This is a genomic window from Amycolatopsis sp. w19, from assembly GCF_051373225.1.
GTDB lineage: Bacteria > Actinomycetota > Actinomycetes > Mycobacteriales > Pseudonocardiaceae > Amycolatopsis > Amycolatopsis japonica.
The window spans coordinates 56,304-109,868 of sequence record NZ_JBPQFM010000023.1; the positions used below are offsets into that span (position 1 = coordinate 56,304).

At 69.1% G+C, this 53,565-nt stretch carries 54 protein-coding genes (1 of these 54 cut by a window edge); 31 read left to right on the forward strand and 23 right to left on the reverse strand.

The genetic code is table 11. From position 1 onward, the window contains the following. The 6 genes from ACSMFO_RS33370 to ACSMFO_RS33395 form a co-directional block, all read left to right on the forward strand. A protein-coding gene (locus ACSMFO_RS33370) for a 2-dehydro-3-deoxy-6-phosphogalactonate aldolase (protein ID WP_436461756.1) crosses the window boundary here: on the forward strand, positions 1 to 263 show its end. The gene continues 334 nt to the left of window position 1, outside the view; the window shows 263 of its 597 coding nt (coding positions 335-597); its start codon lies beyond the left edge, outside the window; its stop codon occupies positions 261 to 263. Positions 264 to 274: 11 nt separating this feature from the next. Continuing rightward, positions 275 to 1,423, forward strand: a complete 1,149-nt coding sequence (gene dgoD / locus ACSMFO_RS33375) for a galactonate dehydratase (RefSeq protein WP_436461757.1) — start codon at positions 275 to 277, stop codon at positions 1,421 to 1,423. Between the two features lie 5 nt (positions 1,424 to 1,428). Then, positions 1,429 to 2,748, forward strand: a complete 1,320-nt coding sequence (locus tag ACSMFO_RS33380) for an MFS transporter (protein ID WP_436461758.1) — start codon at positions 1,429 to 1,431, stop codon at positions 2,746 to 2,748. A 106-nt stretch (positions 2,749 to 2,854) separates the two neighbouring features. Then, on the forward strand, positions 2,855 to 5,881 hold the full coding sequence (locus ACSMFO_RS33385; protein WP_436461759.1) for an NACHT domain-containing protein: 3,027 nt from the start codon (positions 2,855 to 2,857) through the stop codon (positions 5,879 to 5,881). 121 nt (positions 5,882 to 6,002) lie between these two features. Beyond that, a complete protein-coding gene (locus ACSMFO_RS33390; protein ID WP_436461760.1) occupies positions 6,003 to 6,473 on the forward strand; it encodes a carboxymuconolactone decarboxylase family protein in 471 nt (156 codons plus the stop codon). Further along, a complete protein-coding gene (locus ACSMFO_RS33395; RefSeq protein WP_360130025.1) occupies positions 6,470 to 6,904 on the forward strand; it encodes an ester cyclase in 435 nt (144 codons plus the stop codon). The genes ACSMFO_RS33390 and ACSMFO_RS33395 overlap by 4 nt, the downstream gene beginning before the upstream one ends. Positions 6,905 to 6,907: 3 nt before the next feature. Here ACSMFO_RS33395 and sigJ read toward each other — a convergent pair whose 3' ends face one another. From sigJ to ACSMFO_RS33415, 4 genes are all read right to left on the reverse strand, one after another. Next, complete coding sequence (sigJ, locus tag ACSMFO_RS33400; RefSeq protein WP_436461761.1) at positions 6,908 to 7,819, reverse strand: RNA polymerase sigma factor SigJ; 912 nt, start codon at positions 7,817 to 7,819, stop codon at positions 6,908 to 6,910. Positions 7,820 to 7,903: 84 nt separating this feature from the next. Continuing rightward, entirely contained in the window at positions 7,904 to 8,722 is an 819-nt protein-coding gene (locus ACSMFO_RS33405; RefSeq protein ID WP_436461762.1) for a hypothetical protein, read from the reverse strand. Between the two features lie 102 nt (positions 8,723 to 8,824). Further along, the gene (locus tag ACSMFO_RS33410; protein WP_360092884.1) at positions 8,825 to 9,400 is read right to left on the reverse strand and encodes an ankyrin repeat domain-containing protein; all 576 of its coding nucleotides are present in this window, start codon (positions 9,398 to 9,400) and stop codon (positions 8,825 to 8,827) included. 149 nt (positions 9,401 to 9,549) lie between these two features. Continuing rightward, entirely contained in the window at positions 9,550 to 10,101 is a 552-nt protein-coding gene (locus tag ACSMFO_RS33415; protein ID WP_360130037.1) for a GlcG/HbpS family heme-binding protein, read from the reverse strand. A 186-nt stretch (positions 10,102 to 10,287) separates the two neighbouring features. On the opposite strand from ACSMFO_RS33415, the gene ACSMFO_RS33420 reads away from it, so the two are divergent. Next, the gene (locus tag ACSMFO_RS33420) at positions 10,288 to 11,457 is read left to right on the forward strand and encodes a sensor histidine kinase (protein WP_436461763.1); all 1,170 of its coding nucleotides are present in this window, start codon (positions 10,288 to 10,290) and stop codon (positions 11,455 to 11,457) included. Next, positions 11,454 to 12,080 (forward strand): response regulator transcription factor, encoded by a 627-nt coding sequence (locus ACSMFO_RS33425; protein WP_360092878.1) that lies wholly within the window; start codon positions 11,454 to 11,456, stop codon positions 12,078 to 12,080. Before ACSMFO_RS33420 ends, ACSMFO_RS33425 begins: the two co-directional genes overlap by 4 nt. Positions 12,081 to 12,111: 31 nt before the next feature. On the opposite strand, the gene ACSMFO_RS33430 is transcribed toward ACSMFO_RS33425, so the two are convergent. After that, positions 12,112 to 13,170: an aldo/keto reductase gene (locus ACSMFO_RS33430; RefSeq protein WP_378414557.1), complete on the reverse strand. Its 1,059-nt coding sequence runs from the start codon at positions 13,168 to 13,170 to the stop codon at positions 12,112 to 12,114. 117 nt (positions 13,171 to 13,287) lie between these two features. Between ACSMFO_RS33430 and ACSMFO_RS33435 the strand changes: the two genes are divergently transcribed. The 4 genes from ACSMFO_RS33435 to ACSMFO_RS33450 all read left to right on the forward strand — a co-directional run bounded on the left by ACSMFO_RS33435 (position 13,288) and on the right by ACSMFO_RS33450 (position 15,859). Next, positions 13,288 to 14,127: a helix-turn-helix transcriptional regulator gene (locus ACSMFO_RS33435; protein ID WP_436461764.1), complete on the forward strand. Its 840-nt coding sequence runs from the start codon at positions 13,288 to 13,290 to the stop codon at positions 14,125 to 14,127. 233 nt (positions 14,128 to 14,360) lie between these two features. Further along, positions 14,361 to 14,729, forward strand: a complete 369-nt coding sequence (locus tag ACSMFO_RS33440) for a roadblock/LC7 domain-containing protein (protein WP_038510933.1) — start codon at positions 14,361 to 14,363, stop codon at positions 14,727 to 14,729. 25 nt (positions 14,730 to 14,754) lie between these two features. Beyond that, positions 14,755 to 15,126, forward strand: coding sequence for a hypothetical protein (locus ACSMFO_RS33445; RefSeq protein ID WP_037345225.1), 372 nt, complete (start codon positions 14,755 to 14,757; stop codon positions 15,124 to 15,126). A gap of 22 nt (positions 15,127 to 15,148) precedes the next feature. After that, positions 15,149 to 15,859 carry a hypothetical protein gene (locus ACSMFO_RS33450; RefSeq protein WP_436461765.1) on the forward strand — a complete coding sequence of 237 codons (711 nt, stop codon included), beginning with the start codon at positions 15,149 to 15,151 and terminating at the stop codon, positions 15,857 to 15,859. 70 nt (positions 15,860 to 15,929) lie between these two features. Here ACSMFO_RS33450 and ACSMFO_RS33455 read toward each other — a convergent pair whose 3' ends face one another. After that, the gene (locus tag ACSMFO_RS33455; protein WP_436461766.1) at positions 15,930 to 17,054 is read right to left on the reverse strand and encodes a S1 family peptidase; all 1,125 of its coding nucleotides are present in this window, start codon (positions 17,052 to 17,054) and stop codon (positions 15,930 to 15,932) included. Positions 17,055 to 17,250: 196 nt separating this feature from the next. Between ACSMFO_RS33455 and ACSMFO_RS33460 the strand changes: the two genes are divergently transcribed. Genes ACSMFO_RS33460 through ACSMFO_RS33480 form a run of 5 tightly spaced genes read left to right on the forward strand, consistent with a single transcriptional unit; the run spans position 17,251 to position 22,858 of the window. Further along, on the forward strand, positions 17,251 to 18,900 hold the full coding sequence (locus ACSMFO_RS33460; RefSeq protein ID WP_436461767.1) for a fatty acyl-AMP ligase: 1,650 nt from the start codon (positions 17,251 to 17,253) through the stop codon (positions 18,898 to 18,900). Further along, positions 18,893 to 19,156, forward strand: a complete 264-nt coding sequence (locus tag ACSMFO_RS33465; protein ID WP_037345229.1) for an acyl carrier protein — start codon at positions 18,893 to 18,895, stop codon at positions 19,154 to 19,156. The genes ACSMFO_RS33460 and ACSMFO_RS33465 overlap by 8 nt, the downstream gene beginning before the upstream one ends. A 5-nt stretch (positions 19,157 to 19,161) precedes the next feature. Continuing rightward, positions 19,162 to 19,473 carry a hypothetical protein gene (locus ACSMFO_RS33470; RefSeq protein WP_436461768.1) on the forward strand — a complete coding sequence of 104 codons (312 nt, stop codon included), beginning with the start codon at positions 19,162 to 19,164 and terminating at the stop codon, positions 19,471 to 19,473. Beyond that, positions 19,473 to 22,436: a WXG100 family type VII secretion target gene (locus tag ACSMFO_RS33475; RefSeq protein WP_436461769.1), complete on the forward strand. Its 2,964-nt coding sequence runs from the start codon at positions 19,473 to 19,475 to the stop codon at positions 22,434 to 22,436. Before ACSMFO_RS33470 ends, ACSMFO_RS33475 begins: the two co-directional genes overlap by 1 nt. Before the next feature lie 20 nt (positions 22,437 to 22,456). Continuing rightward, positions 22,457 to 22,858, forward strand: coding sequence for a hypothetical protein (locus tag ACSMFO_RS33480; protein WP_436461770.1), 402 nt, complete (start codon positions 22,457 to 22,459; stop codon positions 22,856 to 22,858). Between the two features lie 10 nt (positions 22,859 to 22,868). Here ACSMFO_RS33480 and ACSMFO_RS33485 read toward each other — a convergent pair whose 3' ends face one another. Further along, a complete protein-coding gene (locus ACSMFO_RS33485) occupies positions 22,869 to 24,206 on the reverse strand; it encodes a GntP family permease (protein WP_436461771.1) in 1,338 nt (445 codons plus the stop codon). Between the two features lie 143 nt (positions 24,207 to 24,349). Between ACSMFO_RS33485 and ACSMFO_RS33490 the strand changes: the two genes are divergently transcribed. Next, positions 24,350 to 25,225, forward strand: coding sequence for a LysR family transcriptional regulator (locus ACSMFO_RS33490; protein WP_436461772.1), 876 nt, complete (start codon positions 24,350 to 24,352; stop codon positions 25,223 to 25,225). Position 25,226: 1 nt separating this feature from the next. On the opposite strand, the gene ACSMFO_RS33495 is transcribed toward ACSMFO_RS33490, so the two are convergent. Together ACSMFO_RS33495 and ACSMFO_RS33500 are read right to left on the reverse strand one after the other, a co-directional pair. Next, positions 25,227 to 25,985 (reverse strand): ABC transporter permease, encoded by a 759-nt coding sequence (locus ACSMFO_RS33495; RefSeq protein ID WP_436461773.1) that lies wholly within the window; start codon positions 25,983 to 25,985, stop codon positions 25,227 to 25,229. Continuing rightward, positions 25,982 to 26,893 carry an ABC transporter ATP-binding protein gene (locus ACSMFO_RS33500; RefSeq protein ID WP_436461774.1) on the reverse strand — a complete coding sequence of 304 codons (912 nt, stop codon included), beginning with the start codon at positions 26,891 to 26,893 and terminating at the stop codon, positions 25,982 to 25,984. The genes ACSMFO_RS33495 and ACSMFO_RS33500 overlap by 4 nt, the downstream gene beginning before the upstream one ends. A gap of 177 nt (positions 26,894 to 27,070) precedes the next feature. On the opposite strand from ACSMFO_RS33500, the gene ACSMFO_RS33505 reads away from it, so the two are divergent. Together ACSMFO_RS33505 and ACSMFO_RS33510 are read left to right on the forward strand one after the other, a co-directional pair. Next, positions 27,071 to 28,120: a tartrate dehydrogenase gene (locus ACSMFO_RS33505; RefSeq protein WP_436461775.1), complete on the forward strand. Its 1,050-nt coding sequence runs from the start codon at positions 27,071 to 27,073 to the stop codon at positions 28,118 to 28,120. An 82-nt stretch (positions 28,121 to 28,202) separates the two neighbouring features. Then, positions 28,203 to 28,646 carry an SRPBCC family protein gene (locus ACSMFO_RS33510; RefSeq protein ID WP_436461776.1) on the forward strand — a complete coding sequence of 148 codons (444 nt, stop codon included), beginning with the start codon at positions 28,203 to 28,205 and terminating at the stop codon, positions 28,644 to 28,646. A 160-nt stretch (positions 28,647 to 28,806) separates the two neighbouring features. On the opposite strand, the gene ACSMFO_RS33515 is transcribed toward ACSMFO_RS33510, so the two are convergent. From ACSMFO_RS33515 to ACSMFO_RS33530, 4 genes are all read right to left on the reverse strand, one after another. Next, a complete protein-coding gene (locus ACSMFO_RS33515; protein WP_436461777.1) occupies positions 28,807 to 29,859 on the reverse strand; it encodes an NAD-dependent epimerase/dehydratase family protein in 1,053 nt (350 codons plus the stop codon). Positions 29,860 to 29,870: 11 nt separating this feature from the next. Beyond that, on the reverse strand, positions 29,871 to 31,454 hold the full coding sequence (locus tag ACSMFO_RS33520; RefSeq protein WP_436461778.1) for a phytoene desaturase family protein: 1,584 nt from the start codon (positions 31,452 to 31,454) through the stop codon (positions 29,871 to 29,873). A gap of 46 nt (positions 31,455 to 31,500) precedes the next feature. Continuing rightward, positions 31,501 to 32,562: a hypothetical protein gene (locus ACSMFO_RS33525; RefSeq protein ID WP_436461779.1), complete on the reverse strand. Its 1,062-nt coding sequence runs from the start codon at positions 32,560 to 32,562 to the stop codon at positions 31,501 to 31,503. Between the two features lie 83 nt (positions 32,563 to 32,645). Next, positions 32,646 to 33,602: a zinc-binding dehydrogenase gene (locus ACSMFO_RS33530; RefSeq protein WP_436461780.1), complete on the reverse strand. Its 957-nt coding sequence runs from the start codon at positions 33,600 to 33,602 to the stop codon at positions 32,646 to 32,648. 79 nt (positions 33,603 to 33,681) lie between these two features. Between ACSMFO_RS33530 and ACSMFO_RS33535 the strand changes: the two genes are divergently transcribed. After that, the gene (locus ACSMFO_RS33535; RefSeq protein WP_436461781.1) at positions 33,682 to 34,317 is read left to right on the forward strand and encodes a TetR/AcrR family transcriptional regulator; all 636 of its coding nucleotides are present in this window, start codon (positions 33,682 to 33,684) and stop codon (positions 34,315 to 34,317) included. A gap of 1 nt (position 34,318) precedes the next feature. On the opposite strand, the gene ACSMFO_RS33540 is transcribed toward ACSMFO_RS33535, so the two are convergent. Then, positions 34,319 to 34,960, reverse strand: a complete 642-nt coding sequence (locus tag ACSMFO_RS33540; RefSeq protein WP_436461782.1) for a TetR/AcrR family transcriptional regulator — start codon at positions 34,958 to 34,960, stop codon at positions 34,319 to 34,321. Positions 34,961 to 35,022: 62 nt separating this feature from the next. On the opposite strand from ACSMFO_RS33540, the gene ACSMFO_RS33545 reads away from it, so the two are divergent. Together ACSMFO_RS33545 and ACSMFO_RS33550 are read left to right on the forward strand one after the other, a co-directional pair. Continuing rightward, a complete protein-coding gene (locus ACSMFO_RS33545; protein ID WP_038510988.1) occupies positions 35,023 to 35,382 on the forward strand; it encodes a nitroreductase/quinone reductase family protein in 360 nt (119 codons plus the stop codon). 94 nt (positions 35,383 to 35,476) lie between these two features. Further along, complete coding sequence (locus ACSMFO_RS33550; protein ID WP_436461783.1) at positions 35,477 to 36,634, forward strand: serine hydrolase domain-containing protein; 1,158 nt, start codon at positions 35,477 to 35,479, stop codon at positions 36,632 to 36,634. A gap of 307 nt (positions 36,635 to 36,941) precedes the next feature. On the opposite strand, the gene ACSMFO_RS33555 is transcribed toward ACSMFO_RS33550, so the two are convergent. Further along, positions 36,942 to 37,856, reverse strand: coding sequence for a LysR family transcriptional regulator (locus ACSMFO_RS33555; RefSeq protein ID WP_436461784.1), 915 nt, complete (start codon positions 37,854 to 37,856; stop codon positions 36,942 to 36,944). Between the two features lie 72 nt (positions 37,857 to 37,928). On the opposite strand from ACSMFO_RS33555, the gene ACSMFO_RS33560 reads away from it, so the two are divergent. Then, a complete protein-coding gene (locus tag ACSMFO_RS33560) occupies positions 37,929 to 38,897 on the forward strand; it encodes a DMT family transporter (protein WP_436461785.1) in 969 nt (322 codons plus the stop codon). On the opposite strand, the gene ACSMFO_RS33565 is transcribed toward ACSMFO_RS33560, so the two are convergent. Next, a complete protein-coding gene (locus ACSMFO_RS33565) occupies positions 38,811 to 39,272 on the reverse strand; it encodes a universal stress protein (protein WP_360130109.1) in 462 nt (153 codons plus the stop codon). The two genes, ACSMFO_RS33560 and ACSMFO_RS33565, sit on opposite strands and share 87 nt — an antisense overlap. Further along, complete coding sequence (locus tag ACSMFO_RS33570) at positions 39,269 to 40,819, reverse strand: MDR family MFS transporter (RefSeq protein WP_436461786.1); 1,551 nt, start codon at positions 40,817 to 40,819, stop codon at positions 39,269 to 39,271. The genes ACSMFO_RS33565 and ACSMFO_RS33570 overlap by 4 nt, the downstream gene beginning before the upstream one ends. A gap of 81 nt (positions 40,820 to 40,900) precedes the next feature. Between ACSMFO_RS33570 and ACSMFO_RS33575 the strand changes: the two genes are divergently transcribed. Continuing rightward, on the forward strand, positions 40,901 to 41,482 hold the full coding sequence (locus tag ACSMFO_RS33575) for a TetR/AcrR family transcriptional regulator (RefSeq protein WP_436461787.1): 582 nt from the start codon (positions 40,901 to 40,903) through the stop codon (positions 41,480 to 41,482). On the opposite strand, the gene ACSMFO_RS33580 is transcribed toward ACSMFO_RS33575, so the two are convergent. Further along, positions 41,470 to 42,360: a LysR family transcriptional regulator gene (locus ACSMFO_RS33580; RefSeq protein ID WP_436461788.1), complete on the reverse strand. Its 891-nt coding sequence runs from the start codon at positions 42,358 to 42,360 to the stop codon at positions 41,470 to 41,472. The two genes, ACSMFO_RS33575 and ACSMFO_RS33580, sit on opposite strands and share 13 nt — an antisense overlap. A 101-nt stretch (positions 42,361 to 42,461) precedes the next feature. On the opposite strand from ACSMFO_RS33580, the gene ACSMFO_RS33585 reads away from it, so the two are divergent. Beyond that, entirely contained in the window at positions 42,462 to 43,334 is an 873-nt protein-coding gene (locus ACSMFO_RS33585) for an NAD(P)H-binding protein (RefSeq protein WP_436461789.1), read from the forward strand. A 99-nt stretch (positions 43,335 to 43,433) separates the two neighbouring features. On the opposite strand, the gene ACSMFO_RS33590 is transcribed toward ACSMFO_RS33585, so the two are convergent. The 4 genes from ACSMFO_RS33590 to ACSMFO_RS33605 form a co-directional block, all read right to left on the reverse strand. Further along, complete coding sequence (locus ACSMFO_RS33590; protein WP_436461790.1) at positions 43,434 to 44,639, reverse strand: glycosyltransferase; 1,206 nt, start codon at positions 44,637 to 44,639, stop codon at positions 43,434 to 43,436. A gap of 144 nt (positions 44,640 to 44,783) precedes the next feature. After that, entirely contained in the window at positions 44,784 to 45,449 is a 666-nt protein-coding gene (locus ACSMFO_RS33595) for a helix-turn-helix transcriptional regulator (protein ID WP_037345255.1), read from the reverse strand. 156 nt (positions 45,450 to 45,605) lie between these two features. Further along, positions 45,606 to 46,253: a TetR/AcrR family transcriptional regulator gene (locus ACSMFO_RS33600; protein ID WP_038511008.1), complete on the reverse strand. Its 648-nt coding sequence runs from the start codon at positions 46,251 to 46,253 to the stop codon at positions 45,606 to 45,608. Beyond that, the gene (locus ACSMFO_RS33605; protein WP_436461791.1) at positions 46,250 to 48,505 is read right to left on the reverse strand and encodes an ATP-binding protein; all 2,256 of its coding nucleotides are present in this window, start codon (positions 48,503 to 48,505) and stop codon (positions 46,250 to 46,252) included. The genes ACSMFO_RS33600 and ACSMFO_RS33605 overlap by 4 nt, the downstream gene beginning before the upstream one ends. A gap of 93 nt (positions 48,506 to 48,598) precedes the next feature. On the opposite strand from ACSMFO_RS33605, the gene ACSMFO_RS33610 reads away from it, so the two are divergent. Beyond that, entirely contained in the window at positions 48,599 to 49,243 is a 645-nt protein-coding gene (locus ACSMFO_RS33610) for a LuxR C-terminal-related transcriptional regulator (RefSeq protein ID WP_436461792.1), read from the forward strand. 6 nt (positions 49,244 to 49,249) lie between these two features. Here ACSMFO_RS33610 and ACSMFO_RS33615 read toward each other — a convergent pair whose 3' ends face one another. Further along, a complete protein-coding gene (locus ACSMFO_RS33615) occupies positions 49,250 to 49,819 on the reverse strand; it encodes a response regulator transcription factor (protein WP_436461793.1) in 570 nt (189 codons plus the stop codon). Positions 49,820 to 50,220: 401 nt separating this feature from the next. Here ACSMFO_RS33615 and ACSMFO_RS33620 point away from each other — a divergent pair, with 401 nt between their 5' ends. From ACSMFO_RS33620 to ACSMFO_RS33635, 4 genes are read left to right on the forward strand one after another with little or no spacing between them, the layout of a single operon-like run. After that, complete coding sequence (locus tag ACSMFO_RS33620; RefSeq protein WP_436461794.1) at positions 50,221 to 50,739, forward strand: toxin-antitoxin system HicB family antitoxin; 519 nt, start codon at positions 50,221 to 50,223, stop codon at positions 50,737 to 50,739. 51 nt (positions 50,740 to 50,790) lie between these two features. Continuing rightward, entirely contained in the window at positions 50,791 to 51,636 is an 846-nt protein-coding gene (locus ACSMFO_RS33625; protein ID WP_436461795.1) for a DUF4097 family beta strand repeat-containing protein, read from the forward strand. 11 nt (positions 51,637 to 51,647) lie between these two features. Continuing rightward, complete coding sequence (locus ACSMFO_RS33630; RefSeq protein ID WP_436461796.1) at positions 51,648 to 52,598, forward strand: ATP-binding cassette domain-containing protein; 951 nt, start codon at positions 51,648 to 51,650, stop codon at positions 52,596 to 52,598. Then, a complete protein-coding gene (locus ACSMFO_RS33635; protein ID WP_436461797.1) occupies positions 52,595 to 53,383 on the forward strand; it encodes an ABC transporter permease in 789 nt (262 codons plus the stop codon). The genes ACSMFO_RS33630 and ACSMFO_RS33635 overlap by 4 nt, the downstream gene beginning before the upstream one ends. Positions 53,384 to 53,565: the final 182 nt, after the last annotated feature.

Genomic DNA, 53,565 nt, shown 5'->3' on the forward strand with positions numbered 1-53,565 from the left:
CGCTCGCCGCGGGCGCCCGGTATCTCAAGCTGTTCCCCGCCGACGCGGTCGGGATCGGGGGCATGAAGGCGTGGCGTGCCGTGCTGCCGCGCGAGGTCGGACTGCTGCCGGTCGGCGGGGTCGACGAAACGAACCTGGCGGCCTGGGCCGCCGCCGGGGCGGCCGGGGCGGGGCTCGGTACCTGCCTCTACCGGCCGGGTGACACCGCCGAGGTGGTCGGCGTCCGTGCCCGCGCACTTTCCGAGATCTGGCACCAGGAATAGGAAAAAGAACCATGAAGATCGTGTCAATGACGACATACCAGGTGCCGCCGCGCTGGTCGTTCCTGAAGATCGAAACGGACGAGGGCGTCACCGGCTGGGGCGAACCGGTCCTGGAGGGCCGGGCCGCTTCGGTGGCGGCGACCGTCGAGGAGCTTTCCGACTACCTGATCGGCAAAGACCCCTCGCAGATCGAGGATCTGTGGACCGTCCTGTATCGCGGCGGGTTCTACCGGGGCGGCGGACTCCACATGAGCGCGCTGGCCGGCATCGACCAGGCCTTGTGGGACATCAAGGGCAAGGCGCTCGGTGTCCCGGTGCACGAACTGCTCGGCGGCCGGGTGCGCGAGGCGATCAAGGTGTACTCGTGGATCGGCGGCGACCGGCCCTCCGAGACCGCCCGCGCCGCCCGCGAGGTGGTGGACCGCGGGTTCAGCGCGGTGAAGATGAACGGGACCGAGGAACTGTCCTATCTGGACACCTGGGACAAGGTCGACCGCTGTGTGGCCAATGTGGACGCGGTACGCCAGGCGGTCGGCCCGAACATCGGTATCGGAGTGGACTTCCACGGCCGCGTGCACAAGCCGATGGCCAAGGTCCTGCTGCGTGAACTGGAGCCGTACCGGCTGATGTTCGTCGAGGAGCCGGTGCTTTCCGAGCACGTCGACGGTTTCGCCGACGTGCTCCGCAACTCGCCGATCCCGATCGCGCTCGGCGAGCGGCTGTTCTCGCGGTGGGATTTCAAGACCGTGCTGGCGTCGGGTGCCGTCGACATCATCCAGCCGGATCCGTCGCATTGCGGCGGCATCACCGAAGCCCGCAAGATCGCGCACATGGCCGAGGCGTACGACGTCGGCCTGGCGCTGCATTGCCCGCTCGGCCCGATCGCGCTGGCGGCCTGCCTGCAGATCGACGCGGGCTGCTACAACGCGACGATCCAGGAGCAGAGCCTCGGGATCCACTACAACACGAGCAACGATCTGTTGGATTATCTGGCGGATCCGTCGGTGTTCGCCTACGACGACGGACAGGTCGTCATCCCCCGCGGGCCGGGGCTGGGCATCGAGATCAACGAGGAGTACGTCGCCGACCGGGCGGCCGAGGGTCATCGCTGGCGGAATCCGGTGTGGCGGCACGCCGACGGCTCGTTCGCGGAATGGTGAGCGCGATGACCACCACCGTCCAGACCACCGTGCGCCCCACCAAATTCCGGGTGCTCATCGCGGTGATGCTGTTCATCACCGTCGTCATCAACTACCTCGACCGGTCGAACCTGTCGATCGCGATGCCCGCGATCGCCGGCGAAATGGATCTGTCCAAAGCGGAACAGGGCATCCTCCTGTCGGCCTTCGGCTGGACCTATGCCGCGTTGCAACTGCCCGGCGGCTGGCTGGTCGACAAGATCCCGCCGCGGCTGCTGTATCCGGCCTGCCTGATCCTGTGGTCGCTCGCGACCTTCTTCATGGGGATCATCGGCGGGTTTGTCGCGCTGATCGCGTTGCGGCTGATGGTCGGTGTCTTCGAGGCGCCCGCCTATCCGATCAACAGCAAGATCGCGACCGTCTGGTTCCCGGAACGCGAACGCGCCACGGCGATCGGCTTCTACACGTCGGGCCAGTTCATCGGCCTCGCCCTGCTGACGCCCGTGCTGTCCTGGCTGCAGACCGTGCTTTCGTGGCATTGGGTGTTCATCGCCACCGGCCTGGTCGGCATCCTCTGGGCCGTGCTCTGGTACGCGACGTACCGCGAACCGCGTGACTCGCGGGCCAACGAGGCCGAGGTGGAGCTGATCCGGTCCGGCGGCGGCCTGGTGGACCTGCCGCGCGAGCGGCCGGAGCGGGCGCGGATCACGCGTGCGGATCTGGCGACCGTGCTGGGCAGCCGGAAACTGTGGGGAATCTACTTCGGACAGTTCTGCCTGACCTCGACGCTCTGGTTCTTCCTCACCTGGTTCCCGACGTATCTCGTCGAGTACCGGGAAATGGACTACATCAAGTCCGGTTTCCTCGCGTCGCTGCCGTTCATCGCGGCACTGGTGGGCGTGCTGGTTTCCGGTGTCCTGTCGGACTTCCTGGTACGGCGCGGCGCTTCGCTCGGAGTGGCGCGGAAGGGCCCGATCATCGCCGGGCTGCTGCTGAGCACCGTGATGGTCACGGCCGGATTCACCGACTCGACCACGATGGTCATCGTGATCCTGTCCATCGCCTTCTTCGGCAACGGGCTCGCGTCGATCACCTGGTCGCTGGTCTCCGCGCTGGCGCCGCGGCGGCTGCTCGGACTGACCGGCGGGATGTTCAACTTCATCGGGAACCTGTCGTCGATCGCCACGCCGATCGTCATCGGCCTGATCGTCACCGACGACAGTTTCGCGCCCGGCTTCGCCTACATGACCGTGATCACGGTCGCCGGGATCCTGTCCTACGTCTTCCTGGTCGGCAAGGTCGAGCGCGTGGCCGAGCGGACCCAGGAAGCCCGTGGCGTTGTGTAACGGCCGCTGAAACTTCGGCGACTCCGCTATCGATCGGTGTACCGTATGGGCATCGTTTCGGGCCGCGACGAGGGAGAGTGCCGACATCGCCGGGTTAGAGGCCGCTTTGCTGAAGGTCGGCGGTGCGTTGGCGAGTCGGGCGGTGCGCGCATGGCTGTCGAGCCGGACGAATGAGGATCGCCGGGAGATGGGCCTGGCAGAGCTCGTCGCGTATAGGTACCCCGTCCTACGGCACCAGCGGGAGTTCCGGCGGAAGATCGAGGAGATCGAAGAGCAGGTAGCCGATCGGCTGCAACCTCTGTGCGAGAACGAGTTCCCCGGTTTGCCGGAAAACGAGCGCGAGGCCGCGACCTTGGCGGTCGCCGACGCGCTCGAGCGAGCCGAACTGACCGACGCGATGATCTTCAGGGTGGATCTGAACCCGATCGGTCTGGCACGCGAGATCAGGGAGCACGCGCCACAGACGGTCCGGAACGGCGATCTGTCGGAGCCGGCGTCCAATCTCTTCGATCTGCTCCTCGACCAGGTCTGCTACTACCTGGCCCATCTGATCCGGGACCTGCCCGAGTTCGACGCGAGGGCGTCCGTCGAGATGCTGTCCAGGCTGAGCGGTATCGCCGGCCAGCTCGGTGAGCTGCTCGAGCGGCTTCCGGTGACCGAACTGACCACGTCGAGCAGCGAAGACCAGGACGACGAGTTCCGGGACGGCTACTTCGAGCTGGTCAGTAATCTGTACGACCGGTTGGAAATCCTCGGTATCACGACGAACTACTACGAGCCGACCATGACCCTTACGGTCGCGTACCTCAGTCTCACCGCGTCCACGGCTTCCAAAAGTCACGAATTCAAGCAGGCGAAGGACAAGGCGGAAGCCCCGGTCGGACTCGGTACCGGAGAGCGGGAGCTGGACGTCGTCCGGGTGGCCGATGCCCTCGGTGGCAAACGCCTCGTGCTCCTGCAAGGGGACGCCGGTGCGGGGAAGAGCACGCTGCTGCAATGGATCGCCATCACGGCCGTGCGGCGCAGGTTCGTCGGCAGGCTCTCGGACTGGAACGGAAGGGTCCCCTTCCTGGTGCGGCTGCGCGACTTCTCCGAGAATCGCTTGCCGAACGGTGACGAGTTCCTCCTGCATGCCAACGCTCCGCAGTGGGGGCCCGTGCCGGAGGGCTGGGTCGACAGGGTCGCCGCGAGCGGGCAGGCGCTGTTCCTGATCGACGGCGTCGATGAACTGCCGGAGCACGAACGAGCGAAGGTGCGGGAATGGTTACGCGGGCTTTGCGTGCGCTTCCCGGAATGCCTGATCGTCGTCACGTCGCGGCCTTCGGAGCGAACCGAGCGATGGCTCGTGGCCGACAAGTTCCACCCGGTGACACTGGAACCGATGAATCCGCAGGACGTCCGCATCTTCATTGAGCGCTGGCACAACGCTCTGCTGGATTCGACGGCTGGCCGGGACATCGCACTTCCGTGTCCGAGGGAAGACGTTCCGGTGCATCAGCGGAGTCTGTTGCTGCACCTGGATTCGAGGCCACATCTTCGCGCGTTGGCGCGCAACCCGCTCTTGTGCGCGATGATCTGCGCGTTGAATCTGGACCGCCGGGCCAATCTGCCACGCGATCGCATGACCCTCTATGAAGCCGCGCTCGACATGCTGCTCGAACGTCGTGACGCGGACAAGAAGGTGCGGGTCGACGGCGACACCCAGTTGAGCGCGGTCGAAAAGCGGGCCATGCTCAGAGCCCTGGCCTGGTGGCTCAACGAGAACGGCCGCGCGGAGATGTCTCGCGAAGAGGCCATTCATCAGCTGAGGCTCAAGATCGGTACGATGCCCGGAGTCACCCAGGCCCCAGAAGAAGTACTTCGACATCTCCTCGAACGCAGTGGCCTGATCCGGCAGCCGGTCATCGGCCGGATCGATTTCGTGCACCGGACCTTCCAGGAGTTCCTCGCGGCCAAGGAGGTCGTCGAACGGGACAGCATCGATCTACTGATCAACAACGCGAGTTCGGACCTGTGGCGTGAGACAGTGCTCATGGCCTGCTCCCACGCGACCGCCGTCCAGCGTGATCGGCTGCTCAACGGAATCGTCAACAGGGCCTACGACTTCTATCGTGAGGAGGACGGCCAGTCCAGGCACCGGCTCATGCTTCTCGCCGCGTCGTGCCTGGAAAGCGCCTTGGAACTGTCGGCCGAGACCATCGAACGAGTGGAGGCGTGCCTGCATGAGCTGTTGCCTCCGACGAGCTCGGACGAAGTGAGCGCGCTGGCCACCGTGGGAAGGCCGCTGTTTCGTGTCCTGCCCTCGGATCTCAGTGACCTGTCCGACGTGCAGGCGGTGTTCTTGGTGCGCACGGTCGCGCTTTCGAACGATATCGACGTGCTGAGGGTGCTCGCCCAGTATGCGCGAGATCGGCGCTGGGAAGTCCAGGAGGAGATCGTCGCCTGCGCTCGTTACTTCGACCTCGGCGACTATTGTGATCGCGTACTCAGGGATGCTCCGCTGTTCGACAACAGGATGGAGATCCGGAGCATGGACTGGGTCGGCCATCTCTACAAGCTGCGCAAGCTGGAAAGTGTCGAGATCAAGATCTACCCGGAGAAGGTCGATGATCTGCGCTCTTTTCGCCGGATCCGGGCGTTGCACGGGCTGCTGGCGCAGGTCGTCGGCGCTTGCGACGTCACACCGCTGTGGGAGCACCGGAACCACTTGCGCTACCTGAACCTCACTTGTGATCAGTCCTTTGTGGAGCTGGAGACTCTGTCCGATTTTCGCTCCCTGCGGGAACTGGCGCTGGCGCCGGCCTCGGGCCTGGGCGACTTGTCGTTCCTCGGCGTCGAGCTCAGTGGGTTGACCAGACTGGAACTTTCCGGCGTCGAGCGCACTGCCGACCTCTCGGCGATCGGAAGTCTTGTCGAACTGCGACGGCTCGGCCTCAAGAACTGCCGTGCGGAACTCGATCTCTCCAGGCTTGGGGAGCTGTCGAAGCTGGAGAGAATCGACCTGCGAGGTGCACCGCCGGAGTTGAATCTGGAGCCCCTGGCCGACCGGCGTCTCCGTGTCCTGCTGGATCGCGATCATCAGTGCGCCGGGCTGGACTCGTTGGGTTCGCAAGTGGAGCTGCAGTTCTTCTAAGCCACCCTCCGCATCCAACGAGACGTCCCAGGGTGGAGGGCGAGTTTCCGGGTCCGGCTCACATTTCGCGCGGCTGTGTCGTCGGTAGGGCAGGAACATCCACTACCGCAAGGAGAACGCGATGAACGCGCGGCTCGACTACTTCGCCAACCCGGTCGGCGGAAAGTTCATGAGGCTCTTGATCTCGGCAGGAAAGGGGCTGGCCGACTCGCCGCTGTCGCTCACGATCCAGGAGCTGGTCCGGATGCGCGCGAGCCAGATCAACGGCTGCGCGGTGTGCCTGGACATCCACGCCAAGGAAGCCGCCGCCGCGGGCGAAACGGACGTGCGGATCAACCTGGTCGCCGTCTGGCGTGAGGCGACGGTTTTCAGCGAGGCCGAACGTGCCGCGCTGGAGGTGACCGAGCAGGCTTGCCGCATGGCTGACGGCGGCGGAGTCAGCGATGAGGCGTGGGCGAACGCCGCCAAGCATTTCGACGAGGACCAGCTCGCCGCGCTGGTGGGAGTGATCTCGCTGATCAACGCCTTCAACCGGGTGAACGCCATCGTCCAGAACCCCGGCGGCGACTACCGGGTGGGGCAGTTCGCATGACCATCACCGAGACGGCACGCAATCGGGCGGCGTTCAGCCGCTTCCACGAGGCGACCAACACCGGCGACTTCGCCGTCATCGAGAAGACGATCGACGAGGTCGTCGCGCCGGACGTGGTGTTCCACGCGCCGGTACCGATGGAGACGACCGGAGCTCAGGCGCTGAAACAAGTGTGGACGGTGCTGCTTCGCGCGTTCCCCGACGTGCGGGTCACGGCCGAGGACGTGCTCGCCGACGGGGACAGGATCGTCTGCCGGAACACCGTCACCGGCACCCACCAAGGCGAGTACCGGGGACTGCCCGCCACCGGGAAGACCGTTTCCTACAACGAGATCTTCATCCTCCGCTTCGCCGGAGGGCGGGTCGCCGAGATCTGGGGTGTCGTGGACGTCCTCACCCAGCTACGGCAACTCGGCGCCCTCGCGGCGTAGCGGTCAGGCTCCGGACCAGGGCCGGAGCTTCTCCGGATTCCGCATCCCCCAGATGTGCTGGATGCGGTCCCCGGCGACGTGGAACGCGAAGACGGCGACGGTCTGTCCTGCCTGCTGGAGCACGAGGCCGGGCAGACCGTTGACGTCCCGCTCCACCAGATCGAGGCCGGACGTCCACCGCGCCAGCGTCATCAGATAGGAGGCGACCTCGTCGCTCCCTTCGAACGGATGCAGTGCCGCCCTGACGACCCCGCCGCCATCGCTGGCCGCCTTCACGTCGGGATCGAGGAGACCGATGAGCGCTTGGATGTCCTGGGCCTCCCAGGCCTTCTTGAATTCCCTGACGAGATCGGCCTGCCGGGCGACCGGGGTGGGCGCGACCTGCGTCGCGCGAATACGTCGTCGCGCGGAGGACGCCAGCTGGCGGCAGGCGGCCGGGCTGCGGCCGACGATCTCCGCGACTTCGGCGAAGGCGTAACGGAACACGTCGTGCAGGACGAACGCGACCCGCTCGGCCGGGGTCAGCGATTCGAGCACGACGAGGAACGCCATGTTGATCGACTCGTCGAGGGTGATCCGGTCGGCCGGGTCGACGGCGGGCGGCCGCCCGGTCGTCCACTCGACATGCCCCGGCAGCGGTTCGGGAAGCCACTCGCCGACATAGCGTTCCCTCCGCGCACGCGCCGACCCGAGGAGGTCCAGGCAGATCCGGCTGGCGACCGTCGTCAGCCAGGCTCCCGGGGACTCGATCGCGTCCCGCTGCGCGGGGGACAAGGCGTACCAACGGGTGTAGGTCTCCTGCACCACGTCCTCGGCCTCGGAAAGGGACCCGATCAGGCGGTACGCGAGCCCGATCAGCTGGCGCCGCTCACTCACGATCGCCTTGAGTCCGGGATCGAGCGTCGGTTCGTTCATGGGTTTCGCCCCTGGTCGCGTGTGGTGTCCCGGGTACGACGAGACACCGCCGCCGGATGTGAGGTCACCTCCGGCGGCGGCGGGCTAGGCCGTCACCGCGCGGGGGAAGTCCTTGCGCTTGATCTTGGCCCGGCGTCCGTCGGGATGGTGGAACACGACTCCCTCGGCCACGTGCCCGGGCGAGAACTGGCTGTCCAGCGTGTCGAGGAAGTCCCGCAGTTCGTGGTAGCTGCGCGGTACTTCGGGCAACGCCGGTGCCTGGAGATCGAACGGGACGCATCGGTGCTCTTCCAGACCGAGGGGATTGCCCTGGATACGAGGGCCGAGCGCCTCGCTCGGATGCTCCCCGTCCGGCCAGCCGGACACGTCGGTGTTCCCGGCCGCCGCGAGGATCCACTTGTCGTCGGCGGATTCGCTGTCGGTGTCCACGTACCAGCCGTCCACGATGCCCTGCTGCTTCTGCGCCTTGCTCGGGTTGCGGCGCCGCTCGACCCGGACCAGCTGTCCCGCGCGCACGGTCAGCCGGACGTTGGTGCCGTCGAGTTTCTCGGTTCCCACCCCGGCACCGTCGAATACCCAGGCGCACTCGGCGCGAGGCCGGTCGACGACGTGGAAGCGCTCGTCGCGCTCGAAAAGCGTGGGGATCTTCTCCATGATTGTCTTGCCTTTCACGACGTGCCCGATGAGTTCCTCAGGAGTGATGGCGCCGGCGGTCAGCCCACCGGCGAGCGCCCGTATCAGCTCCGCCACGGAAACGTCGGCTTCGACGGCCACGTGCTTCAGCGCCTTCTTTTCTTCAGGGGAGATCCACGCGACCAGCCGTGACCACCCTTCAGGAGGCGTCCATCGGGCCAGTGCTGCCGAGTCCTTGCGCGGCCTGCCCCGTCCTCGTGCCTGCTCCACGGCTGAACCGTAGCCAGCCGTGGAGACTTGTGTCAATTGGCATAACAGAAAATAATCGCCAGGTGAGGGCCCGGTCCGAAGGGTCGATCAGCCCCGCCGGAGTCAGTGTGCCCCGGCTTCGCCGAGGATCCGGGCGACGGCCGTCTGGCCCTTCGTCCGGGCGTGGGCGAGAGGAGTGACGCCCTGCTTGTCGGCGAGATTCACATCGGCGCCCGCGGCGACGAGCGCCCGGACCACCTCCTGATGGCGCGGCCCGCCGTCGCCGAGGATGACCGCTTCCAGCAGCGCGGTCCAGCCGAGGTCGTTCACGTGGTCGACGTCGATCCCGCTGCCCGCCACCAGCCGCACGTACTCGGCGTGCCCGCGTTCGGAGGCGGGGATCAGCGAGACCCCGCCGTACCGGTTGGTGATGGTCAGATCCGGCTTGGCTCCGAGCAGCAGCTTCGCCATCGGGACGCTGCCGGTGACCCCGGTGACCAGCCACGGTGTGTCGTGCCGCCCGTCGAGCGCGTTCGGGTCGGCACCCGCCTTGACGAGGATTTCGGCGACCTCGAGCCGGTTCTCGGTGACGGCGACGAGCAACGGGGTCCGGCCGCGATCGTCACGGGTCTCCAGGTCGGCGCCGTCGTCGACGGCCTGCCGGACCCGGTTGGCGTCGGCTTCGAAGAGTTGGCTCACAGGGACTCCTTGACGGGGTGGCTGGGACGAGGCGGGTGGCGTGGTGGTGGTACTCGGTGCCGCCGGGGGTGGTGCGCTCGGTGCCTGCGGGGAGCAGGCACCGAGCACGAGGGCGGCGAGCAGAGCCACGATCGCCCGCTCACCGATCATCAGCGAAGTTCCCCGATGGCGCGCAGGCCCGCCGCGGCGAACTTCTCGTCGAGGTCGCCGCTGGGCGCGCCGCCGACACCGATCCCGGCGATCGGGCCGCCGTTCGCGGCGACCGGCACACCGCCGCCGAGGAAGAGCGTGCCCGGGATGTCGCGGATGGTCGGACCGTCGCCCTGGGCGTTCTTGGCCAGCGCGGAGGTCGGCTGTCCGAAGGAGACCGCGGTGAAGGCCTTCCGCTTGGCGGACTCCTCCGTCTGCGGCCCGGCGCCATCGCCCTTGAGCAGGACGCGGACGTCGCCCGACCGGTCGATCACGGCGACGGTGATCCGCTGGCCCTCCTTCTCGGCGGCGTCCAGCGCGGCCTGCGCGGCGCGGGTGGCGGCGTCGACGCCGAGCACGCTGGTCTGCACCACGGCCTGCGCGGCGGCGGGCGGCTGCGGCTTGCGGTCCTGCTGTGCCTGCGCCGCGCCCACGCCGGTGGCCAGCGCGACGGTCGCGAGGCCGGCCGTCATGCCCAGGACGAGACGAGTGCGGGGGAGCTTGGCGTTCATCGGATTTCCTTTGCGGTGAGGGGGTGTTTCGTTCTCCCTCGACTTTCCCGCCTGGCGGGCCGGGGCGAATCGGGAGAGCGGATATCGATCGGACGCCGAGCGGTCGGTGCGGGCATCAACCGAACGATTGATGCGGAGCACCCCGCCTCCCCGCATACGATCATCGGCGAGGAAGGGAGGACCGGAATGAAACCGCATCTGGGCGAGACCACAGGGCTGAACGCCGCGATGCACGCCGGGTTCTTCCTGCTGCTCGCCGCGTCCGTGGCACGGTTCGTCGCGGGGCACGGATTGAGCGGTGCCACCCCGCTGATCCTCGTGCTCACCGGCGCGCTCGCGCTGGTCTACGTGGCGGGTGTGCTGAGCTGGGAGGCGCTCGACCGGTGGCGTCCGGTGTGGCTGACGGCGGTGATCGCGGTCTGGCTGGCACTGGTGGTGGCCGCGCCGAGTTTCGCCTGGTGCGCCGTGCCCTTGTTCTTCGTCTGCCTGCAGATGCTGCGCCCGCGGATGATGATCGCGGTGGTCGTGCTCCTGACCGTCGCGACCATCCTCGCCCAGCTGAGGATCGCGGACGGGTTCGATCCGAGCATCGTGCTCGCGCCCATCGCGGTCGCGCTGATGGCCACGATGACGTTCCTGCAGCTCGACCGGGACCGGCTCGAACTGGGTCAGACCGTCGGGGAGCTCCTGCGCACCAGGATCGACCTCGCCGAGAGCCAGCGAGTGGCCGGGATGGTGGAGGAACGGGAGCGGCTGGCGCGAGAGATCCATGACGTCCTCGCGCAGGGGCTTTCGAGTCTGCGGATGCTCCTGCAGGCGGCGCAGCGGTCGTGGGACACGGACCCGGAACTGGCCAGAGCCCACGTGTCCCGCGCCGTCGACGCGGCGGGGGACAACCTCGACGAAGCCCGCCGGTTCGTCAAAGGTCTCGGGTCGCCGCGGCTGGAGAGCACCGGCCTCGGCGAGACCCTGAGCGCGCTCGCCGAGCAGGTCACGTTCGCCGCCACTCATCCGGTGCGCTTCGAGACCAGCGGGGATCCGTATCCCTTGGAACCCGAAGTGGAGGCCTGTCTGCTCCGGGTCGCGCAGAGTGCGCTGGCGAACGTCAGCGAGCACGCCAGGGCGACGAAGGCCGCCGTCACGCTGACCTATCTGGCCGACAAGGTCGTCCTCGACATTCGAGACGACGGCGTCGGCTTCGCCCCGGCTCCGCCCCGCGCGAGCGGCTTGCGGGGGAACGGGTTGCGGATGATCGGTGAGCGGGTCGCCGAACTCGGTGGTGAGATGGTCGTCGAGAGCGCGCCGGGAGAGGGCACCGCGCTCGCCGTCGCCGTGCCCACCAGGGAGGTTCGATGACCGTCCGGGTGCTGATCGTCGACGACCATCCGGTCGTGCGGGCCGGTATCGCCGCGTTGCTGGCCGGTGAGCCCGGCTTCGAGGTGATCGGCGAGTGCGCGAGCGCCGAAGAGGCCGTGCGCTTCGCGACCGCCCAGAAGCCGGACGTCGTGCTGATGGACCTGCAACTCGGCGACGGTCCGGACGGCGTGAGCGCCACCGAACGCCTGACCGCGCTGCCGGAGCCGCCGAAGGTGCTGGTGCTCACCACCTACGACGCCGAACTGGACATCACCAGGGCGGTGGCCGCCGGCGCCACCGGTTACCTGCTCAAGGCGGGACCGCCCGAGGATCTCTTCAAGGGCATCCACGCGGCCGCGCGTGGAGAGACCGCGTTGGCCCCGCAGGTCGCGGCCCGGCTGTTCGGGCACATGCGGGCTCCGGCGCCCGCGCTGAGCCCTCGTGAGACCGAGATCGTGCAGTTGGTGGCGGAAGGGTTGATCAACCGGCAGATCGCCGCGCGCCTGTTCATCTCCGAAGCCACGGTGAAAACACACCTCGTCCACATCTACGACAAACTCGGTGTCGACAGCCGTGCCGGTGCGGTCGCCGTCGCCACGGAACGGAGGATCATCCGCAACTGAAGGCGTCGCCTGCCGGGCCCATCCACGAGGTTCAGCGGCGCGGTTCGATCGTCATGTCGCCGCGGGTCAGCGCGAGGATCGAGTCCCTGGCGAGGATGTCGTGCGGGAAGCCGAGTTCGATCGCGGAGGCCTCGCCGAGGCGGGCCAGGTGCGAGTCGGTGAACTCGACCTCCAGTGCGCCGAGGTTGTCCTCCAGCTGCTCGGTGGTGCGGGCGCCGATGATCGGTGCCGTCACGCCCGGGTTCCGCAGAGTCCAGGCCAGACCGACCTGGGCGGGAGTGTGGCCGAGTTCCGCGGCGACCTCCTGCACGACGTCCACGATGGCGAAGTTGCGCTCGGTGAGTGTGCCCAAGGCGAGGTTGAAGTCCTTGCGGGTGCCGTCTTCTGACGGCGTCGCGGACAGATCGGCTCGGCTGTACTTCCCGGTGAGCACCCCGCCGGCCAGCGGCGACCAGGGCACCACGCCCAGTCCCATCTCGCGGGCCATGGGGATCAGGTCACGTTCCCCGGTGCGCTCGATCAGGCTGTACTCGATCTGCAGCGCGATCAGTGGCGACCAGCCGCGCAGGTCGGCGATCGCCTGCATCCGCGACACCTCCCAGGCCGGGGTGTTGGAGATCCCGACGTAGAGGACCTTGCCCTGCCGGACCAGATCGTCCATCCCGCGCAGGATCTCCTCGACCGGCGTCGTGAAATCCCACAGGTGCAGGTAAAGCAGATCGAGGTAGTCCGTGTCCAGTTGCCGCAGGCTGGCTTCCACCGACGCGAACAGGCTCTTGCGCTGGCCGCCCCCCGAATTCGGGTCGCCGGGGCGGCGCAGGGTCGTGTACTTCGTCGCCAGCACGAGACTTTCGCGGCGGTCCCGGGCGAATTCGCCCAGCAGCCGCTCGGAGCTGCCGTTGGTGTAGGTGTTGGCGGTGTCGATGAAGTTGCCGCCGCGTTCGACGTAGCGGTCGAACAACTTGCGTGCCTCGTCCTGCTCGGCGCCCCAGCCCCATTCCGTGCCGAAGGTGGCCGCGCCCAGTGCCAGCGGGGAAACCCGCAGCCCGGACCGGCCCAGCAGCCGATAGGTGTCGAGGGTGAGCGACATCGGGTCCTCCTGTGCTCGTGTTCCGTTGTCGAAGACGAGTCTGCGACCGCCGCGAGCGGGGGATAAGGGAGAACACTTCCTGGGAACAGGGGTCCTACCCTGGCTGTTGGACCGGACATGACGACCTCCACCGTGGACACGACACAGGAGCTGGCCGCGTTCCTGCGGACCCGGCGTGAACGCCTGGACCCGGAGGAATTCGGCCTGCCGTCGCGCCGTCGGTCCCGGCGGACCCCGGGGCTGCGCCGCGAAGAGGTCGCCGAACTGGCGGCGGTCAGCGTCGACTACATCGTGCGGCTGGAACAGGCCCGCGGGCTGCGGCCGTCGGCCGACGTCGTGGAGGCGCTGGCGAAAGCGCTGCGCCTGGCTCCCGACGAACGCGCCTACCTCTTCGATCTGGCCCGGCAGCGTCCCCGCAACGCCGACAAGCCCGCCACCACCGCGGCACCGCCGCTGGCCCGGCTGGTCGCGGATCTTTCGCCGCTGCCCGCCATGCTGATGAACCACCGCTACGACATCCTGGTCTGGAACGACGAGATGGCGAGGCTGCTGGTGGACTTCGGCACCCTGCCGCCGTCGCAGCGGAACGCGATGTGGTTGTGCCTCAAACACCCCGAGATCCGCGAGTTCTACGCGGATCGTGAACGTGTCGTGCGGGAAGGCATCGCCCATCTGCGCGCCGCCTGGGCCGCGCATCCCGACGACCAGGCGCTGACCGAGCTGATCACCGAATTCACCGCCGACGAGGAATTCGCGCGACTGTGGGCGGAACGCGACGTCAAGGTCAACGGCCGCGGGCGCAAGGTGATGCGGCATCCCGAGGCCGGTGTGGTCGAACTGGACTACGAAGTGCTCACCCCGCTCGAGGATCAGGACCAGCGCTTGGTGATCTACCGCGCCATGTCCGAAGAAAGCCGCTCGGCGCTGGGCCGGTTGTTCGCCCTTCCCCGGCGGTAGGCAATTCGCGTACCGCGCCGATTTCCGGTGCCGACGGTACGAAGAAACCCATGACCTGGCGCGTACACGGAAAGTGTATGAGCCGATCGCGTGATGCGCCTATGACGTCGGTTCGACGCATAGGTGACGGCTGATTTCGGTGGTACGGTCCATCGCGGTCGAGAAACCTCCAACGAGTGATCATTGCCTCGTGTCATTCAGTGATGGGCCTTCGGAAAAAGAGAGTATGAGTCGTGGATTTCGACGCACTGATCGCCGAATTGCGGACCCTGCGGGACAATGTCGCCGGGGTGACCGACACGGTGATAGCCGCTGTCGACGGAATACCGATCGTCGCCGACGCGGCGAAGAACATCGACCCCGCGGAGGTTTCCGCGCTCGCCGCCGCGAATCTCGGGATCGCGCGCCAGGCGGCCGAAGTGACGGGCAAGGGCACGCTGCGGCAGACCGTCGTGTTCAGCAGTGACGGCTACATGGCCGTTTACGCCATCGACCGGATGGCGCTCATGGTCATCATGGGAGACAAACAGCTGAATGTCGGCCGCCTTCTTTTCGAATGCCGCCCGGTCATCGATCGGATCAGTTCGATACTGGCCGCTTAGTCGTCAAACCAGGAAAGTGAGTTCGATGAACATCGAAAACGCGCTCAAGGAATGCATGTCGATCGCCGGGGCGGTCGGTGTCGCGCTGGTCGATTACGACAGCGGGATGTCGCTCGGCACCAGCGGGGGAGGTGATTGGCTCAATCTGGAGGTCGCGGCGGCGGGCAACACCGATGTCGTCAGATCGAAGATGCGGGTCATGTCCGCGCTGTCGCTCAACGACAGCATCGAGGACATCCTCATCACGTTGCACCGCCAATACCATTTGATCCGGCTGCTGGATTCCGTGAACGCCAGGAGCTCCCTCTTCCTGTACCTGGTGCTGGACCGGGACCAGGCGAATCTCGCGCTGGCCCGGCACTATCTCAAGCGCGTCGAGACGGAGTTGCAGGTCTGAAGACGAACGGGGGAAGCCGGCGATGACCGGAGTCGCGTCCAGTCACCACGCACTCGTCGCCGGCTCGGCGCTCATCGGCGTTCTCGGCTCGTTGTTCCCGGCGGGGTTGAAGCTCGTCGGCGATCGACTCGAGTTCGTGTTCGTCCTGCCGGACGGCCGCGAGGCCCTGGACGCCGAACCATCGGACCACCCGTTCGTCGCGGTGAAGGAACGGATCCGGCAGGGTGGCGGGATACCACCACCGCGGTTCTCCCTCGACACCGACGGCAGGTGGACCCGGCTGCACGTGGAGCTCGCCGGAATCGCGGTCCGGGCGGTGATCGTACTGCCGGACGAGCTGACGGCGGGGGCGATCAACGCGCCGTTCCTCGGCCATTGGCAGAACCAGGTGCCCGGCGTCGTGCGGCTCGCGGTGGACGAGTTCGCCCGGATCCTCGCGCGGTGCCGTCATCGGGCCGGGGGACCGGAGCCACTGATCGACCTGGAACTGGTGTACGTGCCCATCCGGGACTTCGAGGCCGTGTTCGCTCGCGCCCACGAGCCGGTCCGGCCGTTCGTCGCGCCGGTCCGGCCGGTGTTCAAGATGCGCTGGCACGCGGTGACACCCGCGCAGCGCAAGGCCTTCACCGCCGACCTGATCGACGTCACGAGCGCGGGCCGGTGGCTTCGCCGCAGGCCGACCGCGACGATCATGGGAGTCGAAGTGGAACTCCCCCCGAGGCACTGGCGCTAGGCCGCTCGCGTGTCCGTGAAGGCCTCCTTCACTACCCTGAAGGTAATGAAGGAGGCCTTCACGGCCTGCGTCAGGCGGTGACGAGCGACAGACCGTAGTTCTGCAGGATCTCGTTCACCGGCTGGAACCAGGTCTCACCCCCGGAACCGCAGTTGCCCCAGCCGCCGGAGGTGACGCCCTGCGCCTGGTCGCCGGTGATGAAGGAACCGCCGGAGTCGCCGGGTTCGGCGCAGACGTTCGTGCGGGTCATCTGGTGGACGGCGCCCTGCGAGTAGTTGACCGTCTCGTTGTGCCCCAGCACGGTGCCGCAGTGCCAGTGCGTCGTCGAACCGGACCGGCACACCGACGTGCCGACAGGCGCGACCCACGAGCCGCGGACGAGCGCGTCGCTCACGGTGCCCCAGCCGAGGACGACCGGCGCGGTCCACCAGCCGTTGCCGATCCGGATGAACGCGTAATCGTTGCCGGGGAAGGAAGAACCGGCGAAGTTGCCCATCGCCGAGCCGTCCCAGCCGACGACCGGGCTGCCGGTGCCGCCGCAGTGGCCGGCGCTGACGAATCCACCGTGGACACTGAACCCGATCGAACAGCGGGTGTTCCCGTTGATGTAGTACGGGTCGCCGCCGACGGTCCCGGCCGCGAACGGTTCGGCCTTGGGTGCGGTGACCGTCGTGACCGGGCCGGATTTCCTTGCCCTGGCCAGGAAGTCGTCGACGTCGGCGCCTTGCGCGCCCGGCCGCAGCGCGACCACGACGCTGCCGCTGCGCGGGTCCGCGCGCCAGCCGCTGACGGCGGCGGGGGCGGGCCGGGTCTTGGCCGACATGTCGATTTCGGCCTTGGCCGCGTCGAGCCGGGCCGCGCTGATCGCGACCGCGGTGGGTTCGGCGCCTGCCTCCCGGACCGCGGACGCCGCCGCGGGATCGGTCACCCCGACGACGAGTGCGCCGCGCGCCGGATCGAACCAGGCGCCGCCGAACGCCGCGCCGGCGGCCCGCTGCGCGGCGGGCAGCACCCGCGAGGCGGTCATTTCCTGGGTGAGCCGGGTCGATGCCTGTGTGGCGGTGAGCCCCAGATCACGCTGCATCGCGGCGAGCAATCCGGGGGAAGCCTGCGCGACCGGGGCGAAGGCGGCGGAAGTGAGACTCGCGGTCAGGACGGCGGCGCCGCCGAGTGCCAGGGCGATTCTTCGACGCATGGTTACTCCTCCAAGGCCGGGGGAAAGAAACACACTGCCCGCCGAGTGTGGGGCCGTGACCGGCGAAAGAGCGAGGAATGTCCGGTCTTCTGTCCGGAATTCCCTAGAGCGAACGCCGCCGTTGAACGTCTACTTAGGACAGTCTGCGAGTGGGCCCTCCGCGCGCTCTCGCGGCGGTTCCAGTACGTTGCGGGACATGACCGCGTCGCCGGAGGATGTGCCGGAACAGGTGCTGCGCACCTCGATCGTCGAGCGGCTGTTCGCTCGTGAGGCCGACCCGCGGCCGCTGTTCACGCACCAGGACCACAATGCCGGTGTGGACAGCACGGTCACCTGGACGGAGTTCGTCTCCCGAGTGCGAGCGGTCGCGGGCGCACTGCGCCTGGTCACGCGGCCGGGTGATCGCGTCGCCGTGCTCACCGGCCAGGACCTGAATTACCCCTTGGCCTTCTTCGGTGCCCTCACCGCCGGTCTGGTGGCCGTGCCGTTGATGGCGCCGGGCAGCGCTTCCCAGCGCGGCAGGCTCACCGGGGTGCTGGCGGACTGCGGCGCAAGGGTTTGGCTGACCTCTTCGGCCGCCGTCGCGAAGGTGCGCGAAGCCGGCGAGTCGGATCACCTGATCGTGGTGGACGAACTCTCCGGGCCGGGGATCGATCCGGTCCCCGTCGCGCCGGAAAGCCCCGCGTATCTGCAGTACACGTCCGGGTCGACCCGCGAGCCCGCCGGTGCCGTGATCCCGCACCGGGCGGTGGCCGCCGCTTGCTGGCAAGCGAGCCGGGCGTACGCCGTCGACGAGGGCACGACCTGTGCCGGATGGATCCCGTTCTTCCACGACATGGGCCTGATCCAGCTGTTGTGCCTGCCGGTTCACGCGGGAGCGCGATCGGTGTTCATGTCGCCCGCCGAATTCGTGCATCGCCCCGTGCGCTGGCTTCGTCAGCTCGCCGATCACCCGGCCGTGTTCACTGCCGCGCCGAACTTCGCGTTCGATCTGGCCGTCGAAGCCGCCGAAGAAGCAGGGGAAGATCTCGATCTCTCCGGCGTCCGGGTCGCGCTCAACGGCGCCGAACCGGTGCAGCCTCGGACGGTCGCGCGCTTCCTGGAGGCTTTCGGTCCGCGTGGGTTCCGCGCCGAAGCGCACCGTCCGTCTTACGGCCTGGCAGAGGCCACTGTGTACGTCGCGAGCGCTGGTGCCGAAGGACCGCGGAGCGCGGTGTTCGACAGAGAAGCCCTGGCACAGGGCCGAGCGATCGAGATTCCGGACGGCCAGGAACTCGTCTCGGTCGGGCGCCCGCTCGGCCAGCGGGTCCGGATCGTCGGCGACGGCGTGGCGCGTCCCGACGGCCTCGTGGGGGAGATCTGGATCCACGGACCGAACGTCGCGTCGGGATACTGGGGCCGTGGTGACGCCGCCGCGTTCGGAGGCGAACTCGACGGTGTCGGCGGTTGGCTGCGCACCGGTGACCTCGGCGTGTTCCACCGCGGGGAGCTCTACATCACCGGCAGGCTCAAGGATCTCATCGTCATCGACGGCCGCAACTTCCACCCGCAGGACATCGAAGCCGTCGCCGGGGAGGCGCATCCGGCGATCCGCCGCGACCGCGTCGCCGCATTCGGTGTCTCGGACGAAAGGGGCGAAGGGGCGATGTTGGTAGCCGAATGGGCAAAGAACGCCGACGCGGATGTCAAAGAAGTGACGAGAGTGGTATTGCGCGCCGTTTCACGGGAACATGATCTGACGCTGCGGTCTGTCCGTCTGGTTCCCTCCGGTGACCTTCCGCGCACTTCCAGTGGCAAGGTCGCGCGAGCCGCGGCGAGGGCGCGTTATAGTCGGCCCCGTGGGTGATCACCGCGCGGAGGTCGTGAAGGTCGTCAGTGAGACTTTTCGGCTTGATCCCGCCGAAATCGAGTCCGACGCGCCGCTCGAAGAGCTGGGTATCGACTCCAAGGGACGGATAAAACTCCTGTCGGCGCTGGAGATCTACCACGACGTGAGGATTGATCTGGACCAGCTGGACCGGTTCACCGACATCGGGTCGGTGGCCGAAGTGCTCGAAGAGGCACTCGGTGGTAAAGCCGACGGATCCGACGAAAGGCGCTGAAAAGAATGAGCGGGGGCTTCACCGCGGCGACCGATGCGCTTTCATCGGCGTCGAAGAACATCGGAAAGCTGACGGAGCAGTTGCTCGAAGACAACCCGGATCTGTCGAGCACTCCGGTGAACGCGGCCGGTTTCGGCCAGGCGCACGGCGACCACGCGAAGAAGTACACCGACGGGGTGGCGGCGTTGTGGGCGTCGGTCCAGGGGTACAGCACCACACTCGGCTCGTTCGGCACGAACCTCGGCACCGCGGGCACCGCGTACGGCACCAACGAGGGCGAACAGAAGAACAAGATCACCAAGACGGGGATGCGCTAGTGGCCACCAAAACCACCTGGACCGACGTCAAGGCCGTCCTCGACGACCCGGCCGTTCCCGCCGACCAGAAGACCAAGCTCATCGGTTCGTGGATGCGGACGCATCCGGCGCCCCCGCCGTGGACGGCGGACCAGGAGCCGGAGGAGATCAAGCAGAAGCGCAAGGAAGCCGAGAAGTACGCGGCGTCCTACAACGCCCTTCCGTTCCTGCCCTACGACGACGACCTCGACAAGGTCTACAACAGCGCGAAGGGCGCGGGCGATCAGGCCAGCTTCAACCGGAAGGCGGAGTCGAAAGCCGTCGACGAGGGCAACAAGAAACTCGACGGCACCAAGGAACCCACCGCCGAGGGTGCGGGGACCAAGACGTCGGACGAGATCTTCGATGCCGCCGCTCCCGCGCTCAAGGTCTTCGAAACCTTCGGCTCCCTGCTGGGGAAGCTCCCGGAAGACTGCCGGGGCACCACCCGCGCGCTCGACTTCGAGAAGGACATCAAGAAGCCGTTCGACGAGCAGCGCGGTATCAACTTCAAGAACTTCGTCGACGACGCCGCCCATTTCAAGACCGGCTCGAAGACCGTCCAGAAGACCATCGACGACACCGGTTCCCAGCTGAACACCCTCTACGGGACGTGGACCGGCAAGGCGGCGGACGCCTCCTCGGACAACTACAACGAGAAGATCCTCCCCAAGGCGAAGAAGCTCTCGGAGACGCTGAACAGCGCGAGCGAAGCGACGCTGCACACCAGCGCGGCGGTGTTCAAGCTGTGCAAGGGAAAGGCCGACACGGTCATCGATCTCTACAAGGAGATCGTCGGCAAAGCGGACTTCCCGATGGCGCAGAAGGTCGTCGCCATCGCCGCCGGTGAGAAGAGCGGCAAGGAGGACCTCGGCGCGATCGCGGGCTGGATGGACGTCAACTTCGGCTCCAATCTGGTCCAGCAGCTGAACAACGACGGTTGCTGCGACGACGACGAGTTCAAGAAGGCGGGCCAGAATCTCGCCAAGCAGTGGATCCAGCGGCAGTTCATCCCCGAGATGTGGACCATCATCTACGAGGGTTTCGCCAAGTCCTGCAAGGACACCAAGGAGTTCGTCGACCAGGCCTACGACGAACTCGACAAGGTGATGGGCAAGGTCAAGAACGAGTTCGAAGGCGCGGGTGACAAGGGCGGCGCCGGTGGCGCGGGCGGACCGGGCGGCACGGGCGGCGGACCCGGCGGCCAAGGCCCGGACTTCACCGGTGGCCAGGGTGGCACGGGCGGCGGCCCCGGTGGTTCGGGAACCGGTGGCCCCGGTGGCGGACCTGGCGGGGGCCCCGGCGGCTCGGGCCAGGGCCCGGACTTCACCGGCGGCACCGGTGGTGGGCCGGGCGGCGGCCCCGAGGGTGGCACCGGCGGCGGTCCTGGTGGTGGCCCCGGATCGGGTGGTTCCGGCCCTGGCGGTGGAACCGGCCCGGCGGCGCAGAAGCCCCCGCCGATCCCGGACGTGAACATCCCCGAAAGCGGCGGAGGATCGCCTGGCGGTGGCCCGGGCGGCGGCACCGGTGGTGGGCCGGACGAGAAGAAGGACCAGACGTCGCCATCGGGCTCGGCACCGCCACCGTCTAACGGCGACGAGCAGAAGGCCGCCGCCGAAGAGGCGAAGAAGCAGGCAGCGGCGGCCGCCGAAAACGCGAAGAAGCAGGCTTCCGAGGCGCTGGGCAAAATCGGTGACGGCCCGACCGGTGGCGACCTCGGCGGCTCCGGCTCCGGTCCGGGTGGCGGAGGTACCGGTGGTGGTCCTGGCGGCAGCGGAAACACGGACGCCGCGGCCGAGGCCAAGGCAGCGGCCGAGAAGGCCACTGAAGACGCGAAGAAGCAGGCCTCCGAAGCGCTGAAGAAGCTGGGTGACGCCCCTGGCGGCATGGGCGACGGCGATTCCAAGGACGGCGACTCGAAGGATGCCGAGAAGTCCGCGGACGAGGCGAAGAAGAAGGCTTCGGAAGCCTTGGACAAGCTCGGCGAAGAATTGCCCGGCGAAGGCGGCGACAAGCTGACCGGCGACAAACCCGGTGAGGACGGCGACAAGGCCGAGGACGGCGAGCGCGAGACACTCAAGGTCAAGCAGGGCGACAAGACCTTCGAGATGACCGAGCCGGACAAAGACGGCGAGATGGAGATCAAGGTCGGGGACGGTTCCGGGCCCGCCAAGGACTTCAAGCTCGACTGGACCGGCGACGGCGACGAGTCCAAGCCGGGCTCCACTCCCGGCTCGGACGACGGGAAGCCGGACAAGGACGGCGTCCACCGTCCGGGGCCGGACGGCAAGATCCACATCCAGGACGGCGATGTGAAGATCACCGCCGAGCGTCCCGACGGTCCGTCCGGGCCGACGGTCGTCACCGTCGACGACGGCACCGGCAAGCCGACCACGTACACCCTCGGCGAGGACAAACCCGCCACGGAGAAGGCATCGCATCCGGCGACTCCCGTCACCGGGACGGTGCAGCCCGACTCCAAGCCGGCGTTCACCCCGCATGAGGGTGGCGGCGGGACAGTCCCCGATGGGATCCGCGGCGGCGACGTCGGCGGTTCCGGCGGCGGTGGTTTCGGCGGAGGTGGTGCTTCGGCGCCGTCAGCGCCGTCGATGCCCTTCGAGTCCGCCAGCCCCGCGGCCGGTCAGCCGCTGACCGAGGGCGTGCACACCGGTGGTGGGACACAGCAGCCGCAGCACGTGGCCGCGGGTGCCCCGTCCGCTCCGATGAGCGGCACCGCGGGCCAGTCGTTCGGTGGCGGCGCGATGCCCCCGATGGGTGGCATGGGTGCCGGCGGAGCGGGCGGCCAGGGTGGCGGAGACCAGGAACGGACCAACCGCGCGTACCGGATCGAGGGCGAGGTGTTCGACCAGATCAACGAACCCACCGGCCGGATCACCGGGTCGTTGCTGGACGATGAGGATCAGTCGGTCACCCGCAAGCGGTGAGCCGGGGCAGGGGAGAACAGATGAGCGCCGAGGACACCGCCGCCATGAGGGCGACCCTGGACGGTCTCGTCCGCGAGCAGTCGGAGCGCCGGGCACTGCGGGCTCAGCGGGCCGACGAGATCAAGGCCAGCTCGCAGGAGTTCATGACCAAACAGGTCCAGACCGCCCAGCGGTACGTCGAGCACCGGCGGGAATTGGGGCAGCGCAAGACGAAATCCGGTTGGAGCACCGACCGGTCGCACGCGCAGCCGGGGAACACGTCGGCGTTCGAAGACGACTCCGTGGACATGGCGGCTCCGTTCGGCTCGGAGCCGCCTCCCGTCCCCACCGGACGGGACACGCCCCGGCGTGCTCCTCGCGCCCGTCCGGCACCGGCCGACGACGAGGACGACGCCTTCCTCAACAACCGTTGGCGCGACTGACGTCGCGCTGTCAGACGACGAGGCCGAGCACCAGCACGATCGGGAGCGAGATCACCGACGCCAGTGACATGGCGACGGTGTGGGTCTTGAACGTGCCCCGGGTGCTCAGCCCGAGCAGGGATTGGAACATCCAGAAGAAGTTGCTGCTCACGTGAGGAAGGAACAGGGCGCCGGAGCAGGCGGCGAGGGCGACCAGCACCACCGGGACACCGAGTGAGCCCGCGATCGGCGCGAGGATGCCCGCCGCGGTGATCGCGGAGATCGAGATCGATCCCATCGCGATGTGCAGGACGGCGGCGATCAGCCAGACGAGTACCAAGGGCGGCAGGAAACCGGTGCCGAACGAACTCGCCAGCACGTCGCGCAGCCCCGACTTGCCGATCACCTCGGCGACCGAGCCGGAGAGCCCGGACAGCACGAGAATGGGGCCGGCCAGCGCGAGCGCCTTGCCGACGGCCGCGTTGACTTCGGACGGGGGAAGGACGCGCCGGGCGAGCAGCTGCGCGAGGCCGGCGCCGATCGCCATCGCGATCACCGGCTCGCTGAACAGTGAGACAGGCCCGAGCGGGAAGCGGAAGGCGTCCGCGAGCGCGCCGAGGGCGATCAGCGACAAGGTCAGCAGGACCGGTGAGACGGACAGCGACAGGGGAAGCTGCCGGGTGACGGTGGTGGTGACGGCTGTCTCGCCGCCGGTGTCGGACTTGAGCTCGTCGGTGGCCGGATTCCACCGGAGCGCCCGGCGCAGCAGCACGGTGAAGACGAGCGTCGTGAGGACCGCTGTCGGGAGGCCGACGGCCAGCCCGAACAGGAACATCTCGCCGAGCGGCACCCGGAGAAGTCCCGCGACGGCCAGCGCGGCGACGCCGGGGACGACGAACACGAGCCCGACCTCGATCCCCGCGGTCAGCGCGCCGCCCATGAGCGCGACACCCGGCGGCCCCAGCCTGCCGCCGAGGCGCCGGGCGAGCGGCGCGGTGAGCACCAGGACCACGTCCGAGTAGATCGACGTGAACACGGTCGACAGCGAGACCGCGAACACCATCGGCACCCGTTTCTCGCCGAAGACACCCAAGAGCCGTTCGAGGACGCGATGCAGGGTGTTCGTGGCCGTGAGCAGGGACCCGATGACGACCCCGAAGGTGATGAGCATGCCGATCTCGGCCATCACGTCACCGAATCCGGCGGCGAGCGCTTCGGTCGTGCCGTCCACGCCGAGCCCCGTGGCGAGCCCCAGATAGGTGGCGCCGATCAGCAGGCCGAAGATCGGGGGCGTCTTGAGCCAGGTGATCATCACGACGATGCCCACGATGGCGATACCGGTGTGGGCAAGGAGCCAGGCATCGGACACGGTGCCCTCCTCGGACTCGCGGCGGGACGGCGCCGGTGCCGACCCTCGTAGCGACCCAGTAAGCCCTTCGGGTGGCTCGCCGGTCCAAGACCGGGTAGCTGGCACGCTGATAGGCCTCGACTATCGACCGCGAGGAGGCCGGAATGGATGCCCGTCAACTGAAGTACTTCCTGGCCGTCGTCGACGCCGGAAGCGTCCACCGGGCCGCTGAGCAGCTCTTCGTCGCCCAACCGTCGGTCTCCCAGTCCTTGCGCACGCTCGAGCGCGATCTCGGGAGTCTCCTGTTCCACCGGACCGGTCGTCGCCTGGTGCTGACCGCGGCGGGGCACGCGCTCGTGGCACCCGCGCGGGAGGTCATGCGCGGGCTGGAGCTCGCCAGGGCGACGGTCGAGGCCGTCGACGGTCTCCTCGGCGGGGAACTGGTCATCGCCTCGATGCCGTCGCAATCGGTCAGCCCGCTCACGGACCTGATCGCCGCCTTCGCCGCGGCCAACCCGCTGGTGCGGATCTCCGTCCGCGCGGCGAGCACACCGGCCGACGTCGGGAAGATGCTCACGACCGGCGACGTCGAACTCGGCGTGGTCGCGGCCTCACCGGCGGCGGAACTGCCTGGCCTGGAGGCGTCGCATCTGGAGACGCAGCGCTTCGCCTTGCTGGCCCGCGACGAGGCGGCGCTTCCCGCCACGGACCCGGTCCGCCCCGCCGAACTCGCCGGGGCCACGCTCATCGTGGGCCAGCAGGGCACAGGGATGCGCCGCGTGGCGGACGCCGTGCTTCGTGAAGCGCCTGGCAGCCGGTTCGCCGTCGAAGTGGAGCATCGGGAGGCCGTTCTGCCGCTCGTCCTCGCCGGAGTCGGCATCGCGGTGGTCAGCGATTCCTGGCGCGCGCTGGCGAAAGCGGCGGGCGCGTCCGTCCGGGCGCTCGACTGTCCCGATTCGCTGGCGGTGTCGCTGGTGCATCGGCCGGGGCGGCTGAGCCCTGCTGCGGCGGCGTTCCTCGACTTGGCTGTCGCGGCCTGAATCAGGCGTCTCGTCTGCCGATGGCGGCCAATCCGGCGTAGGTCGCGGCCGTCACCCACACGGCCATCGCGACGAGTGCGCCGAGCGGAGACAGCTGGGCTTCCGTGCCGCTGAGTTGGACGGCCAGCTCCGAGGGCAGGACCGCGGTGATCCGGTCGTCCCATGGCGCGGGAAGCAGCATCTGCGGCGCCATGGGCAACGCGAAGAGCAGGACGGCCATGGCGACCAAGGTTCCCGCCGTGGACTTGATCACCGTGGCGAGACCGAGCGCGATCAGGGCGACGACCATCATGAGCAGGCCTTCGGCCAGTATCACCGGAAGCCCGGTGGCCACGGAGGTCAAGGACCCGATCGGCCGGTCGCCGATCACCAGCCTGCTCACGAAGAAGGTCGCAACGGCGACCGCTTCGCCTGTGATCAGGCTGGTCGCGGCGACGACCATGACCTTGCCCAGTAGGAGTTTCCGCCGGACGGGGACCGCGACCAGGCTGGTGCGGATCATCCCGGTGGAGTACTCGGCCGTCGCGGTGAGGATGCCGAACGTCATCAAGCACAGTTGCACGACGGTGAGGACGGAGGTTCCGTCACCGAGGCCGCCGAAATGCGCTCGCTCGTCCGGGGTGGCCGCGTCCCACGCGCCCGCGGAGATCAGGGCCATCAGGCCGCCGACGAGAACGGCCGCGACCGAAAAGCCGAGCAGGGCGCAGGTCGAGCGGATCGATCTCGCTTTGATGGTCTCCGAGGCGATGATGTCGATCACGAGGTCGTCCTTCCCGCACGGTATTCGGTGCTGTCGTCGGTGAGCTTGAGGTAGGCGTCTTCGAGGGAGTCGCTGCGCGGCGTCAGCTCGTGCACGGCGATGTGGTGTCGCAAGGCGATGTCGCCGATCGCCGCCGCGTCGAGTCCTTGTGCGGCAAGGCTTCCATCGGTCTGGCGGGTGACGGTCGCACCCGCTGTGCGCAGCAGCCTGGCCAGCTCGGCGTCGTCCGGTGTGCGCACCAGCACGTCGCGCCGGAATCGTTCGGCGAGTTCGGGGACCGAGGCTTCCGCGATCAGCCTGCCCCGGCCGATGACGACGATGTGGTCCGCGGTGAGTTCCATTTCGCTCATGAGGTGGCTGGAGACGAGGACGGTCCTGCCTTCGCCCGCCAGCGAGCGCATGAGGTCGCGGATCCACCGGATCCCTTCCGGATCGAGACCGTTGCCCGGTTCGTCGAACAGGAGGATCCCGGGATCACCGAGCAGGGCCGCGGCGATCCCGAGCCGTTGTCTCATGCCGAGCGAGAAACCGCCGATCCGTTTGCCCGCGACAGAGGCGAGACCGACGCGGTCCAGCACCGTCCCCACCCTCGCCTTGCCGATTCCGTTGCTGCGGGCCAGACAGTGCAGGTGATCGAAGGCGCGGCGCCCGCCATGGACGGCGGCCGCGTCGAGTAACGCGCCGACGTGATGCAGAGGGCGCTCGATGGCGGCGTACCGCCTGCCGTTGATCAACGCCTCGCCGGAGGTCGGAGCGTCCAGGCCGAGAATGGCCCGCATGGTGGTGGACTTGCCCGCCCCGTTGGGGCCGAGGAAACCGGTCACGTGGCCGGGTTCGACCCGGAACGACAGGTTGTCGACGGCGACCGCCGGGCCGTAGCGCTTGGTCAATTCCCTGAGCTCGATCATGCCGGAAATGCTGGCCCGCCAAGGCGATCGGCGAATCGGACCGAGGGCCCAGTTCGGTGCTCGTCCCCCGGTCTGACCGGAGCGTGCGGTCCGACCAGGGGCTGATAGGCGCAGCCTCTCAACGCGGCAGCAACTGAGTCTTGGACGCACGGGCCCGCTTCACCGTCAACTGGACCCATGACCAGTTACCGCATCGCGCTCATCCCCGGCGACGGCATCGGCGCCGAAGTGCTGCCGCCCGCCCAGGCGGTGCTCGCCGCCGTCGGCAAACGGCACGGGATCGAATTCCGTTACGACTCCTTCGACTGGTCCTGCGAGCGCTACCTCGCCGAGGGCGCGATGATGCCGTCCGACGGGCTCGACCGGATCCGGCGGCACGACGCCATCCTGCTGGGCGCGGTCGGGTGGCCGGGGGTGCCGGACCACGTGTCGCTGTGGGGGCTGCTGATCCCCATCCGGCGCGGTTTCCGGCAGTACGTCAACCTGCGGCCGGTCAAGGTGCTCGACGGGGTGCCGAGCCCGTTGCGCGGCGCCGGGGACGTCGACCTCGTCGTGGTCCGCGAGAACGTCGAAGGCGAGTATTCCGAGATCGGCGGGCGGCTCGGCCGGGGCACCGAAGACGAACTGGCCGTGCAGGAGGCGGTGTTCACCCGCAAGGGGGTCACGCGCGTCGTCGAGTACGCCTGCGAACTGGCCAAGACCCGCCGCAACCACGTGACTTCGGCGACGAAGAGCAACGGGATCGTCCACACGATGCCGTTCTGGGACGAAGTGGTGGAGGAGGTGGCGGGGCGGCATCCGGACGTGCGCACCGGGAAGGGGCACATCGACGCGCTCGCCGCGAAGCTGGTCTTGGCACCGGAACGGTTCGACGTGATCGTCGGTTCCAACCTCTTCGGGGACATCCTGAGCGACCTGGCGGCCGCGGTGGCCGGGAGCATCGGGGTCGCTCCGGCGGCGAATCTCAACCCGGAGCGGGAGTTTCCGTCGATGTTCGAGCCGGTGCATGGCTCCGCCCCCGACATCGCGGGGCAGGGCAAGGCGAATCCGTTGGGCGCCTTGTGGTCCGCGGCCATGATGCTCGACCACCTCGGACATCCCGAAGCCGGAGAGGATCTGCTGGCCGCCGCTTTCGGCGCGCTGGCGGACGGCGTCAGCACCGTCGATCTCGGCGGGACGGCCGACACCGTCGGGTACACGCAGGCGGTGCTGGATCGGGTGGGCTGAACGCGTACGGGTTTGCCCTTGCCGCCGCAGGGTATTCGCCCCGGGTGAGACAGGGCGGACCGGTATCAGGGCGGGATGGTTCATGGTCGACGTGAAGATGACGGTAGACACTTCTCCCGAGCGCGTGTTCGAGGTGCTCGCCGACGGGTGGACCTACGCGGCCTGGGTGGTGGGCGCCTCCCATATCCGAGACGTGGACAAGGGCTGGCCCGCGCGGGGAACGAGGATCCATCACTGCGTCGGGTCCTGGCCCGTCCTGCTTGACGACGTCACCAAGGTGCACGTCGCCGATCCGCCTCGGTTGCTCGAACTCGAGGCGCGGGCCTGGCCGTTCGGTACCGCCCGGATTCGATTGGAACTCCGGGAAATCGAGCCGGGGACCACGGAGATCCTGATGTCCGAGCAGGCGACCCGCGGGCCGGGCCGGGTGTTGCCGGAGGCGGCGCAGGCGCTCTTCCTGGTGCCGCGGAACCGGGAATCCTTACGGCGTCTCGCGGATCTCGTGAAGGGACGCGCCGCGGTCTGAGATCGTGTCGCGAAAGCCACTTTCGGGACGTCAGACGTCGCGAAAGTGGCTTTCGCGACGTGTGCCCAGGCTATGCGCCCATCAGGGCCCGTTGCGAAAGCCACTTTCGCAACGTTGAACGTTGGGAAAGTGGCTTTCGCAACACCCCACCGCTACTTCACTAGCCGGCGGACTGGTCCTGATGGCTCGGCCGCCCGAGCCGGATCCGGTCCCGCGGCGGGTCGAGGGGGCGGCTGTCGCCGCGGCGCCCGGCGCGGATGGCGGCGAGGAGATCGGTGATCGTCACCGCCGGGTCGTGCCGCGGCCGCCAGCCGAGTCCCTCCCGCGCGCGTCGAGTGTCCACAAGGGACGCTCGATCGGCCAGGCGCAACCAGGACGGGTGCAGGGGTTGCAGACCCAGCCGCCAGCTCGGCCAGGCCAGCGCGGTCAGCAGCTTCAGCGGTACCGGAATCCGGACCCCGCCTGCCAGCTTGGCGAGGTCGCGGCTTCTCAGCACCGGCTCACCGGCGAGGTTGAACGCCCCGGTGGCGCGGCGGTCGAGGATCGCCCGGATCGCTTGCGCCACATCGTCGGAGTGCACCACCTGCATCCGCAGTCCCGGCCACAAGGGCACCGGGAGCCAGTCGCCGCCGAGCGGCAATGGCGGCGCCAGCGGGCTGAGGAGCCATGCGGAGAACTCGGCCGCCGCGTCCGGCTGCACGATGCCGCACGGGCGGATCCGTGCCACTCCGATGTCCGGGTAATGACGGCAGAACTCGTCCAGCTGCGTCTCGAAAGCCGCTTTTCCTGCGCTGTAAGCACTTTCGGCGAGCCCGCCGCAGGGCCAGTCCTCGTCGACCTCGCGCCAGCGGGCGGCCGGGATGTAGGCGGCGACCGAGGACGCGCACACGATGTGCTCCACGCCGGCGTCGGCGGCCGCGCGCAGGACGTTCGCGCTGCCCGCGACGTTGGTGCGGCGCATCGCCGGATCGTCCGCGCGCGGGTGGATCGCCCAGGCGAGGTGCACGACAGCATCCGCGCCGTCGAAGACCTCGGTCAGTGTCTCCCCAGCGTCGTTCGCGCCGACGTCCTGCTGGACCCAGCGGGCCGACGAATAGGGCGCGGCGGTCGTATCGGGCCGGTGGCGTGCCACCCCGATCACGTCGTGGCCTTTCAGCGCCCGGAGCAAGGCGGTCCCGATGTTCCCGCTCGCGCCGGTGACGACGATCTTCATCCGCGGCGTCCTCATCGGTAGACGGCGCGGTGCGCGGCACGCACCGTCGCCCGGTAGACGGAACCGGCCCAGCCATCCCTGGCGAGGGCGGCCCTGGCGGCGTTCGACCCGGGCGCGCCGTGCACCGCCCCGCCGGGATGCGCCGACGCGGACGCCAGGAAGAGCCGGTCGATCGGGGTGTCTGCCCGGCCGAGACCGGGAACGGGCCGGAAGAAGAGCTGTTGCTGGATCGCCGCGGTCCCGGCGTTGATCGAACCTTCCACCAGGCTGTGGTTTCCTTTCTGCAGCTGGGCGGGCCCGGCGATCGCGCGGCCGGCGATCAGGTCGCGGAAGCCGGGCGCATGCCTCTCGATGACCTCTTCCATCCGGTCGGCATGGCGCCGCAACCGGGAATCCGGCCAGGATTCGCCCCTCGGCACATGGGTGTAGGCCCAGGCCGATTCGGTTCCGGCGGGGGAGCGGGTCGGGTCGGCGGTGGTCATCTGCCCGAGCAGCAGGAAGGGGTCGCGGGGCACCCGCCCGCAGGCGAGATCGTTGGCGATGCCGGCGAGCCCGTCGAGATCCGCTCCGATGTGGACGGTCCCCGCCTGCCCGACTTCGGCTGCGCTCCAAGGGATGGGTGAGGACAACGCCCAGTCCACCTTGATCGTGGCGTCGTCCCAGACGAACCGGTCCAGATCGGACACCAGCCGCGCGGGCAGATGCCAGGCACCGACGAGGTCCCGGTACAGCACCGGAGCGGGGACGTCGGCGAGCACGGCCCGGCGGGCACGAACCGTCCGCCCGGCCGCGTCACGGACACCCACCGCCCGGCCGCCCGAGAGCATCACTTCGGTGACCGGAGTGCCGCAGACGATCTCGCCGCCCTTGGCGGTCAGGCGGTTCACCAGCGCGTCGGTCAGCCGTCCGGCCCCGCCCTCCGGGACCGGGAACCCGACGTCCTGGCCGAGCATGGTCAGCAGCCAGCCGAAGACACCGCTCCCGGCCTGGTCCGGGCCGAGATCGGTGTGCATCGCGTTGCCCGCGAGCAGCAGCCGGGCGCCCGCACCGTCGAATTTCTCCTTGCCGAGCCCGCGAGCGGTCAGTGTCAGCATCCTCGCCAGCCGGAGCGACTCCGCGGTGCCGAGCGTCTTGAACAGCCGCGCTCCCGACCGCACCGGCGGAAAGGGCCGCACGATCGCGTCCAGCAGTGGCTCGCGCAGACGCCGCCAGCTCGCGTGTTCGGCCCGCAGGTTGTCCGCGTCCCGTTCGTCGAACTCCGCGACGGAACGCGCGGTGCGTTCGAGGTCGCGGGACTGCAGGACGTACCGGTCGTCGGGCAGCACATGCGCCAGCACCGCCGGGGCGTGCCGCCAGCGCAGGCCGTGCTCCTCGAGGCCCAGCCCGGCGAGCACCGGTGAGGTCGCTCCGAGCGGGTAGAAGGCGCTGTAGACGTCGTTCCGGAAACCCGGCGCGGTGAGTTCTTCGGTCCGCACCGCGCCGCCGGGCTTCGGCGTCGCCTCGATGACCAGCGTCTCCCAGCCCGCGTCGGCCAGCAGGTTGGCCGCGACCAGGCCGTTCGGCCCCGACCCGACCACGACGGCGTCGACTTCCATGATCAGGGCATACCCCGGACGCGCGGGTTCAATCCCTGAAGGGCCATCACGAACGGAACCAGGCGATCCCGCGATAGGTGGAGCTGTCCGCGGCGAAGCCGTAGCCGATGATGACGGTCCCGCTCGCGTTGATGTGCTGGGCCACGATCGCCGTGAGCCCGGCAGGCGACGGAAGCGGGAGCGGTGTCGCGCCCGCGTCCCACCGGACCGGCCGCACCGTGCCCCGGCCGGCGGATTCGCCGACGACCGTCCCGGCGTCGTCGATGTCGAAACACGTGGTGGCGTCATCCGACGGCAAGGGCCGGAGCACGGTGGGGCGTCCGTCGGGATCCCAGCGCGCGCAGGTGCCGCGCCGGTCCGGGGTCACGCCCCAGCCGATCGCGACACCGCGCCCGGTGATCCGGACGAGCTGCCCCGCGGAGAACTCCGGGTCACCGGTCAGGAGGACGGTGCCGCCGTCGCGGTTCCACACGACCCCGTCGCCGAGGATGGCGCCGGAGTCCGTGATCCCGCATGCCGTCGCGCGGCGTGGCGGAGGCAGTTTGCTGATCTTTCCCTCGGACGTCCAGCGCACCGCGGTCCGGGTGCCCGTGCCGTTCTTGGCCGAGCCGACGACCTCGTCCAGTCCGTTCAGGTCGTGGCCTTGTGTCTCGCCGTCGCCGGGAAGGGCGGCGAGTTCGACGGCCTCACCGCCGGGTCCCCAGCGCAGCGCCCGCCAGCGGTAGCCCGGCCACATCACGTTGCCCAGCACCGATCCGCGTGCGTTCACCCGGCACGCCGTACCGGAGACCGCGCCGTCGGGGAGTTCGAGCGCGCGCACCCGGCCGTCGGGCCGCCAGCACACCGGCCGGAGGTGCTCGCCGACGTAGAGCGAGCCCACCACGAGTCCCGCGGCGTTGACGCTGATCGCGCGGCCACCGGAACAGCCGTCGAGGATCGGGAAAGGGGTGGGGGCACCGTCTCCGTCCCACCGCACCGGCCACGAACCCGACTCGCCCACGATCATCCCCGCGTCGTTCACGCAGTACGCGCCGGTGCCCTCGCCATCGGAGAGCGGCCGCAGATCGACCGCCGTGAAGCCGGGTCCCTCGGGCATCGGATCGGGCACGAGTGGGCAGCCTAGTGCGAGAGCGCACGCCATGGGGAAACTTGCACTGACCGGGTGACAAGGGCGCTCCACAATGGACCTGTCTACGGAGTCAGCACGATCCTGCCGAACACCTCGCCGTCGTCCATCTTCCGGTGCGCCAGAACGGCTTTCTCCAGTGGCAGCAGCTCGTGCACCACGGAACGCAGTTCACCGCGCGCCGCCGCGGCGAACTGGTCCGCGCTCGCCGCGCGCCGATCCGGCTCGGGGATCGAGTCCGCACTGAAGGCGGCGAACGACAAGGACTTCCGGAACGACGCCATCAGTTTCGCGCCGAAGTCCGACGGCGGCATTCCCGCGACCACGCCGACGGCGACCAGGCGGCCGTTCGGATTCAGCCTGTCGAAGAAGGACGGCATGTCCACACCGGACACGATGTCGATGATCACGTCGTAACCCGCCGGGCCGTCGCCCGCGCCGGAGCGGTCGAGGACGTGGGTCGCGCCGAGCTCGCGCAGGCGGTCGCCGCGTTCGGACGAGGACGTCGTCACCGCCACGGCGCTCGCGCCACCGCTCGCGGCGAGCTGCACGGCCATGATCCCGATGCTGCCTGCCGCCCCGCGCACCAGCACCGATTCGCCCGCCGCGAAATGGGCGTGGGCGAGCGCGAACCGGGCCACCATGCCGGAGGTGCCGAGCGCCACCGCGTCGGCGGCGGGCAGGTTGTCGGGCAGGGGCACGACCTTCTCGGCCGGGATGGAGACCTGTTCGACGTAGCCACCGCTTTCGCCGGTGAACGCCCAGACGCGCCGCCCGGCCCAGGCCGGATCGACGCCGTCACCGACCGCGGTCACGGTGCCCGCGACCTCGTTGCCGGGGATGTGCCCTTCCCGGAAACCGAAACCGGCGAGGGCGCCGCTCCGGATCACGGTGTCGACGCCGCCGACGCCGATCGCTTCCACGCCGATCAGCACTTCCCCCTCGGCGGGGACGGGGGAGGGGAGGTCGATCACGGCGAGGCCCTCGGGGGCGCCGAACGTCCGGATCTCGACTGCGCGCATTTTTCGTCTCCTGGTCGTCGATCACTGCCGCGGCGGACGTTAACGGACGCCCCCGTCCGTTTTGGCTAAAGTGAGAGTGGTGACCGATCGTTTGCCTCGGATCCCTCGCTCCGACGCCCTGGACAACCGCGAACGCATTCTCGAAGCGGCTCGCGCGCTGTTCGCCACCGAAGGCCTGAACGTGCCGCTGAGGGAGGTCGCGCGCCGCGCCGAAGTCGGCCCCGCCACGCTGTACCGCCATTTCCCGACCAAGGAGATCCTGGCGGCGGAGGCCTTCGCCGACCAGATGCGCGCCTGTCAGGTCGTCGTGGACGACGGGCTCGCCGACCCGGATCCGTGGCGTGGCTTCTGTTTCGTGATCGAGAAGATCTGCGAGTTGCACTCGCGCGACCGGGGTTTCACGGCCGCCTTCGTCTCGGCCTTCCCCAAGGCGGTGGATTTCACCGCGGACCGCGACCACGCGCTCAAGGCGATCGCCGAGCTGGCAGGCCGGGCCAAGGACGCCGGAAGACTGCGGCCCGACTTCGTCCTCGACGACCTGATCCTCATGCTCATGGCCAACAACGGGATCCAGGCCGCTTCGGCGGCCGCGCAGGTCGCGGCGTCCCGGCGGTTCGCCGCGCTCGTGATCCAGGCCTTCCGGGCCGTGCCGGAGCCGTCGCCGCTGCCGCCGGTGGCGCGGCTCGTCCTGGTGTTGCCGGGCTTGACGCGCTGAGTCATTTCCGGCGGGCTTCGAGACCTTCCAGGATGAGGTCGAGCCCGTAGTCGAATTCGCTCGTGTGGTCGTAGCCCGGACGCTGGGCGTGGCCGGTGATCACCTCGGCCAGATAAGGGAATTCGCCCGGTGGCAGATGTTCCAGGATGTCGTCCGCGACTTCCGCGACCTCCCCGCTCGCCGGGAGATTCGCCTCCTGCAGGACGAAACCGCCGATGTAGCTGTCGATGAGCGAGACCGCGTGCACCGCCATGGGAAGCGTGAATCCCGCCCGCCGAAGCACGCCCAAGACGGCGTCGTGGTGGCGCAGGGTCGCCGGCCCCGGATTCCGGCGGGAGTCCACGAGGCCGAGTGCCCAGCTGTGCCGCGACAGCACCGCGCGTGCGGACGAAGCGCGTACGCGGATCGCCTCCCGCCAATCGGCGGTTTCGGCGCCGGGCAGTTCGATCGCGGCGAACACGGCGTCGACGACGCCGTCGAGGATCGCGTCCTTGTTCGGCACGTGGTGGTACAGCGACATGGCCTCGACGCCGAGATGCCGCGCGACGCGACGCATCGTCATCGCCTCCACGCCGCCGCGGTCGGCGACTTCGATCGCGGCTTCCAGTACGCGTTCCCTGGTCAGTGATCGGCGAGGCGGCACGTTGACAACCTTACAGGCGTAAGCCAGCCTTACGGGTGTAAGGTCATCGAGAGGAGAGCACGATGCCGATGCCGAGATGGTGGGGACACGTCAACAAACGGGTCTTCAACCCCCGCGCGATCGCCGGCGGGAAGTACCCGGTGCTGATCCACGTCGGCCGCACGTCGGGAAAGACCCACCACACGCCGCTCGACGCGCATCCCGTCGACGGCGGCTATCTGTTCGTCCCGGTGTACGGCCCGGACGCGGACTGGGTGCGCAACATCTTGGCGGCACGGGAGGCGCGGCTTCGGATCGATGGACGGGAAGTGGCCCTCACCAGACCCCGGCTCGTCGGACCGGACGAGTTCCCCGACGGCGTGACGCGTCCGCCGAAACTCCTCCGCGTCACCACGTTCCTCCGGATGGACCTGAAACCCTGAGGAGATCCCTGTGCTCCATTAGTACCAGGGAGGGAGGCGACATCGTCCTCCAAGCCGATGCCCGGTATGCCCGCGGCTTCGTAGTTTTGCCGGTATGAAACGCACTTCAGTGGTCATCGCCGTACTCTGCGCGGCAACGCTCGTTTCCCCGGCCGTCGCGTCCGCGGCGCCACCCCTGCACCGGACACTGCAGCGCGACGCCGACACGCTCGTGGCGAACGGCTCGCCCGGCGTGCTCATGGAGGTGAGCACGGACAGGGGAAGCTTCAAGGTGCGCAGCGGCCACGGCGATCTGCGGACCAGGACCCCGATGCCGTGGAACGGCCACTTCCGGATCGCCAGTTTCAGCAAGACCTTCCTGTCCGCGACGATGCTCCAGCTCGTCGGTGAGGGACGGCTTTCCCTTGAGGACACCGTGGACCGGTGGCTGCCGGGGGTGGTGAGCGGGAACGGCAACGACGGCAAGGCCATCACCATCCGGCAGTTGCTGCAGCACACCAGCGGCCTGCACGACTACATGGCGGAACTCGACCTCTTCACCGAGAAGGGCTTCCTGCGTCACCGGTTCGACGAGCTCAGCGCGACGGAGGCGGTGAAACTGGCGGTCGGCAAGCCGCCGGAGTTCGCGCCGGGGACGAGCTGGGGTTACTCCAACACCAACTACGTGCTCGCCGGGCTGGTGACCGAGAAGGTGACCGGCCAGGACTGGCGGCGGGCGATCATCGACCGGATCGTCCGCCCGCTGGACCTGCGCGAGACCACCCTGCCCCATACGTCGCCGTTCATCCCCGCGCCGCACGCGCGCGGCTACGACCGGTTCGTCGTCGAGGGTTCGAACCCGCCGCTGCTCGGACGGCGGGTGGACGTGACGCTGATGAACCCGTCGATGGGCGGGGGAGCGGACGGTTCGATCAACAGCACCACCGAGGACGGCAACAAGTTCCTGCGGGCGCTGCTGGGCGGCAAGGTGCTCAAACCCGCGCTGCTGGCCGAAATGAAGAAGACCGTGCCCGCGCCGGGGCTCGGCGAGTACGGTCTCGGCCTCCAGAAGACGACCAGCTCCTGCGGCGCCTACTGGGGCCACGGCGGCGCGCTGCCCGGCTATCTGACGGGGAACGGCGTGACCGAGGACGGCAAGCGCAGCGTGATGGTCTCGCTGAACACCCTCACGCCGTATATCCCCGGCGCCCCGTTGCCGGAGGTGCATCCGGTCGAGCCGGTGATCGACCACGCCCTCTGCGGCCGCGCCTGATCCGCCTCGTGAGTGGCGTGGTCGGCGCGGGTGAGTGACCGGGGTGAAGGCTCCCTTCGCCGCATTAGACGCGGCGAAGGGAACCTTCACCCCACCATGGCCCGCCCGTGACCATGCCACCTTTGACTTACCCCTCGATAACCAAGGGTGTCTTGGTCCGTGAAGGTTCTGGTGGTGTGTCGCGAAAGCCACTTTCGGGACATCAGACGTCGCGAAAGTGGCTTTCGCTACATGATCGCCAGTGCGGTACCGGACCCGGCCACGGCCGACGTTGCGAAAGCCACTTTCGCAACCCCTGTCAGGCCACTCACGAGCCCCAAGATCTCGCGGCCTCCACCAGCGCCTCGACGCATTCCGCGACGGCGGGCCGCGTTTCCCCTTGCGGCTGCACGGCGTACAGCTGCCGGTGCAGGGCCGGTTCGAGCGGGGCGCACACCACGGTCGGCGGCGCGATCGTGGTGGCCATACTCGGCACCAGCGTGACCGCGCCCAGGCCGGCGACGACGGCGAACTGCGTGCCGAATCCGCTGACCGTATGCCGCACGATCGGCTCGATCCCGCGTTCGCGCAGGGTCTGGCGGATCCAGGCGTTCGCCAGGGTCGGTCGCGCCCACGCGACCCAGATCTCCTCCGCGAGTTCGTCGGCGCGCACCGAATCCGCCTCGGCCAGCGGATGCCCGCCCGGGAGCACGATCATCGCCGAGTCGTCGCGCAGTTCGGTCCAGCGGGTGGCGGGCGGCCGGGTGAGCGGCAGGTTCTCCCAGCTTTCGACGACCACGACGTCGAAGACGCCGTCGGCCAGCGCGGGTAGGGCCACCTCGGGTTCGACCTCGTGCAGCCGCGCCTCGATGCCGGGGTGGCGGACGGCGAGCCCGGTGAGCGCGGGCGTGATGAACGTGTGCACGCCCGAGGGAATCGCGCCGATCTCGACGACGCCGGTCGTCTCGCCGGTCAGGGAGTCCAGATCGGCGCGGGCGGCGCGGAGTTCGGCGAGCACCCGGTCCGAGCGCTGCGCCAGCAGCAGCCCCGCCGGGGTGAGCCGCACGCCGCGCCCGTGCCGCACGAGCAGCCCGGTGCCAGCCTCCCGTTCCAGTTTGGTCAGCTGCTGGGAGATCGCCGACGGCGTCACGTGCAGCAGCTCGGCCGCCGCGGCGAGCGATCCCCGCCGCCACACCGCGTGCAGCATCCGCAGCCGTTCCACATTGGACAGATCGCCACTCATTAGCCGAGCTTAACCCTCGGGGTAAGAGGATCTCGCTGGTCCTCTCGGTCGTCGTGCGATCGAATCGAAGACATGCGGCACAACCGATTCCTCATCGATCCGCGGGTACAAGGAGTGCTCGGAGCCCTCGCGATCGCCCTGTCCGCCCCGCTCGTCGCGCTGTCCGGCGTCAGCTCGACGACGGCGACGTTCTTCCGCTGCCTGTTCGCGTTGCCGATCCTGGTGATCCTGGCGCGCTCCCGTGAGCGAGGACGGCGTCCGTCCCCGGTCGCGCGACGCCGGCATGTGCTGGCCGGTGTCCTGCTCGGGATCGACATGGTGCTCTGGAGCGAGGCCATCCTCTCCGTCGGAGCCGGCGTCGCCACGGCGCTGGTCAACGTCCAGGTGGTCCTCGTCCCGCTGGCCGGGTTGCTGTGGTTCGGCGAACGACCGCCGCGGGCGTTCTGGCTGTCCATCCCGGTGATGCTGGCCGGGACGGCGCTGGCCGGGGGACTGGCGGACGGCGGCACCGCGGGCAGCGATCCCTGGTACGGCACCGTCATGGCGGTGCTGGCGGGCGTGGCCTACGCCGGGTACCTGATCCTGTTGCGCCGCGCCGGAACCGACGGCGGCGGCCGCACGACCATGCTCGCCACCGCGACCGCGGCTTCGGCGAGTGTGGGCGGCCTCTCGGGCCTGCTCGCCGGGAACCTCGACGTCACCCCGCCCGTTTCGGCCTTGCTGTGGCTGTTCGTGCTGGCCGTGACCGGGCAGGTGCTCGGCTGGCTCCTGATCGGGCGCGCGCTGTCCGCCCTGCCCGCGAGCGGCGGGTCCGCCGTGCTGATGCTGCAGCCCGCCGCCGCGATCCTGTTCGGGGCCGCGCTGCTCGGCCAGTGGCCGACACCGCTGCAGCTGGCGGGTTGCGCGCTCGTCGTCGCCGCGGTGGGGGCCGTGTCGTTCCTCGGCGGCCGGTCGTCAGGGAACGACCAGCACCGGCCAGTGCCCGGTCCGGATGAGCTTGGTCGCGACCGACCCCGCGAACCGGTGTCCGGCCTGCTGTGAGGCGCCGACCACGACGGTGTCGACCAGGCTGCGGTCGGCGGTGTCGCGCAGCGCGGTGTACGGATCCCCGAAGGTCCTCAGGAAGCTGACCGGCACTTCCAGCTCTTCGGCCGCCGTGCGGATCTGCTCGCGGATCTCTTCGTAGAGCCGCGTCGCCGTGTCGAGTTCCACCGTCGCCGCGACCGCGGGGCCGAGTGTCGGACGGCAGACGAAGGCGACGATCAGCCTGCCGCCCTCGCGCCGGGCCATGCCGAAGGCGAAGGCGGCCGCCCGCATCGCCGTGTCGGAGCCGTCCACCCCGGCCAGGATGGCCCGCCCCGTGTGGTGCCGGGGCGGGCCGAAACGCTCCACAGTGGACTCGAAGGCCCCGTTCATCGCGCGACCGGGACTTCCGGCTCCGTCTCCACGTCGAGCGTGGTGCGCAGGGTGAGCGGCTTGAGCAGCAGAGCCGCGATCACGCCCACGACGCCCACCGCCGCGGAGATCAGGAAGATGTGCGCGGTCGCGTCGCCGTACACGGTGTGCACGATCGTCTGGACCTCCGGCGGCAGCGCCTTGAGGTTCAGCGCGCTGACGCTGCCCGTCGACGCACTCCCCGCCGGCACGTGCAGCGCGGTGGACAGGTCGGCGGTGACCCGGTTCGCGAGTACCGCGCCCAGCACCGAGACGCCGATGGTGCCGCCGAGCGACCGGAAGAACGTGACCGACGCGCTGGCCGCGCCCAGATCCCGCAGCGGCACGGTGTTCTGCACGGCGAGGACGAGGTTCTGCATCGTCATGCCGACCCCGATGCCGACCACCGCCATCGCGATGCCCACCAGCCACAGCGGCGAGGCGTGGTCGACGGTGCCCAGCCCGAGGAAACCGATCACCAGGGTGATCGTGCCCGCCACGATGTACGGCTTCATCCGTCCGGTGCGGCTGATCAGGCGACCGGACACGGTCGAGGCGACGAGCACGCCGCCCATCAGCGGGATGGTCAGCAAACCGGCTTCGGTGGGGGAGTAGCCGCGGCCGATCTGGAAGTACTGGCCGAGGAACACCGCACCGCCGAACATCGCCATCCCGACCGCGAGGCTCGCGACGATCGCCAGGGCAGGGGTGCGCTGAGTGATGATGTGCAGCGGGACGACGGGTTCGCGGACCTTCCGTTCCACCAGCACGGCGAGGACGAGGAGCACGACGCCGCCCGCCACCATGAGGGCCGTCTGCCAGGACAGCCAGTCGAAGCCGTTGCCCACGAACGAGACCCAGATCAGCAGCACACTCACGCCCGCGGCGATGAGCCCGGCGCCGAGGTAGTCGACCTGGACGTTCTCCCGGCGCACGGTCTCCAGTTTCAGGGTCCGCTGCAGCACGATGAACGCCGCCACCGCGATCGGCACGCCGACGAAGAAGCACCAGCGCCAGCCGAGCCACGGCACGTCCACGATCAGACCACCGAGCAGCGGCCCGCCTACCGTGGCGACCGCCATGACCGCGCCGAGGTAGCCGTTGTAGCGGCCGCGTTCCCGCGGCGGGATGATCGCCGCGATCACGACCTGGACCAACGCCTGCAGGCCGCCGACGCCGATGCCCTGGAACGCGCGGGCGGCGATCAGCTGCCCGGTGTTCTGGCTGAATCCGCTGATCGTCGAGCCGATCACGAAGATCACGATCGCGATCTGCACCAGCGTCTTCTTGTTGAACAGGTCGGCGAGTTTGCCCCAGATGGGTGTGGTGGCCGTCGCCGCCAGCAGAGTGGCCGTGACCACCCACGTGTACTGCGTCTGCGTGCCGTTCAGCGAGCCGATGATCAGCGGCAGGGCGGTCGACACGACCGTCGAGCTGATCATCGCCACGAGCAGCGCGAGCAGCAGGCCGGACAGCGATTCGAGCACCTGCCGGTGTCCCATCGCCCCTGACGGTGCCTCGGTCTTCATGGCGTCCTTTCGAGCGGCGGTTGTTGCTCATTGTGCAAACTTGCACAGTGGGAACTTTATTCCCGTCGCTACGCTGTCCTGGTGGACACCCTCGACACGCTCCGCACCCGCAAGAAGGCGGCGACGCGGCAATCACTGCACGAGGCCGCGCTCCGGCTGGCGATGGAGCACGGTCTCGACGGCGTGACCGTCGAGGACATCGCCGACACGGTGGGCGTGTCCCGGCGGACCTTCTCGAACTACTTCGCGAACAAAGAGGACGCGATCCTGCACGCCGACCGCGAGCGCACCGGGCTGCTGGTGTCGCTGGTCGAAGGCAGGCCGTCCGGCGAAAAGCCCTGGCAGGCGCTGCGTGCGGCCTGCCGGGAGCTGTACCGCGCGCATCCCGTCCCCGACCGCGAGTGGGTGGCGCAGCTACGGCTGCTGCGGCGGCATCCGTCACTGCTCGCGCGGCAGGCGGGCGATCAGTTCGCCCTCGAACGCGACCTGATCGCGGTATTGCTGGCCAGGGGCCACGGCCTCGACCAGGAGCTGGCCAGGCTCACCGCGGCGACCTTCCTCGCCACGCTGCGGACGGGGAACGTGCTGTGGCTGGAAGGCCCCGAGGAACAGCCGCTCCCCGAGGTCGTCGACCGGTTGCTGGGCCGCGTTCAGCTGCGCTGACCGAGGGCGTACGCGGTCGTCACCACCGTGGTGGCCGCGCGGACGAAGGCGGCGACGGCCGGTGAACGGGAGTCCTGGGGCCACATCACGGCGAGTGTCGTGGGCTCCAGATCGTCGACGGGCAGGTACGTGATGCCCGCCCGCCGGTAGCGATCCGCCACCGAGACCGGCAGGAAGCAGACGATGGCGCCGAGTTCGACCAGTTTGAAGATCTGCGTGAGATCCGAGACGGGACCGTGGGGTGCCGCGGTGGTGGGTGGCTCGGCTGAGGGACCCTGGCCGGCCGGTGCGCCGTCGGGGAGAAGGCGGCCTTCGAGATCCGCCAGGGTCAGCCGAGACCGTGCCGCCAGCGGATCGTTCGCCGCCAGCGCCACGAGCCGGGGTTCGGTCAGCAGCGGCTCGAAGTCCAGGCGGCGCGCGTCGAACGGGGACGGTACGAGCGCTACATCCGCCCGACCGTCACGCAGTTGCGACGGTTGTTCGCCCCGGCCGCCGAGGACCAGTTCGATCGGCAGAGCGCCTTCTTCGGCTTCGTAAGCCTCGATGATCTTCGGCAGCAAGCCGGCGTCGTGGTCGGCCTTCAACGCCAGGCGCAGCCGGGGATCGGGGCGGCCCGCCTGCCGTGCCCGCCGTTCCGCCGCGGCGACCGCTTCGAGCGCGGTCCTCGCGTCCCGCAGGAAGACCTCGCCCGCGCTCGTCAGCGTGACCTGACGGGTGGTGCGTTCGAGCAGCCGGACGTCCAGCCGTCGTTCGAGGTCCCGGATCGCCCTGGACAGCGGCGGTTGCGCCATCGAAAGCCGCTCGGCCGCCCGGCCGAAATGCAGCTCCTCCGCGACCGCGACGAAGTACTTGAGCTGCCGCGTCTCCAGGTCACTCATATCCCCAGGGTATCAATGGCGACCGAGGCGGTCCTTCAGCTCGACGGCCGTCGTGGTTTGACTGGGTGACGTCGAAAATCCCCTATCACCTCGGAGTTTTCATGATCGTCGTCACCGCGCCGACCGGACAGATCGGCAGCCGGGTGCTCGCCACCCTTCTCGAAAGTGGCGAACCGATCCGCGTGATCGCCCGCGATCCCGCCCGTCTGCCCGACCACGTCCGCGAGCGCGTCGAGGTCGTCAAGGGCTCGCACGGCGACGCCACTGTCGTCGACGAAGCCTTCGCCGGCGCAGACACCGTTTTCTGGCTGGTCGCCGCGGATCGCCGTGCCGAAAGCCTCGAAGCCGCCTATCTGGATTTCACCCGGCCGGCTTGCGCGGCCATCGAGAAGCACGGCGTCTCACGGGTGGTCGGCATCTCGGCGCTCGGCCGCGGCTTCGCGGAGAACACCGGATACCTGTCGGCCTCGCACGCCATGGACGACCTGATCGCGGGCACGGGCGTGGCCTACCGCGCCCTGACGATGCCCACGTTCATGGACAACATCCTGTGGCAGGCCGGATCGATCGGCGAGGACGGTGTCTTCTTCGGCCCGCTTTCGGGCGATCTGAAGGCGCCGGCCTGCGCCACCCGCGACATCGCCGCCGTGGCGGCCGAGTGGCTGCTCGACCGGTCGTGGCAGGGCGTCGCGGATGTTCCGGTCCTGGGTCCGGAAGACCTGTCCCAGAACGATCTCGCGGAGATCATGGCGGACGTTCTCGGGCGGCCGGTCCGCTATCAGCGGGTGCCCATGGACGCCTTCCGCGCGACGCAGCTCGAACACGGCTGGTCCGAGGCGATGGCGCAGGGGATGGTCGACATGATGGCCGCGAAGGAGGCGGGTATCGACAACGCCGAACCGCGAACCCCGGCGGCCACCACGCCGACCACCTTCCGTCAGTGGTGCGAGGAGGCACTCAAAGCCTCGTGCTAAACGGTCGCCAGGGCGGTACCGGGCCCCGGCCACGGCCGATGTTGCGAAAGCCACTTTCGCAACCTTCAACGTTGTGAAAGTGGCTTTCGCAACCCCGGGTCAAGGCACGAGCAGTTTCGCGGCCACCGCCGCCCCGTCGGTCCGGATCGTGCCCGCCACGGCCTTCGCCCGCGCGCCGGTTCCGGGGGTGAGGGCCGTGGTGAGCGCGGCGGTCAGGGATTCGACGGTCGGCAGCGGATCCTGGTGTGCCACACCGATTCCCAGCTCCGCCACCCGACCGGCCCAGAACGGCTGGTCCGCGATCCGGGGGACGACCACCTGGGGCGCGCCCGCCCGGGAGGCCGTCGTCGTGGTACCCGCGCCGCCGTGGTGCACGACGGCGGCCACCCGGCGGAACAGCGCCTGCTGATTGACCTCGCCGACGACGAAACAGTCGTCGGCGTCGTCGATCGAAGCCAGACCCGCCCAGCCACGGGCGAGCAGGATCCGACGTCCCAGTCCGCGGGCGGACTCGATGGCCACCCGGGCGATGTCCTTCGGCGCGTACGCGGCCATGCTGCCGAAGCCCACGTACACCGGCGGCTCACCGGCCTCGAGGAATTCCTCCAGATCGGCCGGGAGCGGGCGATCGTCCGGCCGGATCCACGCTCCCGTCGGGACGAGGTCGAGATCTGTCATCCCCTCCGACGGGCACAGAACCGGATCCGCCGCCAGCCACGGCGAGCCGGTGAAGACGTGATCGCGGACGTTGTCCACCGGAGGCAGCCCGATCGCCGCCCGATGGCTGTTGAGCGCTCCGCCGTACAGGGCGTCGACGCGTTCGGCGTCCTGCCGCCACAACACCCGGTTGTCGGTCTCGCTCTCCGGCGACGGCGTGCCCGGCCGCATCCCCGGGGCGAAATGCCGCGACGGCAGCCCGAAGGTGTGGAAACACGCGTACACGTAAGGAATCCCGAGTTTCTCGGCGACGTCCCGCGCGCCGGCGGGCAGCAGGCCGGTCGCGAGGATCGCGTCGCACCCTTCTTCCGCCGCGGTGGAAAGCGTTTCGAATCGAGCGGCCACCAGCGCCGGGGCGAGCTTCAACGCGTCTTCCCCCGTCGGCGGTTTCGGTCCGGCGACCACCGAATGCACCGTCGGGCCGAGCGGCACCATGGGAACATCGACCTGCTCCAGCAATTTCACGAATTCCTCGTCCGGTGGCGCGCACACCACCGCTTCCGCACCGAGTTTCCGCACTTCGATCGCGAGCGCCACCAAAGGTTCGACATCCCCGCGTGACCCCCACGACGTCAGCAAAACACGCACTATGCGACTCCCGTTTCCGCAGTTTCCGGCTTCGGCGGGCAATTCTGGGGGATGACCGGGGCCTTGCCGCAAGCCCCCATGTCCGCTATAAGTTGAAGGGGGCGGGGAAATGTTCGCCTTGTTCGTCCACTCTGGACGGCTTCTTCAGATCGAGCCCGTGCGCAGCGCGAAGGCGACGGCGTGCGTGCGGTTGTGCAGGCCGTATCGCGACATCACGCGGTGGAGGACGTTCTTCACCGTGCTCTCCGAATAGGCGAGTTTGGCCGCGATCTCTTCCGTGCCATGGCCGTCGGCGAGCAGGCGGAGCACCTCACGTTCCCGGTCCGACAGCCCGGACAACGCGAGCCCGTTGGGGACCAGCAGGTCCTCCTGAATCCGTTCGAGCTGGGAGAGCAGGCTGCCCTGCAGCCGCGGCGGCAGCGCGCCCGCGCCCTGGCTGACCGCGAGGATCGTCCGCACGAGGTGCTCGCCGTCGAGGTCGCGTCGCGGCAGCAGCGCGGCCATGCCGCATTCGATGGCCGTCATCAGCACCTGGACCGGGAAATGGTCGGTGACGATCACGCATCTCGGTGGTGCCGGAAGCGACGACGCCGCGCGAACCTGGCGCAGGAAGGCGAAAACCCCGTCGCCGATCGAGTCGCCGACGGTCACGACGACTTCGGCGGACCCGAGGTCGGCGTCGGACAGCACGTCCAGCCGCTCGTCGGCGCCGAGGATGCTCGTCGTGCCCAGCCCGGCCAGCAGATCCGGGGCGTGCACGGCGACTCTGACGCGGTCGGTCCTCCTGCTGATCTTCTCCCCGTGAATCATGATCGAAGTCCCCCCGAAGCGCCCGGATAACGATGCTAGTAGCTCTTGCGGTACTTAGAAGCTATAACGTTACAACGTTGCATGTCAACCGCGGCAACGTCACAGGGCAAGACGCTCGAGAGGCGGGAAGGGTTCAGTGCGACGGCGATCGGCCGGTCAGCGGGTCGTGAGGTCGTCCAGCTCGTCCGAGATCAACAGATCGGGGTCGAATTTCATTCCGGTGAAATGGCCGGCGAGTTCGAGCGAGAGTACGCCGTGCAGGCGGGTCCAGAAGGCGAGCGCGCGGTGGAGGGTCGCGGACGGGGCCGGATCGTCGCCCGCCCAGTCGCGGTGACCGTCCAGGTGCTTGTCGAACGGGGTTTCCGGGCCGTCCACGGGGATCGCGCGGCACGCTTCGAGCAGCACGGCCATGACCTCGCTCGAAATGGCGGTGGTGTCTTCGGGCGCGTGGTAGCCGGGGACGGGTGTGCCGTAGATGAGGAAATAGCGCTGCGGGTCGCTCCGGGCCCAGTCCCGGATGGTGACGGCGAGCCCGGCCAGGTCGGCACCGCCGTCGAACGCCGCCCGGACGGTGTCGGCGAGGCTCCGGTACGCGTCGCGGATGAGCGCGGTGATCAGGTCGTCGCGGCTGGCGAAGTACCGGTACAGGGCGGGACCGCTCATGCCCACCTGTTTGGCGATCGCGTTGAGCGACAGCGCGGGCACCCCGGCGGTGGCGATCTGCTCCCACGCGTGCTGTTTGATCTCCGCGCGCACCTGGTCGCGATAGCGCTCCCGCGGGCTCTGCCCGTCCGCGTTGGTCATCGGCCCTCCCGCTCCGTCGGCCCGAAGGGTAGCAGCGCCAATTCGGCCAAGGCCTGTTCCCGCCACGCGCCGAACGACGGCCCGGGGGAGAGTTCCACGGCCAGGGTCAGGCATTCCCTGGCCTCGTCGAAGGCGCCGGTCTCTCGCCAAGCCCGCCCCTCGCGGATCGCGCTGATCACTTCCAACCCGCCGAAACCGCCTTCCCAGGCGAGCCACCGGCTGGTGCGGTACTGGCCGGCCGCTTCCCGCCATTCGGCGCCATCGGCGAGCACGTCGCCGATGGCGCGCAGGGTCAGGGTCTTCAGCAGCCGATGGAAATCGGGATACGTGTCGCCCGCCAGCCGTTCGGCGTCGGAGAGCACGGCCCGGTGCACGGCGAGCGCCTCGGTGTGCCGCCCGGCGTTGAGCAACGCGCGCCCGTACATGTTCCGCGCCGTGGTCTGGCCGTCCCAGAACGGCAGTTCGTGCGCCAGTTCGTACCCGCGCTTCGCGAACTCGAACGCTTCCTCGCCCTGCCCGGTCAACCGCAGCACCTGGCCGAGGTAGATGCACGCCCACGTCTGCTCGACCTGGTCGCCGATCCGGACGGCGATGTCCAGCGCGCGGCGATGCTCCGCCACGGCACCCTTCTCGTCACCGAGACAAACGCTGGCGGCCCAGCCGACGAAGTTGAGCAGCTTCGCTTCGGCCCCGGCGTCGTCGAGCGCGCTCGACGCGGCGGCACCGAGCGAGAAGATCTCCCACCACGGCTGCTGGGCACTCCGTCCGTCGGAGTACCAGTGCAAGGCGATGGCGAGGTCGCGGACCTCCCGATGCCGCCCCTTCCGCGCTCCCAGCCGATGCGCGGCGACCCAGTTCTCGCCTTCGACGTCCAGCCAGCGGGCGGCCTCGTCCCGTGAGCCGAACCGGCCGGTGTCGGATGCCTTGGGATAGAACAACCTGGCCGCTTCGGCCGCCTTGTCGAGCAGGTGGGCGAGCACGATGTCACGCGCGGCGGGCTCCTCCTCCGCCTCGAACCGTTCTTCCGCGAACAGACGGATCAGGTCGTGGAACTGGTGCCGTTCGGGTTCCGCCGTGGTCTGCAGGAGGCTGGCGTCGACGAGTTCGTCGAGATGATCGCGGACGTCGGCGGAGGCCGCGCCGGAAACGACGATCGCGAGCTCCAGGCCGAAATCCGCGCCGGGCACGGTCGCCAGCCGCCGGAACAGCCGTCGTGCTTCGGCCGAGACCGCGCGATACGACAGGTCGAAGGCCGAGCGCAGTTGCAGATCGCCCGCCGCGAGCGCGCGCAGCCGGGTGCTTTCGTCGCGCAGCCGGTCGGCGAGCTGGGCAAGGGACCACCGCGGCCGGGTGGCGAGCCGGTTGCCCGCGATCCGGACCGCGAGCGGCAGGAATCCGCACAGTTCGACGAGTTCGCGGGCCGCGGCGGGCTCCGCGCGGATCCGGTCGGCGCCGACGATCTTGGCGAGCAGCCCGGTCGCGCCGTCGTCCGACAACGGTTCGAGCCCCAGCCAACGGGCGCCTTCGAGGCCGGCGAGCGTGCGACGGCAGGTGATCAGGGTGAGGGAGCCGGGTCCGGCGACCAGCAGCGGACGGATCTGTGCCTCGTCGGCGGCATTGTCGAGCAGGAGCAGGACCTTCCGTCCTTCGAGCAGCATCCGCAGCAACGCCGACCGTTCGGCTTCGGAGGCGGGCACCTGTCCCGGGGCGACGTCCAGCGCGCGCAGAAGCCGGTCGAGCGCGGTCCGGGCGCTCAACGGTTCCTCGTCCATCCCGCGCAGGTCCACCGCGTAGCCCCCGTCCGGGAATTCCGCGCGCCACAGATCCGCCGCGGTCACCGCGAGCGCGGTCTTCCCGACCCCGGCCTGCCCGACGATCGCGACCACTCCACCGCCCTCGGCGACTTTCGCGGAAAGCTGGGCCAGCTCGTACTCGCGGCCGGACAGATCCGCGGTGGGCGCGGGCAGCGCGCAGGTCGCCGCGACCTGGGCGGCCAGCGCCGGATTCCGGCGCCGCCCCTGCTTGGCGACGGTCAGGAAGAACTCGCGGTCACGGCCGGTCAGGCCGAGCGCGTCGGCCAGCACCTCGGCGGAGCGTTGCTGGGCGGCCCGCGCGCGGCCGCGTTCCAGCTCGCGCAGGGCGCGGACACTGATACCGGAGGCCTCGGCCAGCCGCCCCTGCGTCCATCCCGCGGCCCGCCGGTGCTCGAGCAGGAGCTTGCCGAACACCGACCGCGTCTCGTTCGCCTCCACCGCGGTCCATTCAACCGGCAGGCTTGCGATGACGGAAAGCTGCCCCCTGCTTCCGCTTGTCCCGCCTTCTCCGCGGCCGGTTACCTGGAAGGCATGTCGACGATCATGACGACGCCCGTCCGCCCGGTCGTCCGGACCGGGGATCGGCGGGAGATCCGGGTCGCCGTGCACGCCGGTGATCCGCTCGTCCTGGCGGGACTGCGCAGCGCGCTCGGCGGCGGTCCCGGCATCACCTTGCGCGACGACCCGGCGAAGGCCGACGTCCTCGTCGCGGTCGCCGGCGACGACCCGCGGCACATCCCGGCCGGATCCGCCCGGCTGGTGCTGGTGGCCGACCATCCCAACCAGGCCGAGCTGTGGGCCGCGGTGGAGCGCGGGCTGGCCGTCGTCGTCGCGCGTTCCGAGGCGACGCCGGCGCGGTTGCTGCGCGCGGTCGCCGACGCCCATGCCGGCCGGGGCGATCTGCCCGCCGATCAGCTCGGCAGTCTGCTGCGCGGGATTTCGCGGCTGCACAAGGAAGTTCTCCAGCCGCGCGAGCTCACGCTCAGTGGCTTGTCGCCCCGCGAGACGGAAGTGCTCCGGTTGCTCGCGGAGGGATTCGACACCGGCGAGATCGCCCGGCGGGTGGCCTACTCCGACCGGACCGTGAAGAACATCCTGCACGGCCTGCTCAGCCGGTTCAATCTGCGCAACCGCACCCACGTCGTGGCGTACGCGCTCCGCGAAGGTCTCATCTGAGCGCCTTCAGATGACCCCTTCCCGGATCGCGTAGGCCACCGCGTGCGACCGGTTCCGCAGCCTCAGCCGGTCGGTGACCGCGTAGATGACGTTCTTCACCGTCCGTTCCGAATAGGCGAGTTCGGTCGCGATCTCCTGGGTGTCGAACCCGTCGGCCATCAGGCGGAGGACGTCGATCTCCCGCGAGGAGAGCGCGGCGCCCGCCGGTCCGTCCGGCGCGAGCAACTCCCGGTGGAGCCGATCGGCCTGGTCGGCCAGCCTGCCGAGGAGATCGCGCGGCGGGGCCACGGCGCGCGACGCGGCGGCACGGACGCTGTCGGCCACGCGGGAGTCGGTCATCGCCGACCTCGGCAGGATGGAGACCACCTTGCACACCACCGCCGCCGTGAGGCCGCCCTCCTCGATCCGGTCGGTCACCAGCACGATCGGCTTGCCGAGTTCGGCGGCGACCGCGCGCAACGCGGCGACCGCGTCGGCCGAAAGCCGGTCGAAAGCGGCGACGACGACATCGGTTTCGGCCCGTGCCCGGCCTTCGGTCACCACCACGGACGCGCGTGTCTCGAGAAGGTCGACCATGCCGGCCTTCGTGATGGGGTCCAGGGCGCAGACGCTCACCCGAACTGTTCGCATGTGCCCGTCTTCCGTCCACTGTGGATCTTCGATTTGTCAAGGGCCGCAAGGACAAAAAGCGTTGCCCGCATACGCGAGCGGACCTCTTGTACGGTGGAAGCGGGTAGCGGCCCGCCTCGGGTGACCCCCACACCCGGCGGCGGGTCGCTTCCTTTTCGCGCGGCTCGTGGCGATTCTCGCCCGCCGTGAACGACACCGGCAACGCGTTCGGCCGGGTCCTGCTTCCCCCGCCAGCCGAGACTGGCCGAAGGGGCAAAAGTGACCCTGACCTGCGAAGACGCCACTTTGGCATCATGTGGCGCCAACTTGTACTTGCGGTGGCGCCATCATGGTGCCATGATGGCATCATGGATTTGACGCCCTTTGTGGACACCGTTCGCCGGGAACTCGCCGTCGCCGCCGAGGCGGGGGGAGCCGAGGCGAGCGCGCTCGCCGAACGCCTGACCGCGCCGCTCGCGTCGGCCATTCGTCTCGCGCTGCTGGACGCGTTGTCCGCCGCGTCGGACGAGATCACCCGTGACCTCGCGCCGGGTTCGGTCGAGGTCCGGCTGCGTGCCGGGGAAGCCAGCTTCGCCGTCACGCTTCCCGCGGTCGAACAGGCCGCACCTGTCGCGGCCGCCGCACCTGTCGCGCCGGAGCCGCCGCTGCCGGACGAAGAAGGGGCCACGGCCCGGATCAACTTCCGGCTCCCGGAAAACCTCAAGGCACGCGTCGAGGAAGCGGCGGCCGCGCAAGGCCGTTCGGTCAACGCGTGGCTCGTGCGAGCCGCTTCCGCGGCCTTGCAGCCGTCGGAGCGGGCCACGCCGCCCGCCTCGGTGAGCGGCGGCCATCGCGGCGTTCAGCGTTACACCGGCTGGGTCAGCTAGACCTCCCGGACCAGCACAAACACCGATCACACCACCTCTGAGGGGACAACCATGCCTTCTTTCGCCACCCCGGAACCCATTCTCGCGGACCTCGAACCGGTCGTCGGCAACGTCCGGATCGTCGCCGGAGACCGCACCGACACGGTCGTCGAAGTCGCCCCGCTCGACGAGAACAACGAATCCGACGTCGACGCCGCGAAGCGCACCGTCGTCGAATTCTCCGGCGGCACCTTGACCGTCCGCGCGCCGAAGATGCGCCTGCTCGACTTCTCCAGGCGGACGAGGTCGATCGACGTGACCATCGAACTGCCCGCCGGCTCCCGGGTGCAGGGGAGCACCGGTCTCGGCGACCTGACCGTGACCGGGCGGATCGGTGCCTGCCGCTACAAATCCGGCACCGGGCACATCCGGCTGGACCGTACCGGTGAGCTGAAACTGCACACCGCGTCCGGGAACATCGTCGTCGAGCACGCCGACGGCAACGCCGACATCAGCACGAGTTCCGGCCGCGTGCAGGTCGGCGCGATCGACGGCACCGCGGTGGTCAAGAACTCCAACGGGCCCACCACCGTCGGGACCGTCGCCGACTCGATCCGCCTCCGCTCGGCCAACGGCGACATCACCGTCGACAAGGCCGAAAGCGGTGTCGAAGCCAAGACCGCCAACGGATCCGTCCGTGTCCTCGACGCGGCCAGGGGCACGCTCACCCTCGAAACGTCGCTGGGGGACGTCGAAATCGGCATCCGCGAGGGCAGCGCGGCCTGGCTCGACGTGAACACCGGCTTCGGCCGCGTCCTCAACGACATGACCGCCTCCACCGCGCCCGGCGACGCGACCGACAAGGTCGAAATCCACGCCGGTACCGCCGTCGGCGACATCATCGTCCACCGTTCCTGAAGGGAATCCCGATGCGAAACCCGGCCATTTCCGCGACCGGACTGCGCAAGTCCTACGGCGACAAGGTCGTCCTGGACGGTATCGACCTGCATGTCCCGTCCGGCACCGTCTTCTCCTTGCTCGGCCCCAACGGCGCGGGCAAGACCACCACGGTCAACATCCTGTCCACTTTGGTCACTCCGGACGCCGGTGGCGCGACCATCGCCGGAGCCGACCTGGCCACCGACCCCGACGGTGTCCGTGCCGCGATCGGCCTCACCGGCCAGTTCTCCGCGGTGGACAATCTGCTCACCGGCGAGGAAAACCTGTTCCTGATGGCGGATCTGCACCATCTGCCGCGCCGCGAGGGCCGCAAGCGTGCCTCGGAACTCCTGGAACGCTTCGAGCTGACCGACGCCGCGAAGAAGACGCCGTCGACGTTTTCGGGTGGCATGCGCCGCAAACTCGATCTGGCGATGACGCTGATCGGCGATCCCAAGGTCATCTTCCTCGACGAACCGACCACCGGTCTCGACCCTCGCAGCCGCCGCACGATGTGGCAGATCATCCGCGACCTCGTCGACGGCGGGGTGACGATCTTCCTCACGACGCAGTACCTGGAGGAAGCGGATCAGCTCGCCGACCGGGTCGCCGTACTCGACGGCGGCCGGATCGTCGCGCTCGGTACGCCCGACGAACTGAAGCGACGCGTGCCCGGCGGGCACATGCAACTGAAGTTCCCCGACGCGGTCTCGTTGCGTGACGCGACCCGCGTGCTTCGAGTGTCCACTTCGGACGACGAAGCCCTGGCGCTCCGCGTGCCGACCGACGGCACCGTCGCCGCCCTGCGCGCCGTCCTGGACCGGCTCGACGACGAAGCCGTCGCCGTCGACAGCCTCACCGTGCACACGCCGGACCTCGACGACGTGTTCCTCAGCCTCACCGGTCACCGGACCGAAGCGACCAAGGAGATGGCCGGATGAGCACCCTCGCCCTTTCGGTGCGCGACTCGACGACCATGCTGCGCCGCAACATCCGGCATATGCAACGGTATCCGTCGCTCACCATCATGCTGATCGGCCAGCCGATCGTGTTCCTGCTCCTGTTCGTCTACGTTTTCGGCGGCACACTCGGAAACGGCCTCGGCGGCGGAGGCGGCCGGGCCGAGTACGTCGGCTATGTCACGCCCGCCATCCTGCTCGTCACCGTGTGCAGCGCCGCTCTCGGCACCGCGATCTCGGTGGCGACGGACATGACCGAGGGCATCATCGCGCGGTTCCGCACGATGGCGATCAGCAAGGCCTCGGTCCTGACCGGGCACGTCGTCGGTGCGTTCATCCAGACGGCGTTCGCGCTCGCCGTGGTCTTCGGGGTCACGCTGCTCATCGGCTTCTCCCCGACGGCGGGTGTCGGCGAATGGTTCGCCGTCGTCGGTGTGCTGTTGTTGCTGACCATCGCGCTCACGTGGCTTTCGGTGGCGCTGGGGCTGGCGGCCAAGAGCGTGGAAACGGCCAGTAATACACCCATGATCTTCATGCTGCTGCCGTTCCTCGGCAGCGGGTTCGTGCCCACCGATTCCATGCCGGCCTGGCTGCGCTGGTTCGCCGACTACCAGCCGTTCACGCCCGTCATCGAGACCATTCGCGGCCTGTTGCTCGGGACTCCGATCGGCAGCAGCGGCTGGCTCGCGATCGGCTGGTGCGTCCTGCTCTCGGTCGTCGGGTATGTGTGGTCGAAGTCCTTGTTCGCCAAGGAACGCGACCGCTGATCTCGGGGTTGCTGCTGGGGGTCGCCCCGGGCCGGGTTTCTTCCGGTCCGGGGCGCTTGGTTTCCGCATTTAGGGGTCCTAACAGAATGATCTCGAGTGTGGTTTGATGTGGTGTCTCGTTGATCTTCTGGGAGGGGTGTGCTGGTGGGGCAGCGGCGTCCGTGGGAGGTCGATGACGGTTT

Bases quoted from the DNA above. Each gene is read 5' to 3' on its own strand.
- ACSMFO_RS33380 (WP_436461758.1), top strand. From the start codon at position 1,429: ATGACCACCACCGTCCAGACCACCGTGCGCCCCACCAAATTCCGGGTG.
- ACSMFO_RS33555 (WP_436461784.1), bottom strand. From the start codon at position 37,856: ATGAGTGGCGATCTGTCCAATGTGGAACGGCTGCGGATGCTGCACGCG.
- ACSMFO_RS33570 (WP_436461786.1), bottom strand. From the start codon at position 40,819: ATGAAGACCGAGGCACCGTCAGGGGCGATGGGACACCGGCAGGTGCTC.
- ACSMFO_RS33425 (WP_360092878.1), top strand. From the start codon at position 11,454: ATGACCGTCCGGGTGCTGATCGTCGACGACCATCCGGTCGTGCGGGCC.
- ACSMFO_RS33585 (WP_436461789.1), top strand. From the start codon at position 42,462: ATGATCGTCGTCACCGCGCCGACCGGACAGATCGGCAGCCGGGTGCTC.
- ACSMFO_RS33510 (WP_436461776.1), top strand. From the start codon at position 28,203: ATGGTCGACGTGAAGATGACGGTAGACACTTCTCCCGAGCGCGTGTTC.
- ACSMFO_RS33455 (WP_436461766.1), bottom strand. From the start codon at position 17,054: ATGCGTCGAAGAATCGCCCTGGCACTCGGCGGCGCCGCCGTCCTGACC.
- ACSMFO_RS33420 (WP_436461763.1), top strand. From the start codon at position 10,288: ATGAAACCGCATCTGGGCGAGACCACAGGGCTGAACGCCGCGATGCAC.
- ACSMFO_RS33630 (WP_436461796.1), top strand. From the start codon at position 51,648: ATGCGAAACCCGGCCATTTCCGCGACCGGACTGCGCAAGTCCTACGGC.
- ACSMFO_RS33625 (WP_436461795.1), top strand. From the start codon at position 50,791: ATGCCTTCTTTCGCCACCCCGGAACCCATTCTCGCGGACCTCGAACCG.
- ACSMFO_RS33580 (WP_436461788.1), bottom strand. From the start codon at position 42,360: ATGAGTGACCTGGAGACGCGGCAGCTCAAGTACTTCGTCGCGGTCGCG.
- ACSMFO_RS33435 (WP_436461764.1), top strand. From the start codon at position 13,288: ATGACGACCTCCACCGTGGACACGACACAGGAGCTGGCCGCGTTCCTG.
- ACSMFO_RS33490 (WP_436461772.1), top strand. From the start codon at position 24,350: ATGGATGCCCGTCAACTGAAGTACTTCCTGGCCGTCGTCGACGCCGGA.
- ACSMFO_RS33450 (WP_436461765.1), top strand. From the start codon at position 15,149: ATGACCGGAGTCGCGTCCAGTCACCACGCACTCGTCGCCGGCTCGGCG.
- sigJ (WP_436461761.1), bottom strand. From the start codon at position 7,819: ATGAACGAACCGACGCTCGATCCCGGACTCAAGGCGATCGTGAGTGAG.
- ACSMFO_RS33610 (WP_436461792.1), top strand. From the start codon at position 48,599: ATGTCGACGATCATGACGACGCCCGTCCGCCCGGTCGTCCGGACCGGG.
- ACSMFO_RS33550 (WP_436461783.1), top strand. From the start codon at position 35,477: ATGAAACGCACTTCAGTGGTCATCGCCGTACTCTGCGCGGCAACGCTC.
- ACSMFO_RS33600 (WP_038511008.1), bottom strand. From the start codon at position 46,253: ATGACCAACGCGGACGGGCAGAGCCCGCGGGAGCGCTATCGCGACCAG.
- ACSMFO_RS33545 (WP_038510988.1), top strand. From the start codon at position 35,023: ATGCCGATGCCGAGATGGTGGGGACACGTCAACAAACGGGTCTTCAAC.
- ACSMFO_RS33515 (WP_436461777.1), bottom strand. From the start codon at position 29,859: ATGAAGATCGTCGTCACCGGCGCGAGCGGGAACATCGGGACCGCCTTG.
- ACSMFO_RS33500 (WP_436461774.1), bottom strand. From the start codon at position 26,893: ATGATCGAGCTCAGGGAATTGACCAAGCGCTACGGCCCGGCGGTCGCC.
- ACSMFO_RS33615 (WP_436461793.1), bottom strand. From the start codon at position 49,819: ATGGTCGACCTTCTCGAGACACGCGCGTCCGTGGTGGTGACCGAAGGC.
- ACSMFO_RS33560 (WP_436461785.1), top strand. From the start codon at position 37,929: ATGCGGCACAACCGATTCCTCATCGATCCGCGGGTACAAGGAGTGCTC.
- ACSMFO_RS33595 (WP_037345255.1), bottom strand. From the start codon at position 45,449: ATGATTCACGGGGAGAAGATCAGCAGGAGGACCGACCGCGTCAGAGTC.
- ACSMFO_RS33395 (WP_360130025.1), top strand. From the start codon at position 6,470: ATGACCATCACCGAGACGGCACGCAATCGGGCGGCGTTCAGCCGCTTC.
- ACSMFO_RS33390 (WP_436461760.1), top strand. From the start codon at position 6,003: ATGAACGCGCGGCTCGACTACTTCGCCAACCCGGTCGGCGGAAAGTTC.
- ACSMFO_RS33505 (WP_436461775.1), top strand. From the start codon at position 27,071: ATGACCAGTTACCGCATCGCGCTCATCCCCGGCGACGGCATCGGCGCC.
- ACSMFO_RS33520 (WP_436461778.1), bottom strand. From the start codon at position 31,454: ATGGAAGTCGACGCCGTCGTGGTCGGGTCGGGGCCGAACGGCCTGGTC.
- ACSMFO_RS33430 (WP_378414557.1), bottom strand. From the start codon at position 13,170: ATGTCGCTCACCCTCGACACCTATCGGCTGCTGGGCCGGTCCGGGCTG.
- ACSMFO_RS33530 (WP_436461780.1), bottom strand. From the start codon at position 33,602: ATGCGCGCAGTCGAGATCCGGACGTTCGGCGCCCCCGAGGGCCTCGCC.
- ACSMFO_RS33460 (WP_436461767.1), top strand. From the start codon at position 17,251: ATGACCGCGTCGCCGGAGGATGTGCCGGAACAGGTGCTGCGCACCTCG.
- ACSMFO_RS33635 (WP_436461797.1), top strand. From the start codon at position 52,595: ATGAGCACCCTCGCCCTTTCGGTGCGCGACTCGACGACCATGCTGCGC.
- ACSMFO_RS33445 (WP_037345225.1), top strand. From the start codon at position 14,755: ATGAACATCGAAAACGCGCTCAAGGAATGCATGTCGATCGCCGGGGCG.
- ACSMFO_RS33470 (WP_436461768.1), top strand. From the start codon at position 19,162: ATGAGCGGGGGCTTCACCGCGGCGACCGATGCGCTTTCATCGGCGTCG.
- ACSMFO_RS33480 (WP_436461770.1), top strand. From the start codon at position 22,457: ATGAGCGCCGAGGACACCGCCGCCATGAGGGCGACCCTGGACGGTCTC.
- ACSMFO_RS33620 (WP_436461794.1), top strand. From the start codon at position 50,221: ATGGATTTGACGCCCTTTGTGGACACCGTTCGCCGGGAACTCGCCGTC.
- ACSMFO_RS33415 (WP_360130037.1), bottom strand. From the start codon at position 10,101: ATGAACGCCAAGCTCCCCCGCACTCGTCTCGTCCTGGGCATGACGGCC.
- ACSMFO_RS33565 (WP_360130109.1), bottom strand. From the start codon at position 39,272: ATGAACGGGGCCTTCGAGTCCACTGTGGAGCGTTTCGGCCCGCCCCGG.
- dgoD (WP_436461757.1), top strand. From the start codon at position 275: ATGAAGATCGTGTCAATGACGACATACCAGGTGCCGCCGCGCTGGTCG.